Origin of the sequence: Mesorhizobium sp. LMG 17147, assembly GCF_024297145.1 — a bacterium.
Lineage (GTDB): Bacteria > Pseudomonadota > Alphaproteobacteria > Rhizobiales > Rhizobiaceae > Mesorhizobium.
Window position 1 is genome coordinate 1 of record NZ_JANCTC010000021.1, and the last position, 57671, is coordinate 57671.

46 protein-coding genes and 2 pseudogenes are annotated in these 57671 nt (G+C 62.6%); 31 read left to right on the forward strand and 17 right to left on the reverse strand.

Translation table 11 applies throughout. The annotated features are described in order from the left end of the window. Positions 1 to 307, reverse strand: a 307-nt coding sequence (locus NMG46_RS25240) for an alcohol dehydrogenase catalytic domain-containing protein (RefSeq protein WP_254820127.1), incomplete at its 3' end; no start/stop codon positions are given. Between the two features lie 212 nt (positions 308 to 519). Between NMG46_RS25240 and NMG46_RS25245 the strand changes: the two genes are divergently transcribed. The 4 genes and pseudogenes from NMG46_RS25245 to NMG46_RS25260 all read left to right on the forward strand — a co-directional run bounded on the left by NMG46_RS25245 (position 520) and on the right by NMG46_RS25260 (position 8440). After that, positions 520 to 2529, forward strand: coding sequence for an acetyl/propionyl/methylcrotonyl-CoA carboxylase subunit alpha (locus tag NMG46_RS25245; protein ID WP_254820128.1), 2010 nt, complete (start codon positions 520 to 522; stop codon positions 2527 to 2529). Positions 2530 to 2951: 422 nt separating this feature from the next. Next, positions 2952 to 6479 carry a DNA polymerase III subunit alpha gene (gene dnaE, locus NMG46_RS25250; RefSeq protein WP_254820129.1) on the forward strand — a complete coding sequence of 1176 codons (3528 nt, stop codon included), beginning with the start codon at positions 2952 to 2954 and terminating at the stop codon, positions 6477 to 6479. 40 nt (positions 6480 to 6519) lie between these two features. Then, entirely contained in the window at positions 6520 to 7530 is a 1011-nt protein-coding gene (locus tag NMG46_RS25255; RefSeq protein WP_254820130.1) for an acetylserotonin O-methyltransferase, read from the forward strand. Between the two features lie 108 nt (positions 7531 to 7638). Beyond that, positions 7639 to 8440, forward strand: a pseudogene (locus tag NMG46_RS25260) (potassium channel family protein). Positions 8441 to 8449: 9 nt separating this feature from the next. Here the strand turns inward: NMG46_RS25260 and NMG46_RS25265 are convergent. Beyond that, entirely contained in the window at positions 8450 to 9331 is an 882-nt protein-coding gene (locus tag NMG46_RS25265) for a DMT family transporter (RefSeq protein ID WP_254820131.1), read from the reverse strand. Between the two features lie 173 nt (positions 9332 to 9504). Between NMG46_RS25265 and NMG46_RS25270 the strand changes: the two genes are divergently transcribed. After that, entirely contained in the window at positions 9505 to 10011 is a 507-nt protein-coding gene (locus tag NMG46_RS25270) for a hypothetical protein (protein ID WP_254820132.1), read from the forward strand. Between the two features lie 3 nt (positions 10012 to 10014). Here NMG46_RS25270 and NMG46_RS25275 read toward each other — a convergent pair whose 3' ends face one another. Continuing rightward, a complete protein-coding gene (locus NMG46_RS25275; protein ID WP_254820133.1) occupies positions 10015 to 11343 on the reverse strand; it encodes a DNA polymerase IV in 1329 nt (442 codons plus the stop codon). Between the two features lie 68 nt (positions 11344 to 11411). Between NMG46_RS25275 and NMG46_RS25280 the strand changes: the two genes are divergently transcribed. After that, positions 11412 to 11987, forward strand: coding sequence for a GNAT family N-acetyltransferase (locus NMG46_RS25280; RefSeq protein ID WP_254820134.1), 576 nt, complete (start codon positions 11412 to 11414; stop codon positions 11985 to 11987). Between the two features lie 104 nt (positions 11988 to 12091). Then, complete coding sequence (locus NMG46_RS25285) at positions 12092 to 13639, forward strand: hypothetical protein (protein WP_254820135.1); 1548 nt, start codon at positions 12092 to 12094, stop codon at positions 13637 to 13639. Positions 13640 to 13822: 183 nt separating this feature from the next. Here NMG46_RS25285 and NMG46_RS25290 read toward each other — a convergent pair whose 3' ends face one another. Further along, positions 13823 to 14122: a DUF3572 domain-containing protein gene (locus tag NMG46_RS25290; protein ID WP_254820136.1), complete on the reverse strand. Its 300-nt coding sequence runs from the start codon at positions 14120 to 14122 to the stop codon at positions 13823 to 13825. A gap of 217 nt (positions 14123 to 14339) precedes the next feature. Here NMG46_RS25290 and NMG46_RS25295 point away from each other — a divergent pair, with 217 nt between their 5' ends. The 8 genes from NMG46_RS25295 (at position 14340) to NMG46_RS25330 (ending at position 22867) form a co-directional block, all read left to right on the forward strand. Beyond that, positions 14340 to 14711, forward strand: a complete 372-nt coding sequence (locus tag NMG46_RS25295) for a response regulator (protein WP_006334976.1) — start codon at positions 14340 to 14342, stop codon at positions 14709 to 14711. Positions 14712 to 14745: 34 nt separating this feature from the next. Further along, positions 14746 to 16119 carry a PleD family two-component system response regulator gene (locus tag NMG46_RS25300; RefSeq protein ID WP_254820137.1) on the forward strand — a complete coding sequence of 458 codons (1374 nt, stop codon included), beginning with the start codon at positions 14746 to 14748 and terminating at the stop codon, positions 16117 to 16119. Between the two features lie 462 nt (positions 16120 to 16581). After that, entirely contained in the window at positions 16582 to 17316 is a 735-nt protein-coding gene (locus tag NMG46_RS25305) for a FadR/GntR family transcriptional regulator (protein WP_254820138.1), read from the forward strand. Continuing rightward, entirely contained in the window at positions 17313 to 18500 is a 1188-nt protein-coding gene (locus NMG46_RS25310) for a PLP-dependent transferase (RefSeq protein ID WP_254820139.1), read from the forward strand. The genes NMG46_RS25305 and NMG46_RS25310 overlap by 4 nt, the downstream gene beginning before the upstream one ends. A gap of 30 nt (positions 18501 to 18530) precedes the next feature. Then, complete coding sequence (locus tag NMG46_RS25315; RefSeq protein ID WP_254820140.1) at positions 18531 to 19808, forward strand: sugar ABC transporter substrate-binding protein; 1278 nt, start codon at positions 18531 to 18533, stop codon at positions 19806 to 19808. Between the two features lie 215 nt (positions 19809 to 20023). Next, positions 20024 to 20947: a carbohydrate ABC transporter permease gene (locus NMG46_RS25320; protein ID WP_254820141.1), complete on the forward strand. Its 924-nt coding sequence runs from the start codon at positions 20024 to 20026 to the stop codon at positions 20945 to 20947. Beyond that, entirely contained in the window at positions 20947 to 21795 is an 849-nt protein-coding gene (locus NMG46_RS25325; protein ID WP_254820142.1) for a carbohydrate ABC transporter permease, read from the forward strand. The genes NMG46_RS25320 and NMG46_RS25325 overlap by 1 nt, the downstream gene beginning before the upstream one ends. Positions 21796 to 21799: 4 nt before the next feature. Further along, the gene (locus tag NMG46_RS25330; protein WP_254820143.1) at positions 21800 to 22867 is read left to right on the forward strand and encodes an ABC transporter ATP-binding protein; all 1068 of its coding nucleotides are present in this window, start codon (positions 21800 to 21802) and stop codon (positions 22865 to 22867) included. A gap of 169 nt (positions 22868 to 23036) precedes the next feature. Here the strand turns inward: NMG46_RS25330 and rpmG are convergent, their stop codons facing one another. The 8 genes from rpmG to NMG46_RS25370 all read right to left on the reverse strand — a co-directional run bounded on the left by rpmG (position 23037) and on the right by NMG46_RS25370 (position 32090). Then, positions 23037 to 23204: a 50S ribosomal protein L33 gene (gene rpmG / locus NMG46_RS25335; RefSeq protein ID WP_006201775.1), complete on the reverse strand. Its 168-nt coding sequence runs from the start codon at positions 23202 to 23204 to the stop codon at positions 23037 to 23039. 119 nt (positions 23205 to 23323) lie between these two features. Continuing rightward, a complete protein-coding gene (locus NMG46_RS25340) occupies positions 23324 to 23779 on the reverse strand; it encodes a hypothetical protein (RefSeq protein WP_254820144.1) in 456 nt (151 codons plus the stop codon). Between the two features lie 110 nt (positions 23780 to 23889). Further along, the gene (locus tag NMG46_RS25345) at positions 23890 to 25065 is read right to left on the reverse strand and encodes an MFS transporter (protein ID WP_254820145.1); all 1176 of its coding nucleotides are present in this window, start codon (positions 25063 to 25065) and stop codon (positions 23890 to 23892) included. 16 nt (positions 25066 to 25081) lie between these two features. Next, positions 25082 to 25813, reverse strand: a complete 732-nt coding sequence (locus NMG46_RS25350; RefSeq protein WP_254820146.1) for an NUDIX hydrolase — start codon at positions 25811 to 25813, stop codon at positions 25082 to 25084. Between the two features lie 72 nt (positions 25814 to 25885). Then, positions 25886 to 26338: a DUF983 domain-containing protein gene (locus NMG46_RS25355; protein ID WP_254820147.1), complete on the reverse strand. Its 453-nt coding sequence runs from the start codon at positions 26336 to 26338 to the stop codon at positions 25886 to 25888. Beyond that, positions 26338 to 28608, reverse strand: a complete 2271-nt coding sequence (rnr, locus tag NMG46_RS25360; RefSeq protein ID WP_254820182.1) for a ribonuclease R — start codon at positions 28606 to 28608, stop codon at positions 26338 to 26340. The genes NMG46_RS25355 and rnr overlap by 1 nt, the downstream gene beginning before the upstream one ends. Before the next feature lie 42 nt (positions 28609 to 28650). Further along, on the reverse strand, positions 28651 to 31266 hold the full coding sequence (topA, locus tag NMG46_RS25365; protein WP_254820148.1) for a type I DNA topoisomerase: 2616 nt from the start codon (positions 31264 to 31266) through the stop codon (positions 28651 to 28653). A 446-nt stretch (positions 31267 to 31712) separates the two neighbouring features. Continuing rightward, positions 31713 to 32090, reverse strand: a complete 378-nt coding sequence (locus NMG46_RS25370) for a hypothetical protein (RefSeq protein WP_254820149.1) — start codon at positions 32088 to 32090, stop codon at positions 31713 to 31715. Positions 32091 to 32295: 205 nt separating this feature from the next. Here NMG46_RS25370 and NMG46_RS25375 point away from each other — a divergent pair, with 205 nt between their 5' ends. After that, entirely contained in the window at positions 32296 to 33042 is a 747-nt protein-coding gene (locus NMG46_RS25375) for a cytochrome c biogenesis CcdA family protein (RefSeq protein ID WP_254820150.1), read from the forward strand. 23 nt (positions 33043 to 33065) lie between these two features. Here NMG46_RS25375 and NMG46_RS25380 read toward each other — a convergent pair whose 3' ends face one another. After that, positions 33066 to 33959 carry an SDR family oxidoreductase gene (locus NMG46_RS25380; RefSeq protein ID WP_254820151.1) on the reverse strand — a complete coding sequence of 298 codons (894 nt, stop codon included), beginning with the start codon at positions 33957 to 33959 and terminating at the stop codon, positions 33066 to 33068. 128 nt (positions 33960 to 34087) lie between these two features. On the opposite strand from NMG46_RS25380, the gene NMG46_RS25385 reads away from it, so the two are divergent. From NMG46_RS25385 to NMG46_RS25400, 4 genes and pseudogenes are all read left to right on the forward strand, one after another. Next, positions 34088 to 35035 (forward strand): AraC family transcriptional regulator, encoded by a 948-nt coding sequence (locus NMG46_RS25385; RefSeq protein ID WP_254820152.1) that lies wholly within the window; start codon positions 34088 to 34090, stop codon positions 35033 to 35035. Positions 35036 to 35165: 130 nt separating this feature from the next. After that, positions 35166 to 36527 carry a bifunctional UDP-N-acetylglucosamine diphosphorylase/glucosamine-1-phosphate N-acetyltransferase GlmU gene (glmU, locus tag NMG46_RS25390; protein WP_254820153.1) on the forward strand — a complete coding sequence of 454 codons (1362 nt, stop codon included), beginning with the start codon at positions 35166 to 35168 and terminating at the stop codon, positions 36525 to 36527. Positions 36528 to 36762: 235 nt separating this feature from the next. Next, positions 36763 to 38586: a glutamine--fructose-6-phosphate transaminase (isomerizing) gene (gene glmS, locus NMG46_RS25395; RefSeq protein ID WP_254820154.1), complete on the forward strand. Its 1824-nt coding sequence runs from the start codon at positions 36763 to 36765 to the stop codon at positions 38584 to 38586. Positions 38587 to 38666: 80 nt separating this feature from the next. Continuing rightward, a pseudogene (locus tag NMG46_RS25400) lies at positions 38667 to 39419 on the forward strand (DUF502 domain-containing protein). Here NMG46_RS25400 and recG read toward each other — a convergent pair. Beyond that, the gene (gene recG / locus NMG46_RS25405) at positions 39371 to 41479 is read right to left on the reverse strand and encodes an ATP-dependent DNA helicase RecG (RefSeq protein WP_254820155.1); all 2109 of its coding nucleotides are present in this window, start codon (positions 41477 to 41479) and stop codon (positions 39371 to 39373) included. The pseudogene NMG46_RS25400 and the gene recG overlap by 49 nt on opposite strands. A 91-nt stretch (positions 41480 to 41570) precedes the next feature. Here recG and NMG46_RS25410 point away from each other — a divergent pair, with 91 nt between their 5' ends. From NMG46_RS25410 to NMG46_RS25435, 6 genes are all read left to right on the forward strand, one after another. Further along, positions 41571 to 41858 (forward strand): succinate dehydrogenase assembly factor 2, encoded by a 288-nt coding sequence (locus NMG46_RS25410; protein WP_254820156.1) that lies wholly within the window; start codon positions 41571 to 41573, stop codon positions 41856 to 41858. Positions 41859 to 41871: 13 nt separating this feature from the next. Next, entirely contained in the window at positions 41872 to 45369 is a 3498-nt protein-coding gene (gene mfd, locus NMG46_RS25415; protein ID WP_254820157.1) for a transcription-repair coupling factor, read from the forward strand. Positions 45370 to 45548: 179 nt separating this feature from the next. After that, on the forward strand, positions 45549 to 46922 hold the full coding sequence (locus NMG46_RS25420) for a class II 3-deoxy-7-phosphoheptulonate synthase (protein ID WP_254820158.1): 1374 nt from the start codon (positions 45549 to 45551) through the stop codon (positions 46920 to 46922). A gap of 125 nt (positions 46923 to 47047) precedes the next feature. Further along, positions 47048 to 47467 carry a GFA family protein gene (locus NMG46_RS25425; protein ID WP_254820159.1) on the forward strand — a complete coding sequence of 140 codons (420 nt, stop codon included), beginning with the start codon at positions 47048 to 47050 and terminating at the stop codon, positions 47465 to 47467. Between the two features lie 77 nt (positions 47468 to 47544). Continuing rightward, positions 47545 to 47904 (forward strand): diacylglycerol kinase, encoded by a 360-nt coding sequence (locus NMG46_RS25430; protein ID WP_254820160.1) that lies wholly within the window; start codon positions 47545 to 47547, stop codon positions 47902 to 47904. A gap of 102 nt (positions 47905 to 48006) precedes the next feature. Continuing rightward, complete coding sequence (locus NMG46_RS25435; RefSeq protein ID WP_254820161.1) at positions 48007 to 48594, forward strand: hemerythrin domain-containing protein; 588 nt, start codon at positions 48007 to 48009, stop codon at positions 48592 to 48594. 3 nt (positions 48595 to 48597) lie between these two features. On the opposite strand, the gene NMG46_RS25440 is transcribed toward NMG46_RS25435, so the two are convergent. Then, positions 48598 to 49185: a DedA family protein gene (locus NMG46_RS25440; protein WP_254820162.1), complete on the reverse strand. Its 588-nt coding sequence runs from the start codon at positions 49183 to 49185 to the stop codon at positions 48598 to 48600. Further along, on the reverse strand, positions 49182 to 49745 hold the full coding sequence (locus NMG46_RS25445; RefSeq protein ID WP_254820163.1) for a DUF1003 domain-containing protein: 564 nt from the start codon (positions 49743 to 49745) through the stop codon (positions 49182 to 49184). The genes NMG46_RS25440 and NMG46_RS25445 overlap by 4 nt, the downstream gene beginning before the upstream one ends. Before the next feature lie 83 nt (positions 49746 to 49828). Here NMG46_RS25445 and NMG46_RS25450 point away from each other — a divergent pair, with 83 nt between their 5' ends. From NMG46_RS25450 to gltX, 5 genes are all read left to right on the forward strand, one after another. Continuing rightward, positions 49829 to 50542: a DNA-3-methyladenine glycosylase I gene (locus NMG46_RS25450; RefSeq protein WP_254820164.1), complete on the forward strand. Its 714-nt coding sequence runs from the start codon at positions 49829 to 49831 to the stop codon at positions 50540 to 50542. A gap of 65 nt (positions 50543 to 50607) precedes the next feature. Further along, positions 50608 to 52290, forward strand: a complete 1683-nt coding sequence (locus NMG46_RS25455; protein ID WP_254820165.1) for an NAD+ synthase — start codon at positions 50608 to 50610, stop codon at positions 52288 to 52290. 26 nt (positions 52291 to 52316) lie between these two features. Then, positions 52317 to 52730, forward strand: a complete 414-nt coding sequence (locus NMG46_RS25460; protein ID WP_254820166.1) for a GNAT family N-acetyltransferase — start codon at positions 52317 to 52319, stop codon at positions 52728 to 52730. 373 nt (positions 52731 to 53103) lie between these two features. After that, complete coding sequence (locus tag NMG46_RS25465) at positions 53104 to 54909, forward strand: ABC transporter ATP-binding protein (protein ID WP_254820167.1); 1806 nt, start codon at positions 53104 to 53106, stop codon at positions 54907 to 54909. A gap of 133 nt (positions 54910 to 55042) precedes the next feature. Further along, entirely contained in the window at positions 55043 to 56416 is a 1374-nt protein-coding gene (gene gltX, locus NMG46_RS25470; protein ID WP_254820168.1) for a glutamate--tRNA ligase, read from the forward strand. Here gltX and NMG46_RS25475 read toward each other — a convergent pair. After that, positions 56334 to 57536 carry a DUF2865 domain-containing protein gene (locus NMG46_RS25475; protein WP_254820169.1) on the reverse strand — a complete coding sequence of 401 codons (1203 nt, stop codon included), beginning with the start codon at positions 57534 to 57536 and terminating at the stop codon, positions 56334 to 56336. The genes gltX and NMG46_RS25475 overlap by 83 nt on opposite strands. Positions 57537 to 57671 lie beyond the last annotated feature (135 nt).

Sequence of the window (57671 nt, forward strand, 5' to 3'; positions counted from 1 at the left end):
TCTTGCGCGACAGGCAGGACGGGCACTGCCGGCATTCCGGCGTATAGAGCGGGATGACATGGTCGCCCTTCCTGACCGAGGTGACGCCCTTGCCGATATCGACGACGATGCCGGCGCCCTCATGGCCAAGGATCGCCGGAAACAGGCCTTCCGGGTCGGCGCCCGACAGCGTGAACTCGTCGGTGTGGCAGATGCCGGTTGCCTTGATCTCGACCAGCACCTCGCCATCGCGAGGGCCCTCGAGGTCGACCTCCATGATCTCCAGCGGCTTTCCGGCGGCGACAGCGACAGCGGCGCGCGTTTTCATCAGGCAATCCTCCCAAGACAGTCTGCAATCCAAGTTAGATTTAACTTACCATTCAGCTTCGCGCTATGCACGAAGCGACGTTCCGACCCCGGATTTTCGTCAGCGCCCGCCGATCTGCATGCGGGATAGGCTCCGACTTTGCCTTGACCGCCCTTCTGAAGCCCATAAAACGGGAAGCCCGTAAAAAAGGGCAGCCGAGGGACGAGGCCTGCATGTTCACAAAGATCCTGGTCGCCAACCGTGGCGAGATCGCCTGCCGCGTGATCAAGACGGCGCGCAAGATGGGCATCGTCACCGTCGCGGTCTATTCCGATGCCGACCGCGACGCCGTGCATGTCGAAATGGCCGACGAGGCGGTGCATATCGGGCCTTCGCCGGCCGCGCAAAGTTATCTGGTCGCGGAAAAGATCATCGCCGCCTGCAAGGCCACAGGAGCAGAGGCCGTGCATCCCGGCTACGGTTTCCTGTCCGAGCGGGCATCCTTCTGCGAAGCGTTGGAGCAGGAAGGCATCGTCTTCATTGGCCCGAAGCCCAAGGCCATCAAGGCGATGGGCGACAAGATCGAATCGAAGAAGTTCGCCAATGCGGCCAAGGTGTCGACGGTGCCCGGCTGGCTCGGCGTCGTCGAAAACGCCGCCCATGCCGAAAGAATAGCCGGCGAAATCGGCTATCCCGTGATGATCAAGGCCTCGGCCGGCGGCGGCGGCAAGGGCATGCGCATCGCCTGGAGCAAGGCAGAGGTGCGCGACGGCTTCGACCGGGCGCGGTCGGAGGCCAAAAGCTCGTTCGGCGATGACCGCGTCTTCATCGAAAAGTTCATCGTCGATCCGCGCCATATCGAAATCCAGGTGCTCGCCGACGCGCATGGCAACACGCTCTATCTCGGCGAGCGCGAATGCTCGATCCAGCGCCGCAACCAGAAGGTCGTGGAGGAGGCGCCGTCGCCGTTCCTCGACGCCAAGACCCGCAAAGCCATGGGCGAGCAGTCGGTGGCGCTGGCCAAGGCCGTCGACTACCAGAGCGCCGGCACGGTCGAGTTCATCGTCGACAGCGACAAGAACTTCTATTTCCTGGAAATGAACACGCGGCTGCAGGTCGAGCATCCGGTGACGGAACTGGTCACCGGCATCGACCTGGTCGAGCAGATGATCCGCGTGGCGGCCGGCGAAAAGCTCGCCATCAAGCAGAGCGACGTCAAGCTGAACGGCTGGGCGGTGGAAAGCCGCCTCTATGCCGAAGATCCGTATCGCAACTTTCTGCCGTCGATCGGCAGGCTGACGAAATACCGGCCGCCGAAAGAGGGAAAATTTGGCGAAATCGTCATCCGCAACGATACCGGCGTCACCGAAGGCTCGGAAATCTCGATGTTCTACGACCCGATGGTCGCCAAGCTGTGCACCTGGGCGCCGACACGGCTAGCGGCGATAGACGCGATGTCGGAGGCGCTGGACAGTTTCGTCGTCGACGGCATCGAGCACAACATATCGTTCCTAGCGGCGCTGATGCAGCATCCGCGCTGGCGGGAAGGTCAGATATCGACCGGGTTCATCGCCGAGGAGTATCCCGACGGCTTCGCGCCCATTGCGCCGAACAGTGAAGAAAACGCGGTACTGGCCGCGATCGCAACCGCGGTGGAACTGCTGCGCCGCGACCGGCTCGACCGGCTGGGCGGGCGGCTGGCGCCGCATTCCGGCGCCTTGAAACGCGATTGGGTAGTGAAGATCGGCCCGGACTATCTTTCGGTCGCCATCGTCGAAGGGATGATTTCCATTCCGATGGAGCTCGACCTCACAATCGACGGCAAGGCACTGACCGTGAACTCCGACTGGCGGCCGGGCGATCTCATCTGGCGCGGCACGGTCGGCGGCCGCAAGGTCGCGGCGCAGGTCAGGCCGGTGCTGAACGGGTTCCGCATCGCCTGGAAAGGCATCTCGGTGACAGCCCGCGCCATGCTGCCGCGCACCGCCGAACTCGAAAGGCTGATGCCGGAAAAAGTGGCGCCGGATACCTCGAAGATGCTGCTTTGCCCGATGCCTGGCCTCGTCGTGTCGATCGCCGTTGCCGAGGGGCAGGAGGTCAAGGCCGGCGAGACGCTTGCCGTGGTCGAAGCGATGAAGATGGAGAACGTGCTGCGCGCCGAGCGCGACCTCATCGTCTCGAAGCTCAACGCCAAGCCCGGCGACAGCCTTGCCGTCGACGCGGTAATCATGGAATTCGCGTGAGGCTGTAATCTGCTTGAGGTTGGCGGGACGGAGGGGGAGCGAAGGAACGCGACCTTGCAATTGGTTGAGCACGCTCGCTTGAGGAAGGAGAAGGCGAGGGGCGCGCGGAATTCGCTTTTTTTGCCCTCACAACGTATTTTGTTCTTGCTTTGTGCCGGCAGCTATGCTACTAATTTGGATATGGTGCTAAATGGCTCCAACGACCCGCCCGCTGTGGCGGGTTTTGTGTTTCCGGCCTGAGGTTGGCGGGACGGCGCCCCTCTCTGTCCTGCCGGACATCTCGCCCACGAGGGGGAGATCGGCAGCTTCGGCGGTTGCTCTAAACGTTCAAAGCTCCAATCGCTTCTGCTGGACTCGTGTTACCCGGTGCCGGACAATACATCTTGATCGACTGAGTCCCTGTGAGGCGGCGCGAAAAAACCATGACGGATGAGAGACTTCCACGCGACCCCTTGCTGCGCGAGGCCTATGCAAAGGCGTCGCGGGCGGAGGCGACGGCGCGTCGGTTCATTCATCTGCGCGTGCACTCGGCCTATTCGCTGCTCGAAGGTGCCTTGCAGCTCGGGAAGATCATCGGCCATGCGGTGCAGGACGAATGCCCGGCAATCGCCGTCACCGACACCAACAATCTGTTCGGTGCGCTGGAATTCGCGCAAAAGGCCGTGAAGGACGGCATCCAGCCGATCATCGGCTGCCAGATCGACATCGCCTTTTCCGGTGAGGCGAACGACAGCCAGCGCGACCGCAGGTGGCAGGGGCCGGAGATGCGGCCGGTGGTCCTGATCGCCGCCACCGAGGCCGGCTACGGCAATCTGGTCAGGCTGGTCAGCCGCGTCTACCTCGAGACACCGCCCGGCGAGGCGGTGCATCTGACGAGCGAGATGCTGCAGGGCCATTCCGACGGTCTGATCTGCCTTACCGGCGGGCCGCGCGGTCCGATCGGCAATGCCTTGAAAGAGGATCGCCGTGAACTCGCCGAGACCCGGCTGCTGGCGCTCAAGGGCCTGTTCGGCGACCGGCTCTATGTCGAACTGGAACGGGTCTCCGGCTACGACCGCGCGATCGAGCAGTCGTCGGTCGATCTCGCCTACCGCCACGATCTGCCGCTGGTTGCCACCAACGAAGCGTTTTTCTTCTCTCGTGAAGACTATGAGGCGCATGACGCCCTGATCGCCATCGCCGAAGGTTCCGTGGTTGCGGCCGATAATCGCCGCCGCCTGTCGCCCGACAATTTCCTGAGAAGCCAGGCCGACATGGCGAGGCTGTTCGCCGACCTGCCGGAAGCGATCGACAACACCGTCGAGATCGCACTGCGCTGCTCCTACTACCCGAAGACACGAAACCCGATCCTGCCGCGCTTTGCCGGCCGCGATGTCGCCGACGCCGATGCAGCGGTCAAGGCGGAGGCGCAGGAGCTTGCCAGGCAGGCGCATGAAGGGCTGGAGGCGCGGCTGGCGGCGCACGGGCCGACGCCCGGCTATACAGTCGAGCAATATCGCGAGAGGCTGGATTTCGAGCTCGGGGTCATCGAGAAGATGAAATATCCCGGCTATTTCCTGATCGTTGCCGACTTCATCAAATGGGCCAAGGCGCAAGGCATTCCGGTCGGTCCGGGCCGCGGATCAGGCGCCGGCTCGCTGGTCGCGTATTCGACGACCATCACCGACATCGATCCGCTGCGTTTTTCGCTGCTGTTCGAGCGCTTCCTCAATCCCGATCGCGTGTCGATGCCCGACTTCGACATCGACTTCTGCCAGGACCGGCGCGAGGAGGTCATCCGCTACGTCCAGCAGAGATACGGCCGCGACCAGGTCGGCCAGATCATCACCTTCGGTACCCTGCAGGCGCGCGCCGTGCTGCGCGACGTCGGCCGCGTGCTGCAGATGCCCTACGGGCAGGTCGACAAGCTGAGCAAGATGGTGCCGTCGAACCCGGCCAATCCGGTCAAGCTCGCCGACGCCATCGCCAACGAGCCGCGCTTTGCCGAGGAGGCCGAGCGCGAGCCGATCGTACAGACGCTGCTCGACACGGCGCAGAAGCTGGAAGGTCTGTACCGTCACGCCTCGACTCATGCCGCCGGCATCGTCATCGGCGACCGGCCGCTGTCTGAACTGGTGCCGATGTACCGCGATCCGCGCTCGGACATGCCGGTCACCCAGTTCAACATGAAGTATGTCGAGCAGGCCGGGCTGGTGAAGTTCGACTTCCTTGGCCTGAAGACGCTGACGGTGCTGGACAGGGCGGTCAAGCTGATCCGCCGCCGCGGCATCGAGATCGATCTCGCCCACATTCCGCTCGACGACCCGGAAACCTACGCCATGCTGTCGCGCGGCGAAGTGGTCGGCGTGTTCCAGGTGGAAAGTGCCGGCATGCGCAAGGCGCTGATCGGCATGCGGCCCGACTGTATCGAGGACATTATCGCGCTCGTTGCGCTCTACCGGCCGGGGCCGATGGAGAACATCCCGACCTACAACGCCAGAAAGCACGGCGAGGAGGAGATGGCGTCGATCCACCCGAAGATCGACCATCTCGTCAAGGAGACGCAAGGCGTCATCGTCTACCAGGAACAAGTGATGCAGATTGCGCAGGAGCTCTCCGGCTATTCGCTGGGCGAAGCCGATCTGCTGCGCCGCGCCATGGGCAAGAAGATCCGCGCCGAGATGGACAAGCAGCGCGAGCGCTTTGTTTCGGGCGCGGTCGAGCGCGGCGTCGGCAAGCCGCAAGCCGACTTCATCTTCGACCTGCTGGCAAAGTTTGCCGACTACGGTTTCAACAAATCGCATGCCGCCGCCTATGCCGTCGTCTCCTACCAGACCGCCTATCTGAAGGCGCATTACCCCGTCGAATTCCTGGCGGCATCGATGACGCTCGACATGGGCAATACGGACAAGCTCGCCGATTTCCGCCAGGATGCGCTGCGCCTCGGCATCGAGGTGGTGGCGCCGTCGGTGATGACGTCGTTCCGGGATTTCGAGGTCGGCGAGAACCGCATCTTCTATTCGCTGGCCGCGCTCAAGGGCGTCGGCGACGCCGCAGTCGAGCACATCGTCGCCACGCGCGGCGAAAAACCGTTCAAGAGCCTCGCCGATTTCTGCGAAAGGGTCGATCCGAAGATCGTCGGCAAACGCGTCTTCGAGAGCCTGATCATGGCCGGCGCGCTCGACTGCTTCGGTCTCGACCGGGCGGCGATGATGGCCGGCGTCGAGCGGATGATGGGGCTGGCGTCCTTGGCGCAGCAGAATGCCGTCACAGGCCAGCACGACATCTTTGGCGCCTCGCTGGGCGCACAGTCGCAGGCACTCAACTTGCCGGCGACCGACCCCTGGCTCGCCGCCGACCGCCTGCACCGTGAATTCCAGGTGGTCGGGTTCTATCTCTCGGCGCATCCGCTCGACGAATACAAGGCGGCGCTGCAGAAAATGCGGGTGCAGACCTGGGCCGAATTCTCGGCCGCCGTCAAACGCGGTGCGGCCGCCGGCCGGCTCGCCGGGACGGTGACCACCAAGCAGGAACGCAAGACGCGCACCGGCAACAAGATGGGCGTCGTGCAGTTTTCCGACACGTCCGGCCAGTATGAAGCGGTGCTGTTTTCCGAGGGACTGGCGCAATATCGCGACCTGCTCGAGCCCGGCCGCTCGGTGGTCATCACCGTTTCGGCCGAGGACAGGCCGGAAGGCGTCAATCTGCGCATCCAGACCGTGCAGTCGCTGGAGGACGAGGCAAGCCGCGTCCAGAAGGCGCTACGCATCTTCGTGCGCGACGCAGCACCGATCGGCACGCTTGCCGGCCAGCTTGCCGTCAAGGGCGAGGGACAGGTAAGCTTTGTGCTGATAAAGGATGACGGCCAGGGGGAGGTCGAGATCGAATTGCCCAGTCGTTATCGTATCTCGCCTCAGATCGCGTCAGCCATGCGCGCGGTGCCGGGCGTGGTTGAAGTGGAGCTGGTTTAAAATACCGAAACCTTCGGGTTTTGGCGATTTGGGGGGCGCCATGGATGAACGCGCAGCCGCTTTCGAACTAACACGGATGGTCAACGGGTACCGCGTCTCGCAGGCGATCTCGGTCGCCGCGACGCTCGGCATCGCCGACCACATCAAGGACGGCAAGCGCTCGGCAGCAGATATTGCAAGCCTGACCGACACACATCCGCGCGCGCTCTATCGGTTGCTGCGGGCGCTTGCGGCGGTCGGCATATTTCACGAGGCCGAGGACGGGCAGTTCTCGCTAACGCCGCTTGGCGCCGCCTTGCGCTCCGATGCTGAGTTTTCCGCTGCACCCTGGGCCGCCTTCGTCGGAAGGCCTTATTACCGGCAAGCGTGGAGCGAACTGCTCTACAGCATCCAAACCGGCAAGAACGCATTTCGCCACGCGCATGGCAAGGGCGTCTGGGAATACCGGGCAGAGCATCCAGAGGAGTCCGCTATCTTCGATCGCGCGATGGCAGCGAATTCGCGCGGCGTGGCGGCAGCCATCCTGGCGGCGTATGATTTTTCGTTGTTTCCGGTCATCATGGACGTCGGCGGTGGCCAGGGCGCGCTGCTTGCCGAAGTCCTGGCCGCGACCCCGGGCAGCCGCGGCATCCTTTTCGACCAGCCGCATGTGGTAGCGCCGGCCGCCTCGGTGCTGGCGGCGAAAGGTGTCGCCGATCGCTGTGAGATCGTCGGAGGCGATTTCTTTGCCGAGCTGCCCGTGGCGGCCGACGCGCTGCTGCTCAAATGGATTTTGCATGACTGGGACGACGAGACCAACGTCGCGATCCTGCAAAACTGTCGCCAGGCGATCCGTGCGGGCGGCAAGTTGCTGGTTTTTGAGGCCGTGCTTGAGCCGCCCAATCAGGGGGCGAATGCCAAATTCTCCGACCTCAACATGCTGGTCGCGCCCGATGGTCAGGAGCGGACGGCCGATGAATTCAAGTCGCTGCTGGCAAAGGGTGGCTTCGAGGTGACCGAGATCATCCAGGCGGGGCCACGCATCAGCGTTCTGGAGGCAAGGCCGGTTTGATCGCGGCTGAAGCCATTTGCCGCAACCGCCGGGATCGGTCGGATGGCGCAAGCTTCCGCCTGCCTTGTCGACTGGACGGCTGTCGCAGCGAAGGCTATCGCGATCGTCATGAAGGTAGCTGACAAGAACGGAGCCCAAGATATTTCAGCCTTGGCCCGGCTGCGCGACATGTTGCGCAAGCTGTATCACGGGCGCACAGCGGCGGCGTTCCGGTTTCAGCTTGCGGCCGTTGTCATCGACCTTGCCATCATTGCCTTTTTCATCGCCACGCCGGTGATCCAGAAGTCGTCTTCGTTCCTCTGGCTGGACTACTCCGTGGCAGCACTTGTCGCCGCCGACATGATTGCCCGGCTGCTTGCCTCCAACGACATGCTGCGCCTGATGAAACAGCCGGCGTCGTGGATTGATGCCTTCATCCTGCTGACTCTGCTGATGCCTACGGCGCTGGCCAATCTCGGTTTTTTGCGCATCCTGCGGCTGTGGTCGCTGTCACGTAGCGGCGCGCTGTGGCGATTTCTCGAGATGCGGCTTCGGGCGATGGCGCGAGGCGAGCCGTGCGGTCATCAATTTCCTGACATTCCTCTTTGTCATCACGGGTTTCGTCTACACCTTCTTCTTCCGCACCGTGGGTGGTCTCGAGGGCTATGTCGATGCGCTGTATTTCGCGGTCGCCACGGTCACCACGACCGGTTTCGGTGACATCGTCCTGCCCGGTGTGGCCGGCAAGCTCACCGCGATCGCCACCATGATCATCGGCATATCGCTGTTCGTCCGGCTTGCACAGGCGCTCTTCCGTCCCACCAAGGTGTTCTTTCCTTGCCCGCAATGCGGGCTGCAGCGGCACGAGCCCGACGCCGTTCATTGCAAGGCCTGTGGGCACGTTCTGAACATACCCGACGACGGCGATTGAAACGCAGGGCTACGCTGCCGCCACTTCCGCAGGTTTGGCGGCTTTTTTCTGCAGATTGAGCAGATTGCCGAGCAGGATCAGCAGGGCGCCGCCGGCGGTGAAGGCGTCGATCTGCTCGTGATAGAGCAGCCATCCGATCATCGCCGACAGCGGTACGCGCAAAAAGTCCATTGGCGAGATGACCGTCGCATCGGCATAGACAAGTGCGCGGGCCATGCAGAAATGCGACGACATGCCGGTAAACGCGATCAGCAGGATCCACGGCCAGAGCTCGAGCGGCGGGTTGCGCCATTCGTACAGCGCCGGGACGAGGCCAAGCACCGACTGGATGATCAGCATCCAGAAGATGATGCGCACGACGCTGTCCGTCCGCGTCAGCGACTTGACGAGAACCACCGAGACGCCGAAGCAGACCGCTGCTCCCAGCACGATAACATGCCCCGGATTGACCGCGCCGACGCCCGGACGCACGATGATCACCACGCCGATCAGCCCCAGCACGATCGCCGCCAGCCTTGGCCGGGAGAGCCTTTCGCCGAGGAAAGCTACCGCCAGCAGCGCAGTCCAGATCGGCGTCGTGAATTCGATCGAGATCAGCACCGCAAGCGGGATCAGCGTCAAGGCATAAAGCCAGGCAGCCTGGCCGGTATAATGGACGACGTTGCGGGCGAGATGGGCCAACGGGCGTCCGGTGCGCATCGCCGGAAAACCGCCTGACATCATGACCAGCGGCAGCAGGATGAAAAAGCCGATCACCGAGCGCAGCTCGAGCACCTGGAAGACGTTGAGTTCTGCCGTCGTGGCGCGGCCGGCCACCGACATCGCCAGGAACGAGGCGATCGACAGCGCCATCCAGAACGCGGCCTTGGGGATCGAGGGTGCGGGTGCCATGGGCGCTATGTCGCAAGCCGGCGCTTTCATCGCAACCGCTAGCCGGCGCATTCGACTGGGCCAGCCGTGAAGCGTTGCAAACAGTGATGTTGAAGCCGGAACCCGCTGCTGAGGGAAGCGTTGGTCCCTCAGTGTTGCGTGCTGTGTTTTGGATACCAACGAGGAGCGGTCCGATGAAATCACTTGCACGATTTATACTTGCCGGGTGCCTGACGGCCGGGGCCGGCGCAGCGCATGCCGACGATCCGGATTTTCTTCGCTCATTCCAGGGGAATTTCGCCGGCAAAGGCACCGTCAAGGTCACCACCGATGCGCCGACGGTGAATGTCTCCTGTCATTTCAATTCCGACGCAACATCGAGCTCGCTATCGCTCGACGGCAGCTGCCGCGGTCTTATCGTGGTGACGCGCGCCATCAGCGCCGATCTCAAATCGAGCGGGACGAAATACACCGGCACCTATGTCGGATCGCGCACCGGGCCGGCGCAATTGAGCGGCAGCCGCTCCGGCAACGCGATAAATCTCGGCATCCGTTGGGCCAAGGAGGTCAATGGCGATCGCAGGGCGCAAATGACTGTTGAGAAAACCGGCGAGGACGGCATGCGGCTGACCGTCGTCGATACCGATCCGAAAACCGGCAAGAGTGTGGTGACCAGCAGGATCGATCTGCGGCGCACCTGACTATCACTCCTCGACCGGTTCGGGCGGATGGGCATCGCGGCCCTTGCCGAAGGTATAGCCGGTTTCCACCGCCCTGCGGCCAAACTTGCGGCGCAGCGTATCGATAGCGCCTTCGGCCATGGCGCGCTTGCGTGACTGGACGTCGACCAGATCGGGCGGGTCCGCCCGGTCATCGTCGGAGAGGTCGCTGACGCCAATGCCGAGCAGCCGGTATTTCGTGCCGTCGGCCTCCTTGCGCAGCAGTTCGAGCCCGGTCGAAAAAATGCGGTCGGCCAGCCGGGTCGGATCGCCGAGCTGGCGATTGCGCGTGCGGATCTTGAAATCCTGGGTCTTCAGCTTGAGGACGACGGTGCGTCCGGCAATGCCGGATTTCTTCAGCCGGGCCGAGACTTTTTCCGACAGCGCCCTCAACACCGAGACCAGGTCGTCGACGGAGGCGATGTCGGTGTCGAAAGTGGTTTCCGCCGAGACGCTTTTCGCGTCCTGGTCGGGAACGACGCGACGGTCGTCCTCGCCGCGCGAGAGCCGGTAGAGCCGGTCACCCATAACGCCGTAGCGGCGCATCAGATCGCCGCGTTCCATGCGCTGCAGCTGGCCGATGGTGCGGATGCCGTCGCGCTCGAGCGTGACGGCAAAGGCCTTGCCGACCCCCCAGATCAGCGTCACCGGCTGCTCGGCAAGGAAGCCGATAGCCTCGGTCTCGCCGATCACCGAAAAGCCGCGTGGCTTGCGGAAGTCCGATGCCACCTTGGCCAGGAACTTGCAGTAGGAAAGGCCGGCCGAAACGGTGATGCCGATCTCCTTTTCGACGCCGAGTGCGAAGCGCGCCAGCACCACCGCAGGCGGCAGGCCATGCAGGCGCTCGGTGCCGGCGAGGTCGAGAAAGGCCTCGTCGATCGAGAGCGGCTCGACCAGCGGCGTCAGCGCCTGCATCATGGCGCGCACCTCGCGGCCGACGCGCACGTATTTTTCCATGTCCGGCGGCAGAACCACCGCTTCGGGACAGGCTTCGAGCGCCTTGAACATCGGCATTGCCGAGCGAACGCCATGGATCCGGGCGATGTAGCAGGCGGTGGATACGACGCCACGCTTGCCGCCGCCGATGATCAATGGCCGGTCCTTCAACGCCGGGTTGTCGCGCTTTTCGACCGCCGCGTAGAACGCGTCGCAGTCGATATGGGCAAGGCGCAACCGGTAGAGCTCCGGATGGCGGGCCAGCCGTGGACTGCCGCAGCGCTCGCAACGGCGTGCCTCGCTGCGCTGAAAATTCAGGCAGTCGCGGCAAAAACCGTGTTCGGGGTTGTTGACAGGAGCCGCCATCGCTGCGAACATAAAGAGAACAAATGCAATGGTACGTCAGGACGGACGCCACGACAAGGCGGTGGGCCGGGAGAGAGCTCATGAATACGACCATAGCGCCGCTAGTGCCTGAGCTTTGGGCGGATTTCGAGGACCTTTTCGGCAAGCAGGGCGCCTGTTACGGCTGCTGGTGTACGCATTTCCGGTTAGCGCCTGCGGTGCGCCGCGCGAGCAATCGCGAGCGCAACAAGGACCACATCAGGGCGCGAATCGAGGCCGGGCCGCCGCCCGGCCTGTTGGCTTTCGAGGGTGGCCAGGCGGTTGGCTGGATGCAGATCGGCCCGCGTGCCGACGTGCCCGAATGGAACAACCAGGGCAGGGGGTCGGCGCCGATCGACCCCGCCGACGCCGCCGATCCGGGCGTCTGGGCGATCTCCTGCTTCTTCATCCGCACCAAGGCACGCGGCAGGGGCCTGTCGCACCGCCTGGTCCAAGGCGGCATCGAGTTCGCCCGCCAGAACGGCGCGCGCCTGATCGAGGCCTGCCCCATCGACCTGTCGAAGGATTCGCGGTCGATCGGGCTGTTCGTCGGCTCGTCGCGGGTCTTCGAAAAGGCCGGGTTCCAGCGGTTGGTCGAACGCAAGCCAGGCCGACCGCTGGTGCGGCTGGTGCTTTAGGCAATGCCGCAGGCCATTCGGGTCGCGCCGCCTCGCCTTGCGGTTGGGGTGGTAATTTCCTACGAAATGAGAAAGTGCAGATAATTCCAATGGCCCAACGGAGAATGAGCGTGAACCGTGTCCTGCCAGTCGTCTTTGTTCTCGCGCTCAGCGCACCCGCCCTCGGCCAAACCGTTGATGAGCAGGGCGCGAAGCAGCTTTCCGAGAATCTGGCGCACTATATCGGCAAGAAGCCGTTCGACATTGGGTTCGTGAAAATTTCAGTCGACGGCGATGCCTACAAGCTCGCTTTCGACTTCAAGCCGGTCACGGATTTGATGGCAAAACAGCAGGCCTTCAAGTTCGACGTCACGCCTTACTTCATCTTGGTCAAGCCACGCAAGGATGGACACTGGGACGTTTCGGCGGACGTGTCCCCGAAGGGGTCTATCGATTTCGTTGGCCCTGAGGGGGCGCAGCACATCGACTTCTCCGTGTCGGACAACAAGTTCACCGGAGTTTATGACCCCGACCTGGCTGCTTTCGCGAGCGCAACCGGTTCGATGGCTGGCATGACGATGACCACCCGAGAGCCTAAGCAGCAGGCGGATGTCACGGTCGGCGCTGGCACTGCCGCAATAGTTTCGACCAAATCCGCAAATGGCGGCATCGATTTCACGGTGACGGAAAAAATAACGAACTTCGCCGAAACCATCAAAGTCAACGATCCCAAAAATGGGTTGAGTTTTCCGGCTGCTGTAAAAGCGCCTGAACTTTCCGTGGACGCGACCGGCAAGGGTTTGCGGACAAAGCCGCTGCTCGACCTGCTTGCTTTCATCGTGGCGACTGATGATGCAGCCAAATTCAAGGCGGATGGGGCGGAGTTCAAATCGCTTCTGACGGCAGCACTGCCATTGTGGGAGCGGATCGACGGCACCTACGGCTTCAATGACTTTGTGGTCGAGAGCCCGGTAGGCAAGTTCGGTGCGACGCAACTGAAGACCGCCGTCGGCATGGACGGCATCGCCAAGGACGGCAAGATCAACTACGCGTTCAAGGTTTCCGGCCTGACAATGCCACAGCAGGTGCTGCCCAGCTGGAGCGTTGCGTTGCTGCCGACCGATATCGACCTCAACTTCGGCGGCACCAACATCGATCTGGACAGCATGGCGAAGAAAACCATCGAAACCCTTGATTTCAGCAAGGAGCTGCCGGCAGATTTCGGCAAGCAGATCTTCGCCGATTTCCTGGCCAAGACGCCAAAGGCCGTTCTCGGACACAGCACGATCAAGAACGGCAACATCGAGATTGCGATGGAAGGTGAAATGACGTTCCCCGGCAAGAAGCCCGAGGCGAGCATGACCATCGATGTCGCGGGCTATGACAAGATCGTGGAGGCTCTGCAGACTGCGGCCAAGACCGAACCGGAAGCGGCACAGTATTTTCCGTTCGCACTCGCCGTCAAAGGGTTCGGCAAGGCACTGCCGGATGGTCGACTGGAATGGATCATCAACGCCAAGGCAGACGGCTCGGTCACGGTCAACGGTGCCATGCTGAAGCCGGCCGATGCCGTTCAGGACAACCCCATGATGGACCCAAGCGATGTTACCGTTCCGGATCATGGCTCGGGCGAGAATGACGATGGCGGGGCAGGGGCGAAGTTGAAACCCTAAATGCCGAGGTTGGAGCGGTTCATCGTTTCACGAAAACGCCGATCCGCTCCATGTCTTTGTTTTTGCGCAATTCCAGACGGAAAACCGTTTCACGCTTTCCTGGAATTGCTCTCCACGCGGCTGGCGTCAAAGCCCGAGTGCACTCACGATTTTCGGCGCGGCGATCTGTCTCGGGATCGTCCCTTATATCGAACGCTCATGATTGTCGTCGCCGAGCGGCAACGCCCGCAATGCCTTACCAATTGCGGCGGGCGGCGTTCCGGTCTCCTCGGAAAAACGCATCAGCGTCGGCTCGTGGGCAAGGATGAACTGCAGCACGCCGGCCAGGAATCCCGGTTCACCCGCCGCCTGGCGGATGGAATGAGCTTCGATGCCGGTGATCGCCAGGAAGCGGGGGAGAAGTTCCGGATCGGCGGCGACGAAGCCCAGCGCCTTTACGGCAATCGTTTCCGCTTCCTCGCGCATTGACGCTGCGTTTGCCATCGCTACCTTCCTTCATGGGCGGAATCGTTCTGTTTTCGCAGTAGTGGCAAGTGTCGCCGGCAGCAAGCTCGCCGACCTGGAATCCGAACGCTTTTAGGGCGGCCGGTTTCCGTTTCGTCAATCATATTGCCGTATAGTGGGAACAGGATTGGTGCGTGCCGACAAGGGCCGCATGACGGCACCCTTCGAGTGGAAGGCCGGCCGGGACGGGAAATCGATGCCAAAGAAGGTTATGATCGTCGAAGACAACGAGCTCAACATGAAGCTCTTTCGCGACCTCATCGAAGCGAGCGGCTACGAGACGGTGCGCACACGCAACGGCCTGGAAGCGCTGGATCTGGCGCGGCAGCACAGGCCGGACCTCATCCTGATGGACATCCAGCTGCCGGAAGTATCGGGCCTCGAGGTCACCAAATGGCTGAAGGAGGACGATGATCTCCACGTCATCCCGGTCATTGCGGTCACCGCCTTCGCGATGAAGGGCGATGAGGAGCGCATCCGCCAGGGCGGCTGCGAAGCCTATATCTCCAAGCCGATCTCGGTGCCGCGTTTCATCGAAACCATCAAATCCTATCTGGGCGATGCCTGATGTATTTTTCCAGCCGAGCCGGAGCTTTTGTGAAATGACCGCGCGGATCCTCGTCGTCGACGACATCCCAGCCAATGTCAGGCTGCTGGAGGTTCGGCTGCTCGCCGAATATTTCGAGGTTCTGACCGCCACCAACGGGCCGGACGCGATCGAGATCTGCGAGAACGGCAAGGTCGATGTCGTGCTGCTCGACGTGATGATGCCCGATATGGACGGCTTCGAGGTTTGCCGGCGGCTGAAGGGCGACCCGGCGACATCGCACATCCCGGTCGTGATGATCACCGCGCTCGACCAGGTTTCGGACCGGGTGCGCGGCCTCGAGGCCGGCGCCGACGATTTTTTGACCAAGCCGGTCAACGATCTGCAGTTGATGACGCGCGTCAAGAGCCTGGTCAGGCTGAAGTCGCTCACCGACGAGCTGCGGCTGCGCGCCTCGACGACACGCAATATCGGCATCGAGGAGCTTTTGAGCCGCAACTTCGCTACCGACGACGCGGTGCCGAAGGTGCTCCTGGTCGACGAGCGCAAATCCTCGTTCGAGCGCATCCAGAAGATGCTGCGCGGCAGTGCCGCTCTCGACGTCGCCAACGATCCGCATGCCGGCTTCTTCCAGGCCGCCGAGCTGCCCTACGAATGCGTGATGATCTCGACGGCCTTCGCCGATTTCGACCCGCTGAGGCTCTGCTCGCAATTGCGCTCGCTCGATCGCACTCGTTTCCTGCCAATCATCCTTCTGGCGGATGAGGGCGAGGAGGGGCGTATCATCCGCGGCCTCGAACTCGGCATCAACGATTATCTGATGCGGCCGATCGACCAGCAGGAGCTGACCGCGCGGCTGCGTACGCAGGTGCGCCGCAAGCGCTACAACGACCAGCTTCGCGCCAGCGTCACCCAGACCATCGAGATGGCGGTGACCGATGCACTGACCGGCCTGCACAACCGCCGCTATCTCGACAGCCATCTGCAGACGCTGTTCGACCGCGCCGTGGCACGGCGCCGGCCGCTGTCGGTGATGATCACCGATCTGGACCGCTTCAAGAGCATCAACGACGTGTACGGCCATGACGGCGGCGACGACGTGCTGCGCGAATTCGCGCGGCGGCTGCGCAAGAATGTGCGCGGCATCGATCTAGCCTGCCGCTTCGGTGGCGAGGAGTTCGTGGTGGTGATGCCGGACACGGACGGCGCGGTAGCCGAAAAGGTCGCCGAACGCATTCGCGCCGAAATCGCCCAACTGCCGTTTGCCGTTGGCAGCGAGGGCAAAGCGATCGAAGTCACCGTCAGCGTCGGCGTGTCGTCGGTGCTGAAAGGCATGGACACGGTCGCGGCGCTGATGAAACGGGCCGACCTTGCGCTCTATGAGGCCAAGAGCGGCGGCCGCAATCGCGTCGTCGCCAAGGCGGCGTAGCACCATAGACGAATTAGCCAGTCAACCCGACAAGGTTACGAATTTACCTTAATCCAAGCGAGTTGCGAGGCTTGGTTAAGAAACTGTTGATTTTCATAAGTTGTTGCGCAAATGTGCAGCCCTTAGACGTAACCGGCACGAGGTCTAGATCGCCGGTTCGACCCAAAGAATACCCCATGATGCTCAGGTCCGCCGCATCTCCTGGGTCCGTGGGGTCGGCTGGCCGGCGCTGGCACATAGTGGCCTCCTCGTACCGCTGCCAAACGCCGGCCGGCCCCCAATTTCAAAACACATCAGGATTCTGCGCCAAGACCCGGAAAACGCTTTGGTTTTGTTGCGGTAGCGACAGCGCCCTTTGAAATAGCCGGCTGGGCAGAGCGTATGCGCCCGCAGTCGGTTGACAGGGCCTGTCTTCTATGCAGAAATTGGTTGGACCATTGAGCCATTTGGTGACCCGTTGGCATGACCGAATTCGGCCTTTCCCCCATACAGGCAACTGCTCGCGACGACGCGGTGCTCAAGGCGCTGGCCGGCTTTGTAATGCGGGAAGCTCTCGGGCCCGGCCAGAGACTGCCGACCGAACGCATCCTGGCCGAGCGCCTCAAGGTGAGCCGCAACACCGTGCGCGAGGCGCTGACGCGCTGGGAAGGGCTCGGCCTGGTCGAACGGCGGCAAGGCAGCGGCACCTATCTCAAGGGAGTGGTCTCGCTGGACATGCTGCACATGCCGCTGACGCTGGCCGGCGGCAATGATTTCACCAGCCTGATGCAGACGCTGGAAATCCGCCGGGCACTGGAAGCGGAAGCCGCTGCCCTGTGCGCCATTCGCGCGGACCAGGCCGAGATCGCCGAGATCGCGCGCAAGCTCGACATTATGGAGCAGGCCTTCCACACCCGCGCAGGGATGTCGGCGGAGGAGGACTGGGAATTCCACCAGTCGATCTACCGCAGTTCCGGCAATCCGCTCTTCGAGCAGATCATCGCCGCCATGCACGAACTGTTCCACCGTTTCTGGGAGCATCCGCTCGGCGTGCGTGATTTCGGCCACGCCAGCTTTCCTTACCACCGCACCATCTACGAACGCATTGCCGCGCACGATCCGGAGGGGGCCCGGGCCGAGGCGCTCAAGCTGATCGCCACCGTCGAGGACGATCTGAAGCGCGGCGCGGCCAAACTCGAACTTTCAGGCCAGAAATGAGCGATCATCCCGCCGGTTTCGAAAACGACTATCTCGCCGAGGCGGCGACGCTTCTCGCCCATGACGAACCTTTCCCCGGCGGTGCCGTGGTGCCGCCGATCTACCAGACTTCGCTCTTCACCTTCTCCAATTATTCGGAGATGGCCGATACATTCGCCGGCAGGCGACGCCAGCCGATCTATTCGCGCGGCGACAACCCGACGGTCATGGAGTTCGAGGCGCGTGTCGCCGCTCTCGAAGGCGCGGAGGCCGCGCGCGGCTTTTCCAGCGGCATGGCGGCGATCAGCGCCACGGTGCTTGCTTTCGTCGGTGCCGGCGAGCGCATGGTTGTCGTGCGCAATTGCTACGGCGATGCCTACCGGCTGTTCGAACGGCTTTTGCCACGGCTCAACATCAAGGTCGACTATGTCGACGGTTCCGATCCGGACGCGGTCGCCGCGGCACTTCCCGGCGCCAAGCTGCTCTACCTGGAAAGCCCGACGTCGATGATGTTCGAGCTCCAGGACATAACCCACCTGGCGCGGCTGGCCAAAGAGCAGGGCATCGTCACCACGATCGACAATTCCTGGGCGACGCCGGTGTTCCAGAAGCCGATTTCGCACGGGGTCGACCTGGTGCTGCATTCGGCCTCGAAATACCTCGGCGGCCACAGCGATACCGTCGCCGGTGTGGTGGCCGGTTCGGCTGCCCATATCCGACATATCAACGAGCAGACCTATTCCTACCTCGGCGGCAAACTTTCGCCTTTCGAGGCCTGGCTGTTGCTGCGCGGGCTGCGCACATTGCCGCTGCGGTTGCCGCATCACATGAAGAGCGGGCTGACCATCGCCGAACGGCTGAAAGCGCATGGCCATGTCGAGCGGGTCAACCACCCGGCCTATTCCAACCATCCGGGCAAGGCGACGCTTGCCGGCTATGCCGGGCTGTTCTCATTCGAGGTGACGGAAGACGTCGACATCCCGGCTTTCGTCGATGCGCTGAAACTCTTTCGCATCGGCGTCAGCTGGGGCGGCCATGAGAGCCTGGTCGTTCCAGCAAAGGCCTCGCTCGAGCAGACGCCGGGCCTGAATTCGATGGCGCGCTTCGGCGTCAGCCCGCGAACCATCCGGTTCAGTGTCGGATTGGAAAGTGTCGAAGGCCTGTGGGCTGACGTTGCCCAGGCGTTCGACAAAGCAAAAAGATAAATGGAGCCGTTCAAAATGGGAGTGCTGAACATGAAAAAACTGAGCATCCTTCTTGGTGCCGTCGCAGGTCTGGCGATTTCCGCCGGCAGCGTGCTGGCCGATTCCACGGTCAAGATGGTCGAGGTCATCACCAGCCCGCCGCGTACCGAATTCCTCAAGAAACAGATCGCCGAGTTCGAGGCGGCCAATCCGGGTGTCAAGGTCGAGCTGGTATCGCTGCCCTGGGGCCAGGCGTTCGAGAAGTTCCTTACCATGGTGCAGGCCGGCGACACGCCCGACATCGTCGAGATGCCGGAACGCTGGATGGGCCTCTATGCGACCAACGGCCAGCTCGAGGATCTCGGGCCATACATGGCCAAATGGGATGATGCCAAAACGCTGGGCGAGCGTGCCAAGCAGTTCGGCTCGACGGTCGACAACAAGCAGTACATGATCCCTTACGGCTATTACCTGAACGCGCTGTTCTGGAACAAGAAGCTGTTCAAGGAGGCTGGTCTGGACGGTCCGCCGGCGACGCTCGACGAGTTCGTCGAGGACTCCAAGAAGATCTCCGCGATACCAGGCAAGTACGGCTACTGCCTGCGCGGCGGCCCTGGCGCCTTCAACGGCATGCACATGTTCATGAACATTGCCGCCGGCAAGGGCGGCTATTTCAACGAGGACGGCACCTCGACCATCAACGAGGAAGGGTCGGTCAAGGGCCTGCAGATGCTCGCCGACATGTACAAGAACGGCCTGGCGCCGAAAGACGCGGTGAGCTGGGGTTTCAACGAGACCGTCACCGGGTTCTATAGCGGCACCTGCGCCATGCTGAACCAGGATCCCGACGCGCTGCTCGGCATCGCCGACAAGATGAGCGCCGACGACTTCGCCGTGGCGCCGATGCCAGTCGGGCCGAGCGGCAAATCCTATCCGACGCTCGGTTATGCCGGCTGGGCGATGTTCGCCAATTCCCAGCACAAGGACGATGCCTGGAAGCTGATGGCAACGCTTTTGTCGCCCAAGGACAATCTGGAATGGGCAAAGGAAGTCGGCGTCATTCCAATCCACAACGGCGCCGACCAGGACGCTCACTTCAGGACCGAGCAGTTCAAAGGCTGGTTCGAGGAACTGAACAACGGCGACAAATACGAGATGGTGACGCCTCCGACGCATCTGGAAAATCTCGGCAATTTCGTCGACCAGGTGGCGATCAAGAATTTTCAGGAAGTGCTGCTTGGTCAGAAGGCGGCAAAGGACGTGGCCGACGAATGGGCCAAGTTCCTGACCAAGGAACAGCAGGACTGGATGGCCAAGAACAAGAAATAGCTTTCCTCCCTTCTCCCCGTTCACGCGGAGAAGGTGTCAAAAAGTGACAGATGAGGGGCGGCGCCAACCCGTCGTGGCTCGTGTTGCCTCTCATCTGCCTGCCCGTCCTCCGCAGCAGCTGCGCTGCAGCGGCGGAGGGTGGACCGGCATCTCCCCGTAAACGGGAGAGGCGCTGTCGCCAGCCCATGCTTGCCCCAGGAGACGATCCAGCACCCATGACCTACGCCGTGTCCGAAATACGATCCGTCGGCAGGCCGCGAAAAAAGCGGCTATCCCATGCCGCAATCGAGCCCTGGCTCTATCTCAGCCCGGCGATCGTGCTGCTGGTCGTTGTGCTGCTGGTGCCGCTGGTTATCGGTATCGGTTACTCGTTCCGCAAATTCTCCGCTTTCAAATCCGAATATGTCGGACTTGGGCAGTATCAGGCGATGCTGTCGGATCCCGTGCTCGGGCAGGCGCTCGTCAACACGCTGTGGTGGACGGCAGCCAGCCTGTTCTTCCAGTTTTTCCTCGGCCTTGGCCTGGCGCTGCTGCTAGACACGCCGTTCCGGGGCAGAAAGATCGTGCAGGCGGTGGTGTTCCTGCCCTGGGCGGTGCCGTCCTTCCTCTCGGGCCTGACCTGGGCCTGGCTGTTCAACCCGATCATCGGGCCGCTGCCGCATTGGCTCTACGCCTCGGGGCTGAAAACCGAGCCAACCAACGTGCTCTCCGATCCCTCGACAGCCATGTGGGGACCGATCGTCGCCAATGTCTGGTTCGGCATTCCCTTTTTTGCCATCACGCTTTTGGCGGCGTTAAAGTCGATCCCGTCAGAACTGCATGAGGCGGCGGCCATCGACGGCGCCTCGCCGTGGCAACGCTTTACCAAGGTGACGCTGCCGTTCCTGGCGCCGACCATCGTCATTACCGTCATGCTGCGCACGATATGGATCGCCACCTTCGCCGACCTGATCTTCGTCATGACCGAAGGCGGGCCTGCCGGTTCGACGGCCACGGTGCCGGTCTATATCTACGTCAGCGCGTTCAAGTCGCTGGACAAGGGCTATGCCTCCGCTGTGGCGGTGCTGCTGCTTGTGCTGCTCATCGTCTATGCGGTTGCGCTGATTGGCATCCGCCGTTCGCTGGTAAGGCACGTCTGATGATTGCCGGACGCTCCGTCTCCTCGCGCGTTCTCGGCGGCATCGGCCTTTACGGCGCGATCGGCGCCTACATGGCCTTCGCGCTGTTCCCGATCTTCTGGACGTTGAAGATCTCGGTCACGCCGGAGCGGCTGCTCTATTCCGAAGGCATCACTTTCTGGCCGTCGCAAACGACGCTGCAGAACTTCGTCACCGTGCTCGAAGCCACCGATTTTCCGCGCTATTTCCTAAACAGCGTTATCGTTTCGGTGTCGACGGCTGCCTTCGTAACGGTCATTGCCACGCTTGCCGGCTACGCCATGTCGCGTTTTTCGTTCCGCGGCAAGGCGACCCTGGCTATCCTGCTTTTGCTCACCCAGACTTTTCCGCTGGTCATGGTCATTCCGCCGATCTACCGCATCATGGGGCAGATCGGTCTCATCAACAGCCTGACCGGCCTCGTCATCATCTACACCGCCTTCAATACAGCCTTTGCAACCTTCCTGATGCAGTCGTTCTTCGACGGCATCCCGCGAGACCTGGAAGAGGCAGCGATGATCGACGGCTGCACGCGCCTGCAGGCGATGCGCAAGGTGATCGTGCCGCTGACGCTGCCCGGCATGGGGGCGACGCTTGGCTTCGTCTTTACCGCCGCGTGGAGCGAGTTGCTGTTTGCGCTGATGCTGATTTCCAGCGACGAGCAGAAGACTTTCGCGGTCGGCTTGCTCACCTACATCGGCAAATTCGCGGTCGACTGGGGACAAATGATGGCGGCTTCCATCCTGGCGCTGATCCCCGTCTGCTTCTTCTTTGCCTTCCTGCAACGTTACCTCGTCACCGGCCTTACCGCCGGCGCCGTCAAGGGATAGATCGATGGCCTCCGTCACACTCGACAAAGTCCGCAAAGACTATGGAGCCGTGCGCGTCCTGCACGCGGTCGATCTCGAAATCGCCGACGGCGAGTTCGTGGTCCTGGTCGGCCCGTCCGGCTGCGGGAAATCGACCCTGCTGCGCATGATCGCCGGGCTGGAGGAGGTCTCCGGCGGCGAGATCCATATTGGCGAGCGCCTGGTTAACGACATTGCGCCAAAGGACCGCGACATCGCCATGGTGTTTCAGTCATACGCGCTCTATCCGCATATGGACGTGTCGAAGAACATGGGCTTCAGCCTGATGCTGAGGAAGGCCGGCAAGCCAGCTATCGAAGCAAGGGTGGACGCCGCCGCCAAGCGGCTCGGGCTCGATGCCCTTCTGCAACGCCTGCCGCGGCAATTGTCCGGCGGCCAGCGCCAGCGCGTCGCCATGGGGCGGGCCATCGTGCGCGACCCGAAGGTCTTTCTCTTCGACGAGCCGCTTTCGAACCTCGACGCCAAGCTGCGCGTCCACATGCGTGCCGAGATAAAGGCGCTGCACCAGCAATTGAGGACCACTTCGGTCTATGTCACCCATGACCAGACCGAAGCGATGACAATGGCCGACCGTATCGTCGTCATGCATGACGGCCTCGTCCAGCAGGTCGGCGCGCCGCTCGATCTGTACGACCGGCCGGTCAACATGTTCGTCGCCGGGTTCATCGGCTCGCCCGGCATGAATTTTCTGCCTGCCGTGGTTGAAAAGGGCGCCGGGCCGGATGCCATCCTGGCCGACGGCCAGAAGCTGAGGCTGCCCGACGGCCTGCCGCTCAGGGATGGCGATGCGATCACCGTAGGCTTGCGGCCCGAGCATATCCGGCTCGCCGACAATGGCGCGCTGAAAGGCAAGGTGGGCGTGGTGGAGCCGCTCGGCTTGTCGACCCAGTTCTATACCAGGCTTGCCGGCCAGCAGGTCTGCGTGTTTGCCATGGGCCGGGCCAGCGTGAAACCGGGTGAAGGCGTGCGCCTGTCGGCTGATCCGGCGTCGCTGCATCTGTTCGATCCGGCAAGCGGCGATCGCATCGACTAGAGCGGTTCCGGTTCTCTTGGAACCGGTAACTCGCTCTAACTATCTGTTTTGCCGCATTTATGCGGACGCCAAATGATTCCATTTGGCTGCAAAATGCTCTAGTCCTGAATTCCCGAAACGAAAAACGCCGCCCGGAAGGCGGCGTTTCAGTACTGCGAGAGAAACCCGATTACTTGATCTTGGTTTCCTTGAATTCGACGTGCTTCTTGGCGACCGGGTCGTATTTGCGGAACGACAGCTTGTCCGTCTTGGTGCGGCTGTTCTTGCTGGTCACGTAGAAGAAACCGGTGTCGGCGGTCGACAGAAGCTTGATCTTGATGTTTGCGGCTTTGGCCATGATGTTCGTCCGTTAATGTTCGTGGAGTTTTGGCCGCTGGAGCACGGGAAACACCCGGACGCGGGAAACTTGCCGCGACACATAAAGAACGCGCCCGGAAAGTCAACCCTTGTCCAGGCTCATGCGTCTTCCGTGACTGGCAACACCTTCTTCCAATCGCCCGTCGTGTTCCACCAGCGGTTCGGGTTGTTGCGGTCGTCGAGACCCTTGGAGCGGCTGGCAAGCAGTGGCTGAATGCGGATCACCGGCTCCTGATAGCTGTGAACCTGGTAAATCGCTTCGACGACGCGAGCGGCGAGCTTCTGATCATCGGGCAGTTCGAACGACACTTCGACAGTCCCAGGCCGCCTTCGCAATTCCGTCTCGGCGCCGGCGGCGGCGCCTTCAAGCGGCCGGTAGCGTTCGATGCCGTCCGCCGACTGAAAGGCATTGCTGTCATATTTGCCCATTCTGAGCGGCGCGATCGCGACCACCGCTTCCATGATGCGATCGACATCAGCTGCCGGTGCCTGAAAGGTCACCAGCAGCAGCAATTCCATCCGCAGCGATTTCGTTTCAAAGCCACTATCGATCATCCGAGGTCTCCCTGCTTATGCACTTTGGGGGAGCATATACTCGAGCCCTCCTGACATGGTTATGTCAGTAGTTGGTCAGCAGTGGGAGCGATGTCGGAAGCTGGACCGACTCAGAGGATTTTGCGGAGCAGCCTGGTGCCGACCAGCACGATATAGCAGGCGAAGAACAGGCCGAGCGCCCAACCGAAGCCCGACGGCCCGAAAGCGTCCATGCCGATGCCGATTGCCTGCGGGCCAAGCACCATGCCGACGCCGTAGCAGAGCACGAAGGCGGCGTTGGCGGAGGCCAATTCATGGCCGGAAAGCTGCGAGCCGAGATGCGCCAGGCCGATTGTGTACATAGCAGCGACCACACCGCCCCAGACGAACAGAAGCGCTGCCATCAAATGCCAGTTCTGCGCGAAGAACGGCATGAAGATTGTGCCGGCAAGCCCGACGGTGGCACAGGCCATAAGCAAATAGCGGCGGTCGCTGACGCGGTCGCTGATCATGCCGATCGGGATCTGAAGCAGCACGTTGCCGAGGCCGATCATGGTGAGCAAAAGGGCTGCGTCCGCCTCTGAGTAGCCGATGCGGCTACCATAGACGGGGAACAGCGCAAAGCCGCCGGTCTCGACCGCGCCGAATACCAGCACGGCGGCGGTCGCCGTCGGCACCAGCCAGATATAACGCAGGAAATTGCTGGTTTCGCCGTCCGAGACGATCGTCGGGCTCTCGTTGCGTGCCGCCAGCACCGGTATGGCAGCCAGCGTAACCAGCGCGATGGTGACGCCGAAAGGGAGGAAACCGCTGCTGCCAAGGTGGGCGAACAGCCAAGGCCCGGCGGCAAAGCCGAGAGACAGCACGGTGGCATAGATGCCGAGGACCAGTCCGCGCCGGTGTGGCGGTGCCGAGGTGCTGATCCAGAATTCCGACAGGATGAACAGCACCGTCAGCGCGATATGCAGCAGGACCCGCAGCGGAAACCACATCCAGAAAGCTGGCGCGAAATGGAAACCGACAAAGGCCAGCGCTCCGGCCGCAATCATGGCAAGCATTGTCCAGGCGACCCCGAACCGCATGGCAAGCGGAGTGGCGAGCGGTGCGCCGGCGATCGAGGCGAGGCCGGCGACCGCGGTGTTGAGGCCGATCATCGACGCGGAGTGGCCGCGCGTTTCAAGAATCACGCTGAGCAGCGGCATGCCGAGGCCGATGGCAATGCCGACGACGCTGATCGACGAGATCGCCGCGACCATCGGCAGCCAGTGTACGCGTTCCTTGCCCTGCGGCTGGATGTCGACTGTCATGGAATGCCTGGCTGCTCTAGAGAATTTCGCGGACGAAGCGATTGCGGACAAGCCGGTAGAACGGCACGCGACCGCCGGGGCTCAGCAGCGGATCCTGGGCGAGGCGGGTTTCCAGTCCCTCCAGGACCGTGCGCGTGATGTCTGGGATATCTGCTTGCCTGGCCTTGGCCAGCGGCAGCCAAACGACGTCCTCCAATTCGTTGGTCGGACCGCCATCCGGCAGTTCCACGGCGACATCGTCGCGCCATGCGCCGAGAAAGCGCGTATCGAACCGGCGCACCCGGTTGGGCGGGGTGATGGCGCGTGCGACGAAGCGCAGCGCTTGCAGTGATGGGATGACGCCGTGCTCGACAAAGCCCTGCCAGTCGCGCTTGGCGGTTGCGAAGACCCCTTTTTGGCCGATCAGCAGGCCGGCCTCCTCATAGGTTTCGCGGATTGCCGACAGGGCAATGGCGCGGGCGCGGACCGGGCTGGTGCGGCCGATGCCAGCGGTCAATCTCGCTTCTTCGTCGGGATGAAGTGCGGTGGCTGTCGGGATGTGGCTGTCGGCCGGATCGGTGCGGCCGCCCGGAAACACGAATTTTCCCGGCATGAAGGCATGACGGGCGTGGCGGCGGCCCATCAGCACCAGGAACTCGTCGCCCTTGCGGTCGAGCAGGATCAGCGTCGCGGCGTCGCGCGGGCGTATAGGCTTGGCGTCGAGCGGGACCCGCTCGACCTTGTCGACTTCCGCCTTGGTCACAACCATGCGCTCGACCTAGCGGAATCTTCTCCGATGCGAAAGTGGCGTCCAGCCATGCCGATTGCGCCAGCCTCGGTTTCAAGCCTCGGGATGCGACTCGATCAGATCTTCGTCACCGCCAAAGCCGTGCATATAAAACGCCCATTGCAAGCCGATGACAGCGCCCTTGACTGGCTGCAGCAGGACGACGGCGAGAATGATGGTCAATGGCACCCAGATGGCGATGTGCTGCCAGGTCGACAGCGTCGAGGTCGCCTCGACACCCATGAAAGCGCCAAGCACGATGTGGCCGACAATGACCACCACAAGATAGGCCGGCAGGTCGTCGGCGCGATGGTGGTGGAGCTCCTCGCCGCAATGATCGCATTTGTCGACGGTCTTGACGAAGGCGCGAAACAGCTTGCCCTCACCGCAATGCGGGCAGCGGCCGAGCATGCCGCGCTTCATTGCCGTCCATAGCGGCCGGGCGGTCCGGCCCGAGTGATGTTCGCCGCCGAAAACCCGTTCTTCCACCTGCAGTTCTGTTGGCATTACCGTCTCCTGCCGCGGGAGCCTGGACGCGATTGCGACGCCCGGGCGCGGCCTTTGGCCTTGTGGAACGACCGTTTGGAGCCGGGCAGCGGCTTTGGCTCGGTCAGCATCTCGAAACGCATCGCGCCGGCCATCGGCGCCACCTCGATCAGGCGAACCTCGACGCGATCAGCAAGCTGATAGCCCTTGCCGGTGCGTTCTCCGAAAAGCGATCGAGCAGTTTCGTCGTATATATAGTAGTCGCCGCCCAGGGTTGAAACCGGAATGAAGCCATCCGCGCCATACTGCGGCAATTGGACAAACAGGCCCGATTTGGTGACGCCCGAGATGCGGGCGTCGAAGCGGTCGTCGATGCGCTCGGCGAGATAGGCGGCGATCAGGCGGTCGACCGTGTCGCGCTCGGCGGCCATCGCGCGCCGCTCGGTCGCCGAAATCAGCGCCGAGACCTCTTCCAGCCGCTCCGCCTCGTCCTGCGTCAGGCCCCCCGGACCAAGGCCGAGTGCGGCAATCAGCCCACGATGCACGATCAGGTCGGCATAGCGACGGATCGGCGAGGTGAAATGCGCGTAGCGCTTCAGGTTGAGGCCGAAATGGCCGATATTGGCGGGCGAATATTCGGCCTGGCTCTGCGAGCGCAGCACCACTTCGTTGACCAATCCCTCATTGTCGGCGCCGCGCACGCGAGCGAGGATGCCGTTGAACTGGTTCGGCCGCATCTGCGCGCCGCGCGCCAGCGACAGGCCGAGCGTCTGCAGGAATTCACGCAGCGATTCCTGCTTGGCAAGCGAAGGCGCATCGTGGATGCGGTAGACCAGCGCCTGCCGCTTCGCCTCGAGTGTCTCGGCGGCGGCGACATTGGCCTGGATCATGAACTCTTCGATCAGCTTGTGCGCGTCGAGCCGCTCCGGCACGACGACCTTGTCGACGGTGCCGTCCTGCTTGAGCAGGATCTTGCGCTCGGGCAGATCGAGTTCAAGCGGCTGGCGCGTGTCGCGGCCGCGCTTCAGGATCGTGTAGGCGTCCCATAGCGGCTTCAGCACCGCATCGAGGATCGGGCCAGTCGTGTCGTCCGGTGCGCCGTCGATCGCCGCTTGCGCCTGCTGATAAGCGAGTTTCGCCGCCGACTTCATCATGACGCGATGGAACGAGTGTCTGAGTTTGTGGCCATCGGCCGAGAAAGTCATCCGCACCGCTATCGCCGGACGATCCTGGCCCTCGCGCAGTGAACAGAGGTCGTTCGAGATGCGCTCCGGCAGCATCGGCACGACGCGGTCGGGGAAATAGACAGAATTGCCGCGCTTCAGCGCTTCGCGATCGAGCGCCGTGCCATAGCGCACGTATGCAGCGACATCGGCAATGGCGACGGTGACAACCACGCCGCCGGCGTTCTTCTCGTCGGTGTCGGGCATGGCGAACACCGCGTCATCATGATCCTTGGCGTCGGCCGGATCGATGGTGAGCAGCGGCAGCTCGCGCCAATCCTCGCGGCCGGCAAGCGTCGCCGGCTTGACCGCCTCCGCCTCGGCGATGACGTCGGCGGGAAAAATATGCGGAATGTCGTGTGCGTGAATGGCGATCATCGAGACCGCCTTTTCGCTAGTCAGCGAGCCCAACACCGCCAGAACCTTGGCTCTCGGCAGCCCGTAGCGGGAGGCCCGCGCCGGCTCGACCTCGACCAGGTCGCCGTTCTTGGCGCCGTTCTGGAATTCCTTGTCGACGACCAGCTCCGGTTGGCGCCTTTCCACCGGCTCGATGCGGAACGTGCCGTCCTTCAGCACGCGAAAAACGCCGAGAACCGCATCGGTGCGCTTCTCGAATATCTTCATAACCCGGCCGGTATAGGCGGGGCCTGCCGGGTCGTCGGTCGGAAAGGTCTTGGCCAGCACGCGGTCGCCGATACCAGGCGTCGGCCCATTGCCGCCGCGCGACACGCGGATCGCTATGACCGGAGGTTCGCCATTGCCGATCGCTTCGGTCGGGTGCGCCAGCAGCACACCGTCGGCGTCACGGCCGAAGATGTCGAGCACCGCGACGTGGGGCAGGGCGCCGACACGGGCGAGCCGCTTGCGCTCCTTGGTCAGCAGGCCTTCATCCTGCAGGTCGCGCAAGACGTCCTTCAGCCAGATACGGTCTTCGCCGCGTAGCGCAAACGCCTTGGCGATGTCGCGTTTTCCGGCGCGGTCCGGATTTTCGGCGATGTAACGCAGTATCTCGTCGCGTGACGGCCGGTAATTGTCCCTGACCTTGGCGCGGGTATCGGCGGTGCGCAGATCGCCGTGGCTTCTTCCGGAGACTTTGCGCGCCAACCCGTCCTATCCCTTTTTCCTGGCCGCCGGTTTTTTGGCTGCAGCCGGTTTCTTGGCAGGCGCGGCCGCTTTGCGGAAGGGCTTCCTGGCGCCATTGCCGCCCTTGGCTTCCTTTTCCGCAATGAGCGCCACGGCATCGTCGATCGTCACCGATTGCGGATCCTTGCCCTTCGGCAGCGTCGCATTGACCTTGCCGAAATTCACATAAGGCCCGTATTTGCCGTCGCGCACGACGATCTTGCCGCCGCCGGAAGGATGCTCGCCAAGTTCCTTGAGCGCAGCGGCTGTGCCGCCATTGCGGCCGCCTTTGCTCTTCAATTGCTTCTCGGCGATCACCGAGACGGCGCGATTGAGGCCGATCGAGAACACGTCCTCGATGCTGTCGAGATTGGCGTAGGTGCCGTCATGCAGCACGAACGGCCCGTAGCGCCCCAGCCCGGCCGAAATCATCTTGCCGGATTCCGGATGCTTGCCGACGTCGCGCGGCAGCGACAACAAGGCGAGCGCCTTTTCATGATCGATCGAATCGGCAGTCCAGCCCTTGGGCAGGCTGGAGCGCTTGGCATCCTTGCCGTCGCCGCGCTGGATATAGGGGCCGAACCGGCCATTGCGCAGCGTGATCTCCTCGGCGGTATAGGGGTCCTTGCCGAGCAATTTGGTGCCGTCTTCGCCACCGCCGTTCTCGCCATTGGGATTGGCGGCGTCGCCAAGCTGGCGGGTGAAGGAGCATTCGGGATAGTTCGAACAGCCGACGAAGGCGCCGAACTTGCCGAGCTTCAGCGACAGGTTGCCGGTGCCGCATTTCGGACAGATGCGCGGGTTCGAACCGTCTTCGCGCGCGGGAAACACCAGCGGCGCCAGTTCCTCGTTCAACGCATCGAGGACGTCGGTGACCCGCAGCTCCTTGATGTCGGCGACGGCGCCGGAAAAATCCTTCCAGAAATCGCGCAGCACGTCCTTCCAGGCGAGCTTGCCGTCGGAGATTTCATCGAGTTTCTCCTCGAGCGATGCGGTGAAGTCGTACTCGACATAACGCTCGAAGAAGCTTTCGAGGAAGGCTGACAATAGCCGGCCCTTGGCCTGTGGCACCAGCTTGCGCTTGTCGATGGTGACGTAATCGCGATCCTCGAGCGTCTTCAGGATCGCCGTATAGGTCGACGGCCGGCCGATGCCCAGCTCTTCCAGCTTCTTGATCAGCGAAGCTTCCGAATAACGCGGCGGCGGCTCGGTGGTGTGCTGGGTGGCGTTGATCGCCTCGCGTGTGAGCTGCTCGCCGGCACGGATCTCGGGCAGGCGGCGGCTTTCCTCGTCTTCCGAATCTTCTTCCTTTTGCTCGATGTAGGCAGCAAGGAAGCCGTCGAAGCGAACAACGGAGCCGACAGCACGAAGCTCGGCGGTACGCGAACCGTTGATGGCCTCGATCTCGACCGTGGTGCGCTCTATCTCGGCCGGCTGCATCTGGCTGGCGATGGCGCGTTTCCAGATCATCTCGTAAAGCCGCGCCTGGTCGGGGTCGAGATACTGCCTGACGGAAGCCGGCGTGCGCATGAAATCGGTCGGACGGATCGCTTCGTGCGCCTCCTGGGCATTCTTGGCCTTGGCGGAATAGTAGCGCGGCTTTTCAGGCAGGTATTTGGCACCGAATTCCTTGGCGATCGCATCGCGTGCGGCAGAGATCGCCTCCGGTGCCATCTGCACGCCGTCGGTCCGCATATAGGTGATCAGGCCAGTGGTCTCACCGCCGATCTCCATGCCCTCATAGAGCCGCTGCGCCACCTGCATGGTGCGGTTGGCCGAAAAGCCGAGACCCGACGAGGCTGCCTGCTGCAGCGTCGAGGTGGTGAAGGGCGGCCCGGGATTGCGCTTGGTCGGCTTGGCTTCGACCGACGCCGCCTTGAAGCTGGCGCCTTCGAGCATCGCCTTGATGTCGTCGGCCTGCGCCTTGTTGGAAATGTCGAGCTTTTGCAGCTTCTTGCGCTCGAAGGCGGTCAGCCGCGCCTCGAAATTTTCCTTGCGTGGCGTGCCGAGAATGGCGGCGACCTGCCAGTATTCCTCGCGGATGAAGCGCTCGATTTCGGATTCGCGGTCGCAGACCAGACGCAGCGCCACCGACTGGACACGGCCGGCGGACCGGGCGCCGGGCAGTTTGCGCCACAGCACGGGCGACAGCGTGAAGCCGACCAGATAGTCGAGCGCACGGCGGGCGAGATAGGCATCGACCAGCGGCGCATCGATCTGGCGGGGATTGGCCATCGCCTCCAGCACCGACGCCTTGGTGATGGCGTTGAAGACGACGCGGCTGACCGGCTTGTCCTTCAGTGCTCGCTTTTGCTTCAGCACTTCCAGGACATGCCAGGAGATCGCTTCGCCCTCGCGGTCCGGATCGGTGGCGAGGATCAGCCCGTCGGCGTCCTTGACCGCCTTGGCGATATCGGCGAGACGCTTTCCAGACGCGGTGTCGACGGCCCAGGACATGGCAAAGTCCTCATCCGGACGCACCGAGCCGTCCTTGGCCGGCAGATCGCGGACATGGCCGAACGAAGCCAGAACCTTGTAGTTCTTGCCGAGGTACTTGTTGATTGTCTTCGCCTTGGCCGGCGATTCGACGACGACGACGTCCATACGGTCTCATATCAGTTGTGATGCGGCAGAAGAATTCCGCTGCGCGCGACGAAATCTCGTTCAATGTGTCGCTCACATGGCCGCGCTTTTGCATCCGGTCAAGGCCAAGCAGTCAAAATGCGGCCCTGCACCGAATGCGCAACCCAACGGCGCGCCATGCGATTTCCGCAATCCTGGACAAGGGAAATGAGCAGCCTATCGCTGGACAAACCCGGCAATTGATCCTGGAGAACGGGACAAATTCTCCCGCGGATATAAGAGAAACATCGAGCACGCGCCAGCCCCGCTTGAACAGATGCTGTGACGCGCGCAATCAGTAGCCCGGCATTTGCCCGGATAGTTGCAAGGAATTGGCGTGCTGAAAAGTTGGCCGCCGGGGCGGTTGGGTCAAGCTCCCAGCGACCAGCCGTGTTACCGCCTGTTACAGCGGATCAGAAGCTCAAGGCTTAGTCGGCCTTGGCGATATGCCAGACGCCGCCGACGCCCTCGCCGGTGACGTCGCCGGCCTTCTTGTCCTTGATGAACGTGTAGAGCGGCTTGCCTTCGTAGGCCCACATCCTGGTGCCGTCGGTGCGGTCGACGATCGTCCATTCGCCCTCGGCCTTGGCGTTGGCGTCAGCCTTCAGCGGCGGCCAATTGGCGGCGCATTTGTCGTAACAGTTCGACTTGCCGGCCTCGTCCTTGTCGTAGGTGTAGAGCGTCATGCCGCTGGCGTCGGTGTAGATCTTGGTGCCGCCGACCTCCGCTTCCTTCCACGCCTCGGCGGCGAAGGATCCGGCAGTGCCGAGCAAAAGCGCCGCCATGCCAATTGCGATCGTTTTCATGGACCTCTCCCTGAATGTTCGAAAAGCGCGCGGAGCCGCGGCTTCTTCTGATCAACGCTGCTTGGCTGCCCTTTCTTCCCGCGCTGTTCTCCATTGAACCAGGCGAGGGCGTCGACTTGCTACCCAATGTGATGGGGCCACGCGATGGTGATTGGCGGACGGCTGTTGTCGCGGCTATATGCTGCGCAGTCATCGGGAGACGGAAATGGCGTTGGACGTCGGCTATGTCAGTGCGATCGGGGCGGGAGCAATTTCGTTCCTGTCCCCCTGCGTGCTGCCACTGGTGCCGCCTTACCTGTGCTATATGGCCGGCGTGTCCGTCGACGATTTCCGCGGCGAAGCCGGCATTACGGCAAAGGCCGGTGCGCGAGGCGCGCTGGTTAATTCCTCCATCGCCTTCGTGCTCGGCTTCTCGACCGTCTTCGTCGCACTCGGCGCTGGCGCCTCGACCATCGGCCATTTGTTACGGGTCTGGCAGGAGCCGCTGGCAATGGTGGCCGGTGTGCTGATCATCCTGATGGGGCTGAATTTCCTCGGCGTACTGCGTATCCCTTTGCTTTCACGCGAGGCGCGCTTCCAGTCGCAAGGCAAGCCGGCCAGCCTGATCGCCGCTTACGTCATGGGCTTGGCCTTCGCCTTTGGCTGGACACCCTGTATCGGCCCGGTGCTGGGGCCGATCCTGACGCTTGCCGGCGGCCGCGAGACGGTGGGCGAGGGCGCGCTGCTGCTTGCCGCCTACTCGCTCGGCCTCGGTATTCCGTTCCTGATCGCTGCGCTGTTTTCCGGCGCCTTCATGCGCTTTCTCTCGAAATTCCGCGTCCATCTCGGCCGCGTCGAAAAAGCCATCGGCGCGCTGCTGGTGGTCGCCGGCGTGTTTTTCCTGACCGGCGGCGTGCAGACGATGTCATATTGGCTGCTCGAGAATTTTCCGGTGCTGGGGCAATTGGGCTAGGTTTGTAGCCCGACGTGGTCTGTTCAGCCTTCGAAATAGCCCGGCTGGTCGATATCAGCGATCAGCCCAGGTCCGCTCGGCTGCCACCCCAGCAGCGCGCGAGTCCGTTCGCTCGAGGTCGGGACATCCATCGCCGCGAACATCGCGAACCAGCCAAAATGATCGGCGGCTTCTTCGGCGGACTTGGCGACGATCGGCACGTTCAGGCGACGGCCTATCACGCCGGCGATGTCCTTGAACGGCACGCCTTCTTCGGCGATCGCGTGATATCGCCCGCCACCGGCTCCATGCTCGAGCGCAAGCCGGTAGACGCGGGCGGCATCGAACCGATGCACGGCAGGCCAGCGATTGAGCCCTTCGCCGATATAGGCCGACACGCCCTTCCTGCGAGCGAGGTCGATGAGAATAGGAACAAAGGCGTGGTCGCCCTGGCCATGGACCGACGGAGGAAGGCGGACAACCGATGCGCGCACCCCGCGTGCCGCCAGCGCGGCGGCTGTCGCTTCGGAGGCGCGGGGATAGGAAGCGGACGAGGGGACAGGCGCATCTTGCTCCGTCGCGATACGGGCCCGCGCCTGGAGCGCGGTCCCCGAGGTGACGAGCAGGAGGCGCTCGGAGCCTTCGAGCGCTCCGCCCATCACCTCGATGGCACGCCGGTCCATCTCGCAGTTTTGCGCGAACTTCGAGAAGTCATGGTTGAACCCGGTGTGGATAACCGCATCGGCGGCTGCCGCGCCCCTGCGCAGGCTCTCCACGTCTTCGAGGTCGCCTCGATGCACCTCGGCTCCAGTGGCGGCGAGCGACTTGGCCGACGCCTCCGAGCGGGCGAGGCCGAGCACCTGATGGCCGGCGCCGATGAGTTCTTGAACGATGGCAGAACCGACGAATCCGGTCGCTCCGGTAACGAAAACACGCATCACGACTTGTCCTTGTTCGTTTCTGACCACGACCATTTCGCGGCCCGGTGACGTCGTGATAGGCGCTTGAGGAAATACGATCTATGCGGTAAAGTCCGTATTATCTTCGCAATCGTCCGGAATGACACGTGGATCCTCTTTCAGATGTGCTCTCGCTGCTGAAGCCGCGAAACTATATGTCGGCCGGCTTCGATGCAGGTGGCGAATGGTCGATCCAGTTCCCCGACCAGCAGCAAAGCATCAAGACCGGAGCGGTGGTCTCCGGCCGGTGCTGGCTGTCAGTAGAGGGCGTTGCCGACGCAGTGCGCCTTGACACGGGGGACTGCTTCCTGTTGCCGAGTGGGCGGCCTTTCCGCCTTGCAAGCGACATGAGTTTGTCGCCTGTTGAAGCCATCAAGATTTTTCCGCCTGCGCGAGCCGGCGGTGTCGTGACCCACAATGGCGGCGGTGATTTCTTTCTGGTCAGCAGCCGCTTCGCGCTTGGCGGCAATCATGCCGGCATCCTGTTGCGGATGCTGCCTGCCATTGTGCATATCCGCAAAGAGTCGGACACGTCGGCGCTGCGCTGGTCGGTGGAGCGGATGATGCAGGAGCTGCGCGAGCCACAACCGGGCGGCTTTCTGGTGATCCAGCACCTTGCTCACATGATGCTGGTTCAGGCGTTGCGGCTGCATCTTTCAGAAGGATTGAAAGGTGGCGTCGGCTGGCTCTTTGCCCTCTCGGACAAACAGATGGGCGCGGCGATCAGCGCCATGCACGACGATCCGGCGCATGGCTGGACGTTGCAGGAATTGGCGGAACGGGCCGGCATGTCGCGATCGACCTTTGCGCTCAGATTCAAGGAGACGGTCGGCGCGTCGCCGATGGACTATTTGACGCGCTGGCGAATGCTGCTGGCCGGGGATCGGCTGACGAATTCCAGCGATCCCGTCGCCGTCATCGCGCTGTCGCTCGGCTACGAATCCGAAAGCGCCTTCAGCACTGCTTTCAAGCGGGTCATGAACTGTTCGCCACGGCAATACGGCCGTGGCCGAGCCCCCAGCTTCGCATCACGCAACGAGGCGGAAGCCGCCTGAGCCGATCGGCCTGAGCGTGCCGCGGGTTGGAGGTTCCACCGTCTCACCGGAATTTAACCGCATTGGTGCAGCATGGCGCCGGTGCTACTAACGCTCCGATTCCAGATCCCTTTCAACGGTTGCTGTCCCCATGAGCCAGAGATCCTGCCTGTCCATCATCCTCGCTGCCGGCGAAGGCACGCGCATGAAGAGTGCCGTGCCGAAAGTGCTGCACACAATCGCCGGCCTGCCAATGGTTGCCCATGTCGTCAAGGCGGCCGAAGCCGCCGGCAGCGGCGATCTGGCGCTGGTGATCGGCCATGGCGCCGATGACATGCGCAAGGCCGCACTCAAGTTTGCGCCCAAGGCCGAAGCTTTCGTCCAGGAGAAACGTCTTGGCACCGCGCACGCCGTGCTTGCCGCGCGCGCAGCAATATCAAAGGGGTATGACGACATCCTGGTGATGTTTGGCGACACGCCGTTGATCGATCCAGAAGCGCTCGCGGCGGCGCGGCTGAAGCTGGCCGAAGGTGCGGCCGTCGTGGTGGTCGGCTTCCGTACGGAAAATCCTTCGGGCTACGGCCGGCTTATCGAAAAGGCCGGCAAGCTCGTGGCCATCCGCGAGGAGAAGGACTGCTCGGACGAGGAGAAGAAAATCACCTTCTGCAATGGCGGGCTGATGGCGGTCGCCGGCAGGCACGCGCTGAAGCTGCTCGATCAAGTCGGCAGCAAGAACGCCAAGGGTGAGTATTATCTCACCGACATCGTCGAGATCGCCGCTGCGCAGGGACTTGATGTCGTAGCCACCGAAGCCAGTTTCGAGAATGCGCTTGGCATCAACAACCGTGCCGAGCTTGCCCAGGCGGAAGGTATCTGGCAGGCGCGTCGACGGCAGGAAGCGATGCTTTCCGGGGTGACACTGGTTGCGCCCGAAACCGTGTTCTTCTCGCACGACACCGAGATCGGCGCCGACACGATTGTCGAGCCCAATGTCTGGTTCGGCCCAGGCGTGAAAATCGCGACGGGCGCCAAGATCCATGCCTTCAGCCATATCGAAGGCGCCACCATCGCGTCGAATTGCGATGTCGGGCCGTTCGCGCGGCTGCGGCCCGGGGCCGATCTGAGAAACAAGGCCAAGGTCGGCAATTTCTGCGAAGTAAAGCAGGCGATCGTCGAGGAGGGCGCGAAGGTCAACCATCTGACCTATATCGGCGATGCCCGCATCGGCGCAGGCGCCAATATTGGCGCCGGCACCATCACGTGCAATTATGACGGTTATTCGAAATTCTTCACCGATATCGGCGAGGGTGCCTTCATCGGCTCGAACTCCTCGCTGGTGGCACCGGTGTCGATCGGCAAGGGCGGCTACATCGCCTCGGGCAGCGTCATCACCGAAAGCGTACCCGACGATGCGCTGGCCTTCGGCCGCGCCCGCCAGCGGACTCTACCCGGCAAGGGCAAGGAGTTGCGCGAACGGTTTGCTTCGGCGGCGGCCGCCCGCAAAAAAGTGTAGGCGCGACGAGCGGGATCATGTCTTTGACTGATTTCTGGAGCCGTTGAGCCAAGATAGGATACAGAAGCGGAGAAACTGAGCAATTGCAGTAACCGGATTGCAAGTGCGCCCTGTCATGGTGCATCTGTGCAGGATAGTCCGGCTGATACCGGACGAAATGGAATGTGATTTTTCGCGACAGCCCGGCAGTCTCTAAATAGCGCCGGGTTTGAGGTCGGAATCAGGGGCAAGCGCGATGTGCGGTATCGTTGGAATTGTCGGTAACTCGCCGGTCGCGCCGCTTATCGTCGATGCGTTGAAAAGGCTCGAATATCGCGGCTATGACTCGGCCGGCGTCGCCACGATCGAGCACGGCAGGCTTGACCGCCGCCGCGCCGAGGGCAAGCTGGTCAATCTCGAGCGCCGGCTGAAGGACGAACCGCTCGACGGCATGATCGGCATCGGCCACACGCGCTGGGCCACGCATGGCGTTCCGAACGAGAGCAATGCGCATCCGCATTTTTCCGACGGCGTCGCCATCGTTCATAACGGCATCATCGAGAATTTCGCCGAATTGCGCGACGAGCTGATGCGCGACGGCTACAGCTTCGCCTCACAGACCGATACCGAAGTCGTCGCGCACCTGGTGGCGCGCGAACTGGCCAGGGGGCTGAAGCCGGTCGAGGCGGCGCATAAGGCGCTGAAGCGGCTGGAAGGCGCCTTTGCGCTCGCCATCATGTTCAAGGGCGACGAGGATTTGATCGTCGGCGCGCGCAATGGCCCGCCGCTCGCCGTCGGTCATGGCGACGGCCAGATGTTCCTTGGCTCCGACGCCATCGCGCTTGCCCCGTTCACCAATTCGATCACCTATCTGGAAGACGGCGACTGGGCGGTAGTGCGCCGCAACGAGGTCGATATTTTCGACATGGGCGGCAACAAGGTCGACCGCAAACGCCAACAGTCGCTCAGCACGAGCTTCATGGTCGACAAAGGCAACCGCCGCCATTTCATGGAAAAGGAAATCCATGAGCAGCCGGAAGTGATCTCGCACACGCTGGCGCATTATGTCGATTTCGTCGGTGGCGCCTCGAAGCCGCTCGCTCTGCCGTTCGATTTCGCCAAGATCGACCGGCTGGCGATTTCGGCCTGCGGCACCGCCTATCTCGCCGGGCTGATCAGCAAGTACTGGTTCGAGCGCTATGCGCGGCTGCCGGTCGACATCGATGTCGCTTCGGAGTTCCGCTACCGCGAGATGCCGCTGTCGAAGAACGATGCCGCTTTCTTCATCTCGCAATCGGGTGAGACCGCCGATACGCTGGCATCGCTGCGCTACTGCCGCAAGGCTGGCATGAAGATCGGCGCGGTCGTCAATGTGCGTGAATCGACCATGGCGCGCGAATCCGACGTCATCCTGCCGACATTGGCCGGCCCGGAGATCGGCGTCGCCTCGACCAAGGCGTTCACCTGCCAACTTTCCGTGCTGGCCTCGCTGGCGGTGCGGGCCGGCGTGGCGCGCGGAACGATTTCGCATGAGCACGAGAAAACGCTGATACGCGAACTGTCGGAAGCGCCGCGTTATGCCAACCAGGTGCTAAAGCTCGACGGGCAGATCGAAAAGATCGCGCGCGACCTCTCGCACTACAAGAATGTGCTTTATCTCGGCCGGGACACCAATTTTCCGCTGGCCATGGAAGGTGCGCTGAAGCTCAAGGAGATCTCCTATATCCATGCCGAAGGCTATGCTGCCGGCGAGCTGAAACACGGCCCGATCGCGCTGATCGACGAGAACATGCCCGTTATCGTCATCGCCCCGCATGACCGCATCTTCGAAAAGACAGTGTCGAACATGCAGGAGGTGGCCGCGCGCGGCGGCAAGATCATCCTGATCACTGACGGCAAGGGCGCGGCGCACGCTACGGTGAAGACGATGGAGACGATCGTTTTGCCGGACGTGCCGGAAATCATCTCGCCGATCATCTACGCGCTGCCGATCCAGATGCTCGCCTACTTCACCGCCGTGTTCATGGGTACGGACGTCGACCAGCCTCGCAACCTGGCGAAATCGGTAACGGTGGAATAGGTCTCGTTTAAAAACTTCGCCATTCCAAAGCGCCTTCGGGTTCAGTAGTGTCGCGCTGCAAACACACGCTGCGGTGAACCATGTCGGACGCTCTCAAGACCTCAGGCATGACCCGGCTGAGAAACTATTTCCTGACCGGCTTCGTCGTCTGCGCGCCGCTCGCGATTACCGCCTACATTGCCTGGTCGCTTATCGGCTGGGTCGATTCCTGAGTCAAACCCTACATTCCGGTACGCTACAATCCGGACACCTACCTGCCGTTTCCAGTGCCGGGCTTTGGGCTGATCGTTGCCCTGATCCTCATCACTTTCATCGGCTTTATGACCGCCAATATCGTTGGCCGCGCCATCGTCAACTTCGGCGAGCGCCTGCTTGGTCGCATGCCGCTGGTGCGCGGCATCTACCGTTCGCTGAAGCAGATTTTCGAGACCGTGCTGTCGAACAAGGGCGACATGTTCCGCCAGGTCGGGTTGGTAGAATATCCGCGCAAAGGGGTCTGGTCGCTTGTCTTCGTCGCCAGCGAGAAGGAAACCGAGATCAACCAGAAGCTCGACCGGGAAGGCGATCCGCTGATTGCCGTGTTCATGCCGTGTACGCCCAACCCGACGACAGGCTTTCTGATGTATGTGCCGAAATCCGACATCGTTTCGCTCGACATGACGATCGAGGACGGAGCCAAGCTGATCGTGTCGGCCGGCCTGGTGGCGCCAGCTGTCAAAATGATGACGGTGAACGGCGAGCAGATCCACGGCGCGCTTGCCAATCCTCCGCTCGATATGATGCCTCAGCCGGCACGCAGGAGCCGCACGGCCTCGTCGCGGCCGAACAGATAGAGCAACAGGCGCAGCGCCGTGCCGCGTTCGGACTGCAGTTCCGGATCGCGCGACAGGATCAGCCGCGCATCGTCGCGAGCGGCCTCGAGCAGGTCGGCATGCACCTCGATGCGCGCCACCTGGAAGCCCGGCGTGCCGGACTGGCGGGTGCCGAGCAACTCGCCTTCGCCGCGCAGCTTCAGATCCTCTTCGGCGATACGGAAACCGTCCTCGGTCTCGCGCATCACCGACAAACGGCGTTTTGCCGTCTCGCCAAGCGGGTTCTTGTAGAGCAGCACGCAGGATGAAGGCTTGTCGCCACGCCCGACCCGGCCGCGCAATTGGTGCAACTGGGCGAGGCCAAAGCGCTCGGCATGCTCGATGACCATGATCGTCGCATCAGGCACATCGACGCCGACCTCGATCACCGTGGTGGCGACCAGGATGCGCGTATCACCCTGCTTGAAGGCGCGCATCGCCTCGTCCTTGTCGGCGCCCTTCATGCGGCCATGCACCAAGCCGATCCGATCACCGAACAGCGGCTTCAGTGAGGCAAAACGGTCCTCGGCCGACATCAGCTTGATCTCCTCGGACTCCTCGACCAGCGGACAGATCCAGTAGATTTTCTGGCCATCGGCGACAGCGTCGAGCATGCGTCCGATCAGTTCGTCGAGCCGTTCAAGCGGCAAGGTGACGGTGCGGATCGGCTGGCGGCCGGCCGGCTTTTCCGTCAGCTTCGACACGTCCATGTCGCCGAAGGCAGTCAGCACCAGCGTCCGGGGTATCGGCGTTGCCGTCATCACCAGCATGTCGGGCGCATCGCCCTTGGCGGTGATGGCAAGGCGCTGGTGGACGCCGAAACGGTGCTGCTCGTCGACGACGGCGAACACGAGGTCATGGAACGTCACCGTTTGCTGGAACAGCGCATGGGTGCCGACGACGATGTCGATGTCGCCATTGGCCAGCCCGGTCAGCGTGTCGGCGCGCTCGCGGCCGTTTTCGCGGCCGGTGAGGATGGCGACGCGCAAGCCGGACCGTTCCGCCAACGGCGCAATCGTTGCCAGATGCTGGCGCGCCAGGATTTCGGTCGGCGCCATCAATGCCGCCTGGCCGCCGGCCTCGACGGCACGCGCCATGGCAAGCAGCGCGACCACCGTCTTGCCGGAGCCGACATCGCCCTGTAAAAGGCGCAGCATGCGTTCGGGGTCGCCGAGATCGGCGTTGATTTCGGCAAGCGCCATTTCCTGCGACATGGTCAGCGAATAGGGGAGTGCCACGCGCAGTTGTTCGACTATGCGGCCGTCGCCGACGAGTGGCCGGCCCGATAATCGGCGCACCTTGGCCCGCACCAGCGCCAGCGATACCTGGCTGGCCAGGAACTCGTCATAGGCAAGGCGCCGCCATGCCGCGCCGTCGACAGAGACGTCGATCGGGTCGGCAGGATGGTGGATGCGGTTGAGCGCATCGCCGAAAGCGGGAAAGGCGTGGCGGCGCCAGAACTCGCCGTCCTGCCACTCGGGCAGCACCGGCAGGCGGCCCAGCGCCTGGCCGATGGCCCGACGCAGCACCTTGGCCGAGAGCCCGGCGGTCAGCGGATAGACCGGCTCGACCAACGGCAGGTTTTCCGCGTCGCCGGCAAGTGCGATATGGTCGGGGTGAACCATGGTCGGGCGGCCGTTGAACCATTCCATGCGGCCTGAGACGACGACATGCTCGCCTACGGGCATTGCTTTTTCGAGATAGGCGGCATGGGCATGGAAGAAAGTCAGCGCGATCTCGCCAGTGTCGTCATGGGCGTAGACCCGGTACGGGACCGACCTGTTGCCGCGTGGGGGCGGCTGGTGGCGGTCGATGCGTACGTCGAGTGTGACAATGGCGCCCTCGGCCGAACCAGCGATGCCCGGCCGGTTGCGGCGGTCGATGACAGTATGCGGCAGCACGAACAAGAGGTCCCCGGCGCGCGCGGTCCGGTCGCCGAGGTCGGCCGTCACGACTTTCTCGATCAGCGCACCAACCTTCGGCCCGACGCCGGCAAGCGATGTGATCGGGACAAACAAAGGGTCGAGGAGGGAGGGACGCATGATGTCAGCTTATGTTGCGCCGGCCGTAGCGCAAGGCTGACACCGACTTCTATCCACGCTATATGCGCCGCCTGGGCAAGGATGTTGCACGATGACCGGAACGAAACGATCCAGCGAGGGCCTCGATGCCCGCCGCCGCAAGCTTCTGTTTCGTTCGTGGCACCGCGGCATGCGTGAGATGGACCTTATACTCGGCAGCTTCGCCGATGCCGAGATCGGCGCCTTGACCGGCGACGAAATCGACCAATATGAGAGGCTCCTCGACATTCCCGACACCGAATTCCTGCCCATCGTCACCGGGGAGCGCCCGATCCCGGCGACTATCGATTGTGCCGTCCTGCAAAAAATCCTGGCCTCGCGCCGGCCCCTGACCTTCTGAACGACGTGTAGCCATGAGCCTTATTCCTACGATCGGTCTGCCGAAAGGCCGCGCCGACCAGTTCATTGTCGATGGCGTCGCCGACGGCTACGAAGCCTTTGCGCTGGTGCAGGCTGCGCGCGAGATCGCACCGGACAAGCCGGTGCTGTTCGTGGCCCGCGACGGCCAGCGCCTGCCGGCGATCGTCGAGGCGCTTGCCTTTGCCGCGCCGGGCCTGCCGGTGCTGGAACTGCCGGCTTGGGATTGCCTGCCTTACGACCGTGTCTCGCCCGGCGCCGATGCCGCCGCAAGGCGGCTCGATGCACTGGCTGCAATGATTGCGCTGGTGAAGAAGCCGCACCGCGCCGTCGTCCTCACCACCGCGAATGCGCTGTTGCAACGCATTCCGCCGGCTGAACTCGTCGAGGCGCAGACCTTCCACGCCAAACCGGGCAACCAGATAGACATGAACGTGCTGGTGTCGCGGCTGGAGAATTCCGGCTTCGAGCGAGTGCCGACGGTGCGCGGTATCGGCGAATTCGCGGTGCGCGGCGGCATTCTCGATCTCTTCGCGCCCGGCTGGACTGAGGCGCTGCGCCTCGATTTCTTCGGCGATACGCTGGAATCGATCCGCGTCTTCGATACCGCAACACAGCGCACCACCGGCCAGCGCAAGTCGATGGCGCTACAGGCGATGAGCGAGGTGGCGCTGACGCCAGAGACGATCAGCCGCTTCCGCCGCGCCTACATCGAAGCCTTTGGCGCGCCCTCGCGCGACGATGGGCTCTATGCGGCGGTCAGCGAGGGCAGGCGGTTTGCCGGCATGGAGCACTGGCTGCCGTTCTTCTATGAGCGGCTGGAAACCGTGTTCGATTACCTGCCGGATGCGCCCGTGGTGTTTGATCATCTGGCGCATGAGGCACTGGCCGAGCGCCATGCGCTGATCCTCGATCATTATGAGGCGCGCAAAAAACAGGCCGACGGCGCCTTGAAGGATGCCGTGCCCTACAAGCCGGTGTCGCCGGATTTGCTTTATCTGTCGCCCGAGAACCTGATTGCTTCGCTTGGCCCGCGCGAAGCGATAGACTTCACGTCCTTCGATGCGCCCGATGCCGGTGCGAAAAAGGTGTTCCATGCCGGCGCGCGCCATGGTCGCAGCTTCGTCGAGGAGCGCGCCGACCCTAACGCCAACGTCTTCGACGTCGTCGTAAAACACATTTCCGACGAGCGCGCTGTAGGCCGCCGTGTCATCGTCGCCGGCTGGACTGAAGGTTCGCTCGACCGGCTCGGCCAAATCCTGGCCGAGCATCATCTTGGCAATCTGAGGCCGGTGGCGACGCTTGCCGAAGCCGAAAAGCTTGAGCCAGGGCAAGCGGGACTGGCCGTGCTGCCGCTCGAATCCGGCTTCGAGACGGAGAAACTGATCGTCGTCGCCGAGCAGGACATTCTCGGCGACCGACTGATCCGGCGCTCGAAGCGCAAGAAGCGCGCGTCCGACTTCATCGCAGAGGCTTCGGCATTGTCCTCAGGCGATATCGTCGTCCATGCCGACCATGGCATTGGCCGCTTCATCGGGCTGCGCACCATCGAGGCGCTCGGTGCGCCGCACGATTGCCTCGAAATCCACTATGCCGGCGACGATCGGCTGTTCTTGCCGGTGGAAAACATCGAGTTGCTATCGCGCTATGGCTCGGATTCGGCCGAGGCGACACTCGACAAGCTTGGCGGCGGCGCCTGGCAATCGCGCAAGGCACGGCTGAAGAAACGCCTGCTCGACATGGCCGGGCAGCTGATCCGCATCGCCGCCGAGCGACAAATGCGGGCCGCACCGGCGCTGCTGCCGGCGGAAGGCCTCTATGGCGAGTTTGCAGCGCGTTTCCCCTATGAGGAAACCGACGACCAGCAAACGGCGATCGATTCGGTCAGGGATGATCTGGGCGCAGGAAAGCCGATGGACCGGCTGATCTGCGGCGATGTCGGCTTCGGGAAGACCGAAGTCGCGCTTCGTGCTGCCTTCATTGCGGCGATGGAAGGCTTTCAGGTCGCGGTGGTGGTGCCGACGACATTGTTGTCGCGCCAGCATTTCAAGACCTTCTCGCAGCGCTTCTCCGGCCTGCCGATCCGCGTCGCCCAGGCCTCGCGGCTAGTCGGCGCCAAGGAACTGGCCGAGGCCAAGAAGGGCGTCGCCGAAGGCCAAGTCGACATTGTCATCGGCACGCACGCACTGCTCGGCTCCTCGATCTCGTTCAAGAATCTCGGCCTGCTGATCATCGACGAGGAGCAGCATTTCGGCGTCAAGCACAAGGAGCGGCTGAAGGATCTCAAGACCGACGTCCACGTTCTGACGCTGTCTGCGACGCCGATCCCGCGAACGCTGCAGCTTGCCTTGACCGGGGTGCGTGAGCTGTCGCTGATCGCCACGCCGCCGGTCGATCGCATGGCCGTGCGTACCTTCATCTCCCCCTTCGATCCGCTGGTCATCCGCGAGACGCTGCTGCGCGAGCGCTACCGTGGCGGCCATTCTTTCTATGTCGTACCGCGCATCAGCGATCTCGCGGAAATCCATGATTTCCTGCGCGAATCCGTGCCTGAGCTGAAAGTTGCCGTGGCCCATGGTCAGATGCCGCCCGGCGAACTCGACGACATCATGAACGCCTTCTATGACGGCCAGTACGATGTGCTTTTGTCGACCACAATCGTCGAATCCGGCCTCGATATTCCGACTGCCAATACGCTGATCGTACACCGCGCCGATATGTTCGGCCTGTCTCAGCTCTATCAGCTGCGCGGGCGCGTCGGCCGCTCTAAGGTGCGCGCCTACGCGCTGTTCACGCTGCCCGCCAACCGCAAGCTCACCGATACAGCCGAGCGCCGGCTGAAAGTGCTGCAGTCGCTCGATACGCTAGGCGCCGGTTTCCAGCTGGCCAGCCACGACCTCGACATTCGCGGCGCCGGCAATCTGCTTGGCGAAGAGCAGTCGGGCCACATCAAGGAGGTCGGCTTCGAGCTCTACCAGCAGATGCTGGAGGAGGCAGTTGCCGAAGTGAAGGATTCCGGCGAGGTGCAGGACGGCGGCTGGTCGCCGCAGATCGCCGTCGGCACGGCGGTGATGATCCCGGAAAGCTATGTCCCGGATCTGCAGCTCAGGCTGGCGCTCTATCGCCGCCTTGGCGATCTCGAAAACACTGAAGAGATCGACGCTTTTGGCGCCGAGCTTATCGACCGTTTCGGGCCGCTGCCGGAAGAGGTGAAGCATTTATTGAAGATCGTCTTCATCAAGGCACTTTGCCGCAAGGCCAATGTCGAAAAACTCGATGCCGGACCGAAAGGCGTCGTCATCCATTTCCGCAAGCGCGAATTCCCCAATCCGGTCGGGCTGGTCAAACTCATCGGCGAACAGGGTTCGCTGGCCAAGATCCGGCCGGACCAGAGCGTCGTCTTCAGCCGCGACTGGCCGACGCCCGAAAAGCGGCTGGCAGGCTCAGCGGTTGTCATGACGCAGCTGGCACGGCTGGTGGAGAAGGCTGCGTAGCAAGGTATCGCTGGTGCTCTGGACCATGACGGCGCTGGTACTTTCGCCCCGCCGTGCCATTCGCCAGCGCTGAGATTCCGGTCTAGAATAGGAATTCGGCTTCGTGTATGCAGCCGCGACCCCATATGGGGCGGATTGGCGGGCGATGGCGTCCGCGTGAAAGAGCGTTAGGTGCTTCGATGACGAAATGGTCGCCGAATTCGTGGAGAGCTAAGCCGATCCAGCAGGTTCCTGCCTATCCGGACCTTGCCGCGCTGAGGAACACAGAAGCCCAGCTCGCCACCTTTCCGCCGCTGGTTTTTGCAGGTGAGGCACGCAAGCTGAAGAAGCAGCTTGCAGCCGTCGCTGCCGGTGACGCATTCCTTCTGCAGGGCGGCGATTGCGCCGAGAGCTTCGCCGAACATGGCGCGGACAACATCCGCGACTTCTTCCGCGTCTTCCTGCAGATGTCGGTGGTACTGACCTTCGCCGGCGCTCAACCGGTGGTGAAGGTCGGCCGTGTCGCCGGCCAGTTCGCCAAGCCGCGCTCGTCCGACAATGAGACCAAGGGCGGTGTGACGCTGCCCAGCTATCGCGGCGACATCATCAACGGCATCGAGTTCGATGCCAAGTCGCGTATTCCCGATCCTGCAAGACAGGAGATGGCGTACCGCCAGTCGGCGGCGACGCTCAACCTTTTGCGTGCGTTCGCCCAGGGCGGCTACGCCAGCCTGGAGAACGTGCATCAATGGATGCTCGGGTTCGTCTCCGACAGCCCGCAGGGCGAGAAATACGAATCGCTCGCCAACCGCATCACCGAGACGATGGACTTCATGAAGGCCGTCGGCATCACCTCGGAGACCAATTATGCGCTGCGCGAGACCGATTTCTATACCAGCCATGAGGCGCTGCTGCTCGGTTATGAAGAGGCGCTGACTCGCGTCGATTCGACCTCGGGCGACTGGTACGCCACCTCTGGCCACATGATCTGGATCGGCGATCGCACGCGCCAACCCGACCATGCGCATGTCGAATATTGCCGTGGCATCAAGAACCCGCTGGGGCTGAAATGCGGGCCGTCGCTGACGCCCGACGGCCTGTTGCAGCTCATCGATCTGCTCAATCCGGAGAACGAGCCCGGCCGGCTGACGCTGATCGCTCGTTTCGGCTCCGATAAGGTCGCCGACCATCTGCCGAAGCTGGTGCGAGCGGTACAGAAGGAAGGCCGCAGTGTGGTGTGGTCTTCCGACCCGATGCATGGCAATACGATCGAGGCCGCCGGCTACAAGACACGGCCGTTCGACCGCATCCTGAAGGAGGTGCAGACGTTCTTCGAGGTGCACCGCGCCGAAGGCACGCATCCCGGCGGCATTCACATCGAGATGACAGGCAAGAACGTTACCGAATGCACCGGTGGTGCCCGCGCCATCACCGCCGAAGAATTGCAGGATCGCTACCACACCCATTGCGATCCGCGGCTCAACGCCGACCAGGCGATCGAGTTGGCGTTCCTGGTGTCCGATCTGCTAAAGAAGAGCCATCCGGTCCAGCACAAGCAGGCCGTCAACGGCTGATTAGAACGTATTCGATCATCGAGGTGGTCAGCGAAACGCGTCCGGCCGGTGTCGCATTTGCTCGTGCCTAACGCACGCAAAACTGGAATCCTGCGAAGCGACGGCAATTGCATCGGGAGGCCGATATGGCTGACAGTCACACCGGATCATGCTTGTGCGGGGCAGTGCGGTTCCAGACACGAGGACCGCTGCGTGGTGTTATCTACTGCCATTGCTCGCAGTGCCGGAAGCAGAGCGGGCATTTTTATGCTGCAACCAATGTTGCCGACGCCGACATCACAATCACGGGCGCGGACAGCATCACCTGGTACGAGGCATCTTCGTTTGCCAGACGGGGTTTCTGCAAGACATGCGGCTCGCTGCTGTTCTGGAAGCCGACGGATGATGGCTATGTTTCAGTCCTGGCCGGGCTGTTCGACGCGCCAACCGGACTTCAAGGGGAATGTCACATCTTCGTCGGCGACAAGGGCGACTATTACGCGGTCGACGACGGGCTGCCGCAGTTCGAGAAGTCAACGCCGTCGATCAAGGTGGCAGGCGACTGATTTTTGAAGAGGTCGCCTTATTCCCTTGGTCCAGCCATTGCGCTAATCCCCTGCCGGTGATTCCGAAGGGTTTTGGCATGCAGCGGCTGATCGACGCTTTTTACAACTCGGTGCGGGCGTTTCGCAAACTGGCCGCCAGCGAGGAGGCCTTCCAGCTGGAGCTGACGCTGCTTGTGCTTGCCTTGCCGCTCGGCTGGTTCCTTTCGGAATCGTGGCGCGGCTATGCGCTGCTGATCGGCGCGGTGCTGCTCATGATCATGATCGAGGTGCTGAACACCGGCATCGAGGCGGCATGCGACGCGTTCAGCCGTGAATTCAACATCGATATCCAGCTGGCCAAGGATTGCGGTTCGCTGGCGGTGCTGATTTCGGTGGTAATCGCTGCAGGCGTCTGGGGCGTCGCGATCGTCGAGCGGATCCTCGGGGTACCGATCTGACGTTTCAGACACTACATGCCGTCACTGCATTTCTCGTTTTGACCATGATCTCTTCCGAAAAACCGGTACCACTTTTCGGGATCATGGTCTGAGGGGACCGACATGGCCAATACCGCCGGATTTCTGCTGCTTGAACGTGAGGGCCTGCCGGATGATCTGCGCTGGCTGGCCGAAAAATATCCGCGCGAGATCTGGCAGGCGCATGCCAACATTCACGGCGTGGCCAATATGTGGCTGCAGCGGCACGATATGTTCCGCGAGCTTGGCGACATGCTCACCAGTGGTATCGGCGATTATCGAGAAGGTAGGCTGAACGCGCCGGAATTCGCGCGCTGGTTCGCGCCGCGCCTCAACCATTTCCTCGGCAATCTCGACGGCCATCACAATGTCGAGGACCATCATTATTTCCCGGTCTTCGCCAGGGCCGAGACCCGTCTGAAGCGCGGCTTCGAGATTCTCGATGCCGATCACCACACAATCCATGAGGGACTGGAGCGCAATGCCGAGGCGGCAAATGCCTTCATCCGCACGCTTCAGGAGAGCGAGGTCAAGCAGCGCTTCGCCGCCGACACCTATGCCGACGAGAACAGCCGGCTGATCGCCATGCTGACCAGGCATCTTGCCGACGAGGAAGACCTGATCATCCCGCTGATCCTGGAAAAGGGTGACCGTGCGCTCGGCATAGATTGACGATCAGCTTCCCTTGCGAAGCTCCTTCTTGGCGAGGAAGTGCGACGCCAGCCAGCCGAGTATAGCCACAACGAGGCCGATTGCCAGAGCGATCAGCAGCCGCTCGTGGCGGGCCAGCGCCTGGCCGACGATGCGCTCGGCACCCAGCCCGAACACATAACCGACCGTGCAGAACAGCCCCGCCCAGACCACCGATGAGATGGCGTTGAGGATGGCGAAACGCGCCGCGGCGATGCCGGACAGCCCCGCCGCGATACCACCGACCAGGCGCAGGCCATAGATGTAGCGGTTCGACAGCACGAAGATGTTGGGATGAGAGGTGACGAGACGATAGGCGTGGCTGAAGCCCGGCCGGGCACGGAGCCTGATCACGAATTTATGGTCGGCGAAGCTCCGCCCCAAGATGAAGAAGAACGTGTCGCCACCGAAGGCGCCGAGCGCTGCCGCGAGGAAAGCCTGCCACAGGACGAAGACATGCTGATGCGCGAAGAAACCGCCAAGGATGGCGGCGCTTTCGCCCTCGGCCACGCAGCCCAGGAAAACCGCGACCAACCCATATTGCTCAATGAGACGATGGATGGCTTCCGTCATGAAGACGTTCGCTGCTTCGACAGAATGTCGTCGATGCGCTTCACCTGCTCGGCCAGCCGGGCGATCTCGTCTCGCATGCCGATGATCTGGCTGTGGCGCAGTTCGTCGAGCTTTTCGTGTAACGCCATGATCTCGATCTCGGCCTTGAGATTAACCTCATAGTCGTGGGCGGCGTCGATTCGATCGCGCTCCGTCTGGCGGTTCTGCGCCATCATGATCACTGGCGCCTGCAGGGCGGCAACCATGGAAAGCACGAGATTGAGGAAGATGAATGGATAGGGATCGAAGGCGGCGCTCGACAAGAGCCAGACATTGCCTGCCGTCCACAGGATCAGGAAGCCAATGAATGCCAGGATGAAGGACCACGAGCCGCCGATCCGGGCGATGGTGTCGGCCAGGCGATCTCCAAACGTCTGGTGAAAGGCGACGGCCTTGTTGGTGTCCTTGGAGATCGTGGTGCGCTCGAGCGTAGATTGCAGTACCCGGCTTTCGAGCGCGCTGAGGCCGTCCGGCTTTCGCTTCAGCCAGCGGCTTGCCAGGTCCTCGATCGTCTTGTTCATCGTCGCCTCCGTCGTCAGCGATGAGGTAGAAGCTGCCGGTTCATACGGGAAGTGGTAGATTGACGCGATGGGGTCAGGAAACAATGGTGGATTTTCAGAAAATTCGCGCCCGTGCAGCGAAACGCAAAGGCGGTGAGGCAGCCCTTACGTCGCTGCTGGGTCCAATGCCTGACAATGCCGCGGTGGCAAAGATTGCGGATGACCGGATCCTGTCGACCATGGCCGAGCGGGTCTTTGCCGCCGGCTTCGTCTGGCGCGTCATCGAGCAGAAATGGCCGGGTTTCGAGGAAGCATTTCTTGGCTTCGAACCGAAGCGGCTGCTATTCCAGCCTGACGATTTCTGGCACGATCTCACCGCCGACAAGCGCATCGTGCGCAATCCGCAGAAGATCAAATCCGTACGCGACAACGCGGCCTTCGTCGAGCGCGTGTCGAAGGAGCACGGCAGCTTCGGCAAGTTCCTGGCCGATTGGCCGGCGGATGACCAGGTCGGGTTGATGGCCTACCTCGGCAAGCACGGCAGCCGGCTCGGCGGCAATACCGGCCAGTATTTTCTGCGCTGGCTTGAGTGGGACGCTTTTGTTGTCTCGGCCGATACGGCGGCCGCACTGCGCGATGCCGGACTCGACATCGCGGAGAGCCCGACGTCGAAGAGGGATTTGGGCAGGATCCAGGCGCAGATCAACGCCTGGGCGGCGGAAACCGGGCTGCCGCGCCGACACATTTCCCGCATTCTGGCAATGTCGATCGGCGAGAACCATCCGCCGGAAGCCTTGCGCGAATATATGGGCGAATAGGATCGATTGTTTGGTCCAAACGAACGCCATTGCCCGACGAATTTTGCCGCGCTAAACCCACGGGCATGACAGACAGGACCGCTCCAGACATATTGCGCATCGCCGTCGCCCAGCTCAATCCGACGGTCGGCGACGTCGCCGGCAATCTTGCCAAGGCACGCGAGGCGAGGGCGGATGCCGCCCGCCAAGGCGCCGACCTCGTGCTGTTTACCGAGCTTTTCCTTTCCGGCTATCCGCCTGAGGATCTGGTGCTGAAGCCGGCATTCCTGAAGGCGTGCGAGCGGGCGGCGGAGGATTTCGCCGGCGATACCGCCGACGGCGGCCCAGGGTTCATCATCGGCACGCCGTTGAAGCGCAAGACCGGCACGCACAATTCGATCATCTTTGCTGATCGCGGCAAAATCCTTGCCGAACGCTACAAGCTCGATCTGCCGAATTACGGTGAGTTCGACGAGAAGCGCGTCTTCCAGGCCGGCCCCGAGATCCAGGGGCCGGTCAATTTCCGCGGCGTGCGCGTGGGAGTGCCTATCTGCGAAGACATCTGGGGCGAAGTTGCCGTCTGCGAGACGCTGGCCGAAAGCGGCGCCGAAATCCTGCTGGTGCCGAACGGCTCGCCCTACTATCGCGGCAAGGTCGATGTCCGCCACCAGATCGTCATCCGCCAGGTCATCGAATGCGGACTGCCGATCATCTATGCCAACCAGCTTGGCGGCCAGGACGAACTGGTCTTCGACGGCGCATCGTTTGCCATCGGTTCTGACAAGACGCTGGCCTTCCAGATGAGCCAGTTCGAGGAGACGGTCAACGTCACCACCTGGAAGCGAAAGAATGACATCTGGGTCTGCTCTGACGGACCGATGTCGAAAATCCCTGAAAAGGAGGAGGCCGACTATCGCGCCTGCATGTTGGGCTTGCGCGACTACGTCAACAAGAACGGCTTCAAGAATGTCGTGCTTGGCCTTTCCGGCGGCATCGATTCGGCGATCTGCGCGGCACTTGCCGTCGATGCGCTGGGCGAGGAGCGGCTGCGCGCCGTGATGATGCCTTACCGCTACACTTCGAAGGACTCGCTCAAGGACGCCGAGGACTGCGCCCGCGCGCTCGGCTGCCGCTACGATATCGTGCCGATCTTCGAGCCGGTCGAGGGCTTCCTGCACACACTGACGCAGCTTTTCGAGGGCACCAAGGAAGGCATCACCGAGGAAAACCTGCAGAGCCGTGCCCGCGGCACCATCCTGATGGCGATTTCCAACAAGTTCGGCTCGATGGTGGTCACTACCGGCAACAAGAGCGAGATGTCGGTAGGCTACGCCACGCTTTATGGCGACATGAATGGCGGCTTCAATCCGATCAAGGATCTCTACAAGATGCAGGTCTATGCGCTGGCGCGCTGGCGCAACGCGCATGTGCCGCCGGGTGCGCTCGGTCCGTCCGGCGAGGTGATCCCGAATAATATCATCGACAAGGCTCCCTCGGCGGAACTGCGAGAGAACCAGACCGACCAGGATTCGCTGCCGCCCTATCCGGTGCTCGATGACATATTGGAGTGCCTGGTCGAAAACGAGATGGGCGTCGACGAGATCGTTGCGCGCGGCCATGACCGGGCGACGGTGACGCGCGTCGAGCACCTGCTTTACGTCGCCGAATACAAGCGCCGGCAGGCGGCGCCCGGCGTGAAGATCACCAGGAAGAATTTTGGCCGCGACCGCCGCTATCCCATCACCAACCGGTTCAGGGATGGCGGGTAGGCGATTGGCTGCATAACGGTTTAGCCATGGCCAACTTTGAGATCAGCTTTGACCTGTCGCAGATCGACTTCCGGGCGACGTCCGACATTTTGAAGGAGAGCTATTGGGGCAGCGGCCGCAGCGATGAACTGCACCGCCGCGCCTTTGCCAACTCACTGTGCGTCGGCGCCTATGTCGGCGGCAATCAGGTCGGCTTTGGTCGGGCGATCACCGACCGTACGGTATTTGCCTATCTCGCCGACATCATTGTCTGGCCCGGGTATCGCGGGCAAGGCATCGGAACCCGGCTTGTCCAGGCGCTTATCGATCATCCGGATTGCAAGACTGTCACGCATTGGAGCCTGTCGACCAACGACGCCCATGCGGTTTACGAGAAGCTCGGCTTCAGACCTTCCACCGACGGCCGCTATATGCGCCTCGACCGTATCACGGCAACCTGAACAGAGGCAGCGCACAACCCGCGATTGTTGCAAAATCGTCTCACTGCTTGGACCAGATGCGCTTTGGGTTATCTACTGACTTGGCGCGGCGTTGAGGCGTCTCTATAAACGCCTTTCCGCGATCCCCTTGGGGAGGACCGAAATGCCAGGATTTGACATCGTTATGCGAGGCCGCGAAGCCTAGGTCTCAATCGGCAAGCCAGAAGGTTCTTACCTTTGCGGCGAAGCCGAGCTGAGAACAGGCGTTCGTCGATGCCGGTCGCCGCCCGTATTCGGGCGAGCCGCCAATTCCTTGGGTGTTAATTCGCCCGACGCGGTTTTTTCAATTTTCGACCTTTTCCGGGATCGGGCTCGTTTGCGCCCGAATGACATCATGGCTCGTTTTCGAATAGATTTGCGCGCGGGCGCCTTTCGCAGCGTTCTTGGCTTCACGCTCAGCCATTGGCGGCGTCAGCCGTGGCGGCTTGCCGGCATTATGGGCACGTTCCTGCTGTCGACCTTGGCCGACGTGCTGACGCCGCTCTATTCCGGCCGGCTGGTGGATGCCGTCGCCAGCAGTGCTGCGGCCGACGATGTTGCGTGGAACGCGGCGATGGCGGCCTTTTCGATGCTGGTTGCCCTGGCGCTCACCGGTGTCGTGCTGCGCAATCTCGCCTTCATGGCCATTGTCGAGCTGACGTTGAAGATGATGGCGGATATCGCCGCCGACGCCTTCCACCGCGTACAGCGCTTCTCCACCGACTGGCACGCCAACAGCTTCGCCGGATCGACGGTGCGCAAGATAACGCGCGGCATGTGGGCGCTCGACCTGCTCAACGACACGATCCTGATCGCGCTGCTGCCGTCGGTCGTCATGCTCGTCGGCTCGACGCTGCTGCTTGGCTGGTTCTGGCCGCTGATGGGCGCGATCGTCGCCATCGGTTCGGTTCTGTTCATCGCGGTGACGACGATGCTGTCGCTTGGCTATGTCGCGCCCGCGGCAAGGCTTGCAAATGCGTGGGATACACGGCTTGGCGGCTCGCTGGCCGATGCGGTGAGCTGCAACGCCGTGGTCAAGGGTTTTGGCGCCGAGGAACGCGAGGAGACGCGGCTTGCCGAGGTCGTCGCCAAATGGCGCGGTCGCACGCGCCGCACCTGGATGCGCGGCACCGTCAACGGCACCACGCAAGGGACGATGCTGCTGCTTTTGAGGGCAGCGGTCATCGGCTTCTCCCTGCTTTTGTGGTCGTGGGGGCAGGCGAGCGCCGGCGATGTCGCCTTCGTGCTGACCTCATTCTTCGTGCTGCAAGGCTATCTGCGCGACATCGGCACGCATATCCGCAATCTGCAGCGCTCGATCAACGACATGGAGGAACTGGTCGACTTCCAGTCCGAACCACTCGGCATCGAGGATCGGCCCGGAGCCAAACCGATCCGGATCACCGATGGCCGTATCACCTTCGACAATGTAACGTTCCATTATGGCAGCCACCGCCTGCCGCTCTATCGCGACTTTTCGGTGGATATCGCGCCGGGCGAACGGGTTGGGTTGGTTGGCCATTCGGGCTCCGGCAAGACGACATTCGTCAAGCTGATCCAGCGCCTCTACGACGTGACTGCGGGCAATATCCTGATCGACGGCCAGGATATTGCCAAGGTGGCGCAGGCGTCGCTGCGCGCACAGATCGCAATCGTCCAGCAGGAGCCGATCCTGTTTCACCGGTCGCTGGCCGAAAACATCGCCTATGCCCGGCCGGCCGCCACGCAGGCCGAGATCGAGCAGGCGGCGCGGTTGGCCAGCGCGCATGACTTCATCGCCAATTTGCCGAAAGGCTATGGCACGCTGGTCGGCGAGCGCGGCGTAAAGCTGTCGGGCGGCGAGCGTCAGCGTGTTGCAATCGCACGCGCCTTCCTTGCCGATTCGCGCATTCTCATCCTGGATGAGGCAACGTCGAGCCTCGATTCGGAATCGGAGGTGCTGATCCAGCAGGCGATGGAGCGCTTGATGGTCGGCCGCACGACGCTGGTAATTGCCCACCGGCTGTCGACGGTGCGGGCGCTGGACAGGCTTTTGGTGTTCGATCGCGGCCGCATCGTCGAAGAGGGCTCGCATGACCAGCTGATCCGGCTGCAAGGCGGCATCTACCGCCGGCTGTTCGAACGCCAGGCGCTTGAACTGACCAAAGGCCTGGTGATCTGACGGTTACGGCGCCGCACGTCTTGATAGACGTGCGGCGCTGCAGTCTTTTCTTCGCCTTTGTCATGTTCTATGTCTGCCGCCGAGCGCGGGGGCGCGTCTTGTCAACAGCAAAACCATCCGGTACGCCCCGCTCATGACAGTTACCGTCCGTTTCGCCCCGTCACCGACCGGCCGCATCCATATCGGCAATGCGCGCACCGCTTTGTTCAATTGGCTGTTCGCCATCAAGAACAAAGGCCGCTTCATCCAGCGCTTCGACGACACCGACGTTGCCCGTTCGACGCAGGAGTTTTCCGACGCTATCCTGTATGACCTGCATTGGCTGGGCATCTTCCCCGACGCCACGGAGTACCAGTCGCGGCGCGTGGAAATCTACGATGCCGCACTGGAGAAGCTGAAGGAGGCGCGCCTCGTCTATGCTTGCTATGAGACGCCCGAAGAGCTCGACCTGAGGCGCAAGGTGCGCCGTACGCGTGGCCTGCCGCCAGTCTATGGCCGTGAGGCGTTGACGCTGACAGCTGAGCAGGTGGCGGAATATGAGGCCGATGGGCGGCGGCCGCACTGGCGCTTTCTGCTGCCCAACTTCACCAGTGATCCGCTGCAGCCGGAGCGCACCGAAATCCACTGGAACGACCTGGTGCGCGGCGAAGAAACCGTCGACCTCGCCTCGCTTTCAGACCCGGTTCTGCGGCGTGAGGACGGCACCTACCTCTATACATTACCTTCGGTTGTCGACGACATCGACATGGGCGTCAGCCATGTCATTCGCGGCGACGACCACGTCACCAATACCGGCGTCCAGATAGCCCTGTTCCAAGCACTTGGCGCGGAGCCGCCGGCGTTCGGCCACCACAATCTCCTGACAACGGCATCAGGCGAGGGACTTTCGAAGCGCACCGGCGCGCTGTCCATCCAGAGCCTGCGTGAGAGCGGCATCGAGCCGATGGCGGTGGCTTCGCTGGCGGTGCTTGTCGGTACCTCGGAAAACGTCGTAGCGGTGCCAACGATGGCCGAGCTAGCCGAGCGCTTCGATCCGGCTGCAACATCGAAATCCGCCGCCAAATTCGACCCGGACGAGCTCTTCGTGCTCAACCGCACGCTGCTGCACCACATGCCGTTTTCAGAGGCGCGCGACCGGCTGATCGTGCTCGGCATCTCCGGCGAACAGGCCGAGCCTTTCTGGCTGGCGGTGCGCGGCAATCTCGACAGGCTGGCCGATGCGGCGATCTGGTGGCGTACGCTTCGAGACGGTCCAGAGGAGCCGGCGGAGTTTTCCGACGAGGACCGCGACTTTCTTCGCCAGGCATTCGAGCTGCTGCCGGAAGAGCCTTGGAACGGCACTGTCTGGAAGGACTGGACGGGCAAGATCCGCGCGGCGAGCGGCCGCAAGGGCAAGGCCCTGTTCATGCCGCTCAGGCTGGCGCTTACGGGACAGTCTTCCGGTCCGGAGCTTGCAGATCTGTTGCCGCTGCTGGGTCGGGAAGGAACGTTGGCCCGACGACCCTGACCTTGCGCTGCTCCGGCGGCGGCAGCGATGTCGGCGAGGGCACAGGTTTGGCGGCAAGCCGTCTGATCGCCTCACGGTCGAGGCCGCCTTGCGAATTGGCCAAGGTCTCCGGGTCGGCGCCCGGATCAGGCTTGGCAACCGGCAGCGGAATGAACGGGGTGGTCTCCACGCTCGCCTCGGATTGTCCCGGGGTTGGCGGGTTGCCGGCGATAATCTGGAAATTCTGCACGGCATTGCAGCCGCAGGTCGGCGGCCGGGGCGTGTCGGATTGCTTGTAGAGGTAGGCCGTCGACAGTTCGATATAAGGCCTGCCGGTCACTGAAGACGTCATCGACGCCGAATCGTCGTTCATGCCGCGCGTGTAGAAAACCTGCATCTCGGTGCCGGGGCAGCTCGATTCGCAATTCTTCTGGTCGCGCTCGAAATCGCCCAGCGAGGCAGCATTCGACATCGGGAAGAAATAGCCGTCGCAGGTCCGCACGCACATGGTGCGGAATTCGCCTCGCGGCTGGCCCAACTCGTCGGCGTTGTTGAGGATGCTGCGGATGTTGCGCGGCTGACTTAGCTCTTCAGCCTGGTCGAGCTCTTCGGGCGGGTCGGGCGCGCCAGGTTCACTGCCCAAAAGCTGGTCGAGCAGGCTTCGGTTGCCGTTTTCACGGCTGGCTTCGCGGACAGGTGTGGGCGTCGACGCCGCATCATCGTGGCAGCCATTGGCGTCAAGCGAGGCCAATATGCGCGCGCGATCGCGTCGCGAACCACCGTCGGCAAGCTCACTGCGCTTGGCCTGCAAGGCGTCGAGATTGGCAGCCATGCGATCGATGGTGGCGTCGAGTGCCACGCATGCGTTGGCGTTGCGGCGAGACAGCGAAAAGCCGCAGCCGGCGCTGCTGGACTGGCTGACGGCTTTTGAAATCTGCTGGCGCTGCCGGACGATCGCGTCGTCGTATTTCCTGAGCAGGCCCGGCTTGCCGCCGCCACGACGAGAAGCGGCGGCAAGATCGGTTTCAAGCTGGCGGCAGAGGCGCGAAGCGGCCTGCGACTGAGTGACGGCAATGCCGCACAGTAGCAGGACGCCGAGCAGCGCGGCTGCCCGCGTCAGCTTGCAATGTGCGCCCGTCATCCCTCCGGACCTCCACCTGCCTGTCATTCAGAACTACCGCGCTCGCGGTTAACCGTTCGTTTAGCATACCGCCGATTCCGGCTTCGGCTCAAATCGGCGATGGCTTGCGCCTGTGCGCGGCTTCGATCACGACGA

Coding starts and splice junctions, on each gene's coding strand:
- NMG46_RS25245 (WP_254820128.1), top strand. CDS start 520: ATGTTCACAAAGATCCTGGTCGCCAACCGTGGCGAGATCGCCTGCCGC.
- dnaE (WP_254820129.1), top strand. CDS start 2,952: ATGACGGATGAGAGACTTCCACGCGACCCCTTGCTGCGCGAGGCCTAT.
- NMG46_RS25255 (WP_254820130.1), top strand. CDS start 6,520: ATGGATGAACGCGCAGCCGCTTTCGAACTAACACGGATGGTCAACGGG.
- NMG46_RS25265 (WP_254820131.1), bottom strand. CDS start 9,331: ATGGCACCCGCACCCTCGATCCCCAAGGCCGCGTTCTGGATGGCGCTG.
- NMG46_RS25270 (WP_254820132.1), top strand. CDS start 9,505: ATGAAATCACTTGCACGATTTATACTTGCCGGGTGCCTGACGGCCGGG.
- NMG46_RS25275 (WP_254820133.1), bottom strand. CDS start 11,343: ATGTTCGCAGCGATGGCGGCTCCTGTCAACAACCCCGAACACGGTTTT.
- NMG46_RS25280 (WP_254820134.1), top strand. CDS start 11,412: ATGAATACGACCATAGCGCCGCTAGTGCCTGAGCTTTGGGCGGATTTC.
- NMG46_RS25285 (WP_254820135.1), top strand. CDS start 12,092: ATGAGCGTGAACCGTGTCCTGCCAGTCGTCTTTGTTCTCGCGCTCAGC.
- NMG46_RS25290 (WP_254820136.1), bottom strand. CDS start 14,122: ATGGCAAACGCAGCGTCAATGCGCGAGGAAGCGGAAACGATTGCCGTA.
- NMG46_RS25295 (WP_006334976.1), top strand. CDS start 14,340: ATGCCAAAGAAGGTTATGATCGTCGAAGACAACGAGCTCAACATGAAG.
- NMG46_RS25300 (WP_254820137.1), top strand. CDS start 14,746: ATGACCGCGCGGATCCTCGTCGTCGACGACATCCCAGCCAATGTCAGG.
- NMG46_RS25305 (WP_254820138.1), top strand. CDS start 16,582: ATGACCGAATTCGGCCTTTCCCCCATACAGGCAACTGCTCGCGACGAC.
- NMG46_RS25310 (WP_254820139.1), top strand. CDS start 17,313: ATGAGCGATCATCCCGCCGGTTTCGAAAACGACTATCTCGCCGAGGCG.
- NMG46_RS25315 (WP_254820140.1), top strand. CDS start 18,531: ATGAAAAAACTGAGCATCCTTCTTGGTGCCGTCGCAGGTCTGGCGATT.
- NMG46_RS25320 (WP_254820141.1), top strand. CDS start 20,024: ATGACCTACGCCGTGTCCGAAATACGATCCGTCGGCAGGCCGCGAAAA.
- NMG46_RS25325 (WP_254820142.1), top strand. CDS start 20,947: ATGATTGCCGGACGCTCCGTCTCCTCGCGCGTTCTCGGCGGCATCGGC.
- NMG46_RS25330 (WP_254820143.1), top strand. CDS start 21,800: ATGGCCTCCGTCACACTCGACAAAGTCCGCAAAGACTATGGAGCCGTG.
- rpmG (WP_006201775.1), bottom strand. CDS start 23,204: ATGGCCAAAGCCGCAAACATCAAGATCAAGCTTCTGTCGACCGCCGAC.
- NMG46_RS25340 (WP_254820144.1), bottom strand. CDS start 23,779: ATGATCGATAGTGGCTTTGAAACGAAATCGCTGCGGATGGAATTGCTG.
- NMG46_RS25345 (WP_254820145.1), bottom strand. CDS start 25,065: ATGACAGTCGACATCCAGCCGCAGGGCAAGGAACGCGTACACTGGCTG.
- NMG46_RS25350 (WP_254820146.1), bottom strand. CDS start 25,813: ATGGTTGTGACCAAGGCGGAAGTCGACAAGGTCGAGCGGGTCCCGCTC.
- NMG46_RS25355 (WP_254820147.1), bottom strand. CDS start 26,338: ATGCCAACAGAACTGCAGGTGGAAGAACGGGTTTTCGGCGGCGAACAT.
- topA (WP_254820148.1), bottom strand. CDS start 31,266: ATGGACGTCGTCGTCGTCGAATCGCCGGCCAAGGCGAAGACAATCAAC.
- NMG46_RS25370 (WP_254820149.1), bottom strand. CDS start 32,090: ATGAAAACGATCGCAATTGGCATGGCGGCGCTTTTGCTCGGCACTGCC.
- NMG46_RS25375 (WP_254820150.1), top strand. CDS start 32,296: ATGGCGTTGGACGTCGGCTATGTCAGTGCGATCGGGGCGGGAGCAATT.
- NMG46_RS25380 (WP_254820151.1), bottom strand. CDS start 33,959: ATGCGTGTTTTCGTTACCGGAGCGACCGGATTCGTCGGTTCTGCCATC.
- glmU (WP_254820153.1), top strand. CDS start 35,166: ATGAGCCAGAGATCCTGCCTGTCCATCATCCTCGCTGCCGGCGAAGGC.
- glmS (WP_254820154.1), top strand. CDS start 36,763: ATGTGCGGTATCGTTGGAATTGTCGGTAACTCGCCGGTCGCGCCGCTT.
- recG (WP_254820155.1), bottom strand. CDS start 41,479: ATGCGTCCCTCCCTCCTCGACCCTTTGTTTGTCCCGATCACATCGCTT.
- NMG46_RS25410 (WP_254820156.1), top strand. CDS start 41,571: ATGACCGGAACGAAACGATCCAGCGAGGGCCTCGATGCCCGCCGCCGC.
- mfd (WP_254820157.1), top strand. CDS start 41,872: ATGAGCCTTATTCCTACGATCGGTCTGCCGAAAGGCCGCGCCGACCAG.
- NMG46_RS25420 (WP_254820158.1), top strand. CDS start 45,549: ATGACGAAATGGTCGCCGAATTCGTGGAGAGCTAAGCCGATCCAGCAG.
- NMG46_RS25425 (WP_254820159.1), top strand. CDS start 47,048: ATGGCTGACAGTCACACCGGATCATGCTTGTGCGGGGCAGTGCGGTTC.
- NMG46_RS25430 (WP_254820160.1), top strand. CDS start 47,545: ATGCAGCGGCTGATCGACGCTTTTTACAACTCGGTGCGGGCGTTTCGC.
- NMG46_RS25435 (WP_254820161.1), top strand. CDS start 48,007: ATGGCCAATACCGCCGGATTTCTGCTGCTTGAACGTGAGGGCCTGCCG.
- NMG46_RS25440 (WP_254820162.1), bottom strand. CDS start 49,185: ATGACGGAAGCCATCCATCGTCTCATTGAGCAATATGGGTTGGTCGCG.
- NMG46_RS25445 (WP_254820163.1), bottom strand. CDS start 49,745: ATGAACAAGACGATCGAGGACCTGGCAAGCCGCTGGCTGAAGCGAAAG.
- NMG46_RS25450 (WP_254820164.1), top strand. CDS start 49,829: ATGGTGGATTTTCAGAAAATTCGCGCCCGTGCAGCGAAACGCAAAGGC.
- NMG46_RS25455 (WP_254820165.1), top strand. CDS start 50,608: ATGACAGACAGGACCGCTCCAGACATATTGCGCATCGCCGTCGCCCAG.
- NMG46_RS25460 (WP_254820166.1), top strand. CDS start 52,317: ATGGCCAACTTTGAGATCAGCTTTGACCTGTCGCAGATCGACTTCCGG.
- NMG46_RS25465 (WP_254820167.1), top strand. CDS start 53,104: ATGGCTCGTTTTCGAATAGATTTGCGCGCGGGCGCCTTTCGCAGCGTT.
- gltX (WP_254820168.1), top strand. CDS start 55,043: ATGACAGTTACCGTCCGTTTCGCCCCGTCACCGACCGGCCGCATCCAT.
- NMG46_RS25475 (WP_254820169.1), bottom strand. CDS start 57,536: ATGACGGGCGCACATTGCAAGCTGACGCGGGCAGCCGCGCTGCTCGGC.